General features: G+C 45.0%; 48 protein-coding genes and 1 pseudogene (1 of these 49 running past the window's edge). 15 read left to right on the top strand and 34 right to left on the bottom strand.

The genetic code is table 11. The annotated features are described in order from the left end of the window. Both QZW47_RS24790 and QZW47_RS24785 read right to left on the bottom strand, forming a co-directional pair. Window positions 1-873, bottom strand: the 5' portion of a protein-coding gene (locus QZW47_RS24790) for a polysaccharide biosynthesis protein (RefSeq protein WP_293133085.1). It extends 771 nt beyond the left edge of the window; only the first 873 of its 1644 coding nucleotides appear in the window; the start codon lies at window positions 871-873; the stop codon falls past the left edge of the window. Window positions 874-1601: 728 nt separating this feature from the next. Continuing rightward, window positions 1602-2903 (bottom strand): type IV pilus twitching motility protein PilT, encoded by a 1302-nt coding sequence (locus tag QZW47_RS24785; RefSeq protein ID WP_293133082.1) that lies wholly within the window; start codon window positions 2901-2903, stop codon window positions 1602-1604. 505 nt (window positions 2904-3408) lie between these two features. On the opposite strand from QZW47_RS24785, the gene QZW47_RS24780 reads away from it, so the two are divergent. Then, entirely contained in the window at window positions 3409-4578 is a 1170-nt protein-coding gene (locus QZW47_RS24780; RefSeq protein ID WP_293133079.1) for a DUF58 domain-containing protein, read from the top strand. Between the two features lie 417 nt (window positions 4579-4995). Here the strand turns inward: QZW47_RS24780 and minE are convergent. The 3 genes and pseudogenes from minE to minC all read right to left on the bottom strand — a co-directional run. Further along, a pseudogene (gene minE, locus QZW47_RS24775) lies at window positions 4996-5253 on the bottom strand (cell division topological specificity factor MinE); the annotation flags it as partial. A gap of 211 nt (window positions 5254-5464) precedes the next feature. Continuing rightward, window positions 5465-6271 carry a septum site-determining protein MinD gene (gene minD / locus QZW47_RS24770; RefSeq protein WP_293133073.1) on the bottom strand — a complete coding sequence of 269 codons (807 nt, stop codon included), beginning with the start codon at window positions 6269-6271 and terminating at the stop codon, window positions 5465-5467. A 398-nt stretch (window positions 6272-6669) separates the two neighbouring features. After that, window positions 6670-7470: a septum site-determining protein MinC gene (gene minC / locus QZW47_RS24765; protein WP_293133070.1), complete on the bottom strand. Its 801-nt coding sequence runs from the start codon at window positions 7468-7470 to the stop codon at window positions 6670-6672. 295 nt (window positions 7471-7765) lie between these two features. Between minC and QZW47_RS24760 the strand changes: the two genes are divergently transcribed. Beyond that, complete coding sequence (locus QZW47_RS24760) at window positions 7766-8698, top strand: ADP-ribosylglycohydrolase family protein (RefSeq protein ID WP_293133067.1); 933 nt, start codon at window positions 7766-7768, stop codon at window positions 8696-8698. 290 nt (window positions 8699-8988) lie between these two features. Here QZW47_RS24760 and QZW47_RS24755 read toward each other — a convergent pair whose 3' ends face one another. The 3 genes from QZW47_RS24755 to QZW47_RS24745 form a co-directional block, all read right to left on the bottom strand. Next, window positions 8989-9669, bottom strand: coding sequence for a response regulator transcription factor (locus QZW47_RS24755; RefSeq protein WP_293133064.1), 681 nt, complete (start codon window positions 9667-9669; stop codon window positions 8989-8991). Beyond that, window positions 9666-11120: a HAMP domain-containing sensor histidine kinase gene (locus QZW47_RS24750; protein WP_293133061.1), complete on the bottom strand. Its 1455-nt coding sequence runs from the start codon at window positions 11118-11120 to the stop codon at window positions 9666-9668. The genes QZW47_RS24755 and QZW47_RS24750 overlap by 4 nt, the downstream gene beginning before the upstream one ends. A 197-nt stretch (window positions 11121-11317) precedes the next feature. Beyond that, window positions 11318-11929 carry a cupin gene (locus QZW47_RS24745; protein WP_293133058.1) on the bottom strand — a complete coding sequence of 204 codons (612 nt, stop codon included), beginning with the start codon at window positions 11927-11929 and terminating at the stop codon, window positions 11318-11320. A gap of 664 nt (window positions 11930-12593) precedes the next feature. Here QZW47_RS24745 and QZW47_RS24740 point away from each other — a divergent pair. The 4 genes from QZW47_RS24740 (at window position 12594) to QZW47_RS24725 (ending at window position 16331) form a co-directional block, all read left to right on the top strand. Continuing rightward, window positions 12594-13316: a YHS domain-containing (seleno)protein gene (locus QZW47_RS24740; protein WP_293133055.1), complete on the top strand. Its 723-nt coding sequence runs from the start codon at window positions 12594-12596 to the stop codon at window positions 13314-13316. A 144-nt stretch (window positions 13317-13460) separates the two neighbouring features. After that, complete coding sequence (locus QZW47_RS24735) at window positions 13461-13583, top strand: hypothetical protein (protein ID WP_293133053.1); 123 nt, start codon at window positions 13461-13463, stop codon at window positions 13581-13583. A gap of 33 nt (window positions 13584-13616) precedes the next feature. Continuing rightward, window positions 13617-14318, top strand: a complete 702-nt coding sequence (locus QZW47_RS24730; protein ID WP_293133051.1) for a DUF4079 domain-containing protein — start codon at window positions 13617-13619, stop codon at window positions 14316-14318. A gap of 282 nt (window positions 14319-14600) precedes the next feature. Further along, window positions 14601-16331, top strand: a complete 1731-nt coding sequence (locus QZW47_RS24725) for an NAD(P)H-quinone oxidoreductase subunit 4 (protein ID WP_293133048.1) — start codon at window positions 14601-14603, stop codon at window positions 16329-16331. Between the two features lie 432 nt (window positions 16332-16763). Here the strand turns inward: QZW47_RS24725 and QZW47_RS24720 are convergent, their stop codons facing one another. From QZW47_RS24720 to QZW47_RS24700, 5 genes are all read right to left on the bottom strand, one after another. Beyond that, window positions 16764-18389 carry an NB-ARC domain-containing protein gene (locus QZW47_RS24720; protein WP_293133045.1) on the bottom strand — a complete coding sequence of 542 codons (1626 nt, stop codon included), beginning with the start codon at window positions 18387-18389 and terminating at the stop codon, window positions 16764-16766. A gap of 438 nt (window positions 18390-18827) precedes the next feature. Continuing rightward, window positions 18828-20801, bottom strand: a complete 1974-nt coding sequence (locus QZW47_RS24715; protein WP_293133042.1) for an ABC transporter ATP-binding protein/permease — start codon at window positions 20799-20801, stop codon at window positions 18828-18830. Window positions 20802-21012: 211 nt separating this feature from the next. Next, on the bottom strand, window positions 21013-21870 hold the full coding sequence (locus QZW47_RS24710) for a DUF1361 domain-containing protein (RefSeq protein ID WP_293133039.1): 858 nt from the start codon (window positions 21868-21870) through the stop codon (window positions 21013-21015). A 301-nt stretch (window positions 21871-22171) separates the two neighbouring features. Next, entirely contained in the window at window positions 22172-22324 is a 153-nt protein-coding gene (locus tag QZW47_RS24705; protein WP_293133036.1) for a hypothetical protein, read from the bottom strand. Between the two features lie 27 nt (window positions 22325-22351). After that, the gene (locus QZW47_RS24700; RefSeq protein WP_293133034.1) at window positions 22352-27367 is read right to left on the bottom strand and encodes a PAS domain S-box protein; all 5016 of its coding nucleotides are present in this window, start codon (window positions 27365-27367) and stop codon (window positions 22352-22354) included. 282 nt (window positions 27368-27649) lie between these two features. Between QZW47_RS24700 and QZW47_RS24695 the strand changes: the two genes are divergently transcribed. After that, window positions 27650-29017, top strand: coding sequence for a TldD/PmbA family protein (locus tag QZW47_RS24695; RefSeq protein ID WP_293133122.1), 1368 nt, complete (start codon window positions 27650-27652; stop codon window positions 29015-29017). 322 nt (window positions 29018-29339) lie between these two features. Here QZW47_RS24695 and QZW47_RS24690 read toward each other — a convergent pair whose 3' ends face one another. From QZW47_RS24690 to bioF, 8 genes are all read right to left on the bottom strand, one after another. Further along, window positions 29340-29489, bottom strand: a complete 150-nt coding sequence (locus QZW47_RS24690; RefSeq protein ID WP_293133032.1) for a hypothetical protein — start codon at window positions 29487-29489, stop codon at window positions 29340-29342. A gap of 170 nt (window positions 29490-29659) precedes the next feature. Beyond that, a complete protein-coding gene (locus QZW47_RS24685) occupies window positions 29660-29833 on the bottom strand; it encodes a hypothetical protein (protein ID WP_293133029.1) in 174 nt (57 codons plus the stop codon). 140 nt (window positions 29834-29973) lie between these two features. Continuing rightward, entirely contained in the window at window positions 29974-31269 is a 1296-nt protein-coding gene (locus QZW47_RS24680) for an ABC transporter substrate-binding protein (protein ID WP_293133026.1), read from the bottom strand. After that, complete coding sequence (locus tag QZW47_RS24675; protein WP_293133023.1) at window positions 31262-31963, bottom strand: glycosyltransferase family A protein; 702 nt, start codon at window positions 31961-31963, stop codon at window positions 31262-31264. The genes QZW47_RS24680 and QZW47_RS24675 overlap by 8 nt, the downstream gene beginning before the upstream one ends. Before the next feature lie 446 nt (window positions 31964-32409). Continuing rightward, window positions 32410-32967 carry a hypothetical protein gene (locus tag QZW47_RS24670; RefSeq protein ID WP_293133020.1) on the bottom strand — a complete coding sequence of 186 codons (558 nt, stop codon included), beginning with the start codon at window positions 32965-32967 and terminating at the stop codon, window positions 32410-32412. 422 nt (window positions 32968-33389) lie between these two features. After that, a complete protein-coding gene (locus QZW47_RS24665) occupies window positions 33390-33692 on the bottom strand; it encodes a 4a-hydroxytetrahydrobiopterin dehydratase (RefSeq protein ID WP_293133017.1) in 303 nt (100 codons plus the stop codon). Window positions 33693-33745: 53 nt separating this feature from the next. Then, window positions 33746-34408 (bottom strand): methyltransferase, encoded by a 663-nt coding sequence (locus tag QZW47_RS24660; RefSeq protein WP_293133014.1) that lies wholly within the window; start codon window positions 34406-34408, stop codon window positions 33746-33748. Between the two features lie 238 nt (window positions 34409-34646). Further along, entirely contained in the window at window positions 34647-35819 is a 1173-nt protein-coding gene (gene bioF / locus QZW47_RS24655; RefSeq protein ID WP_293133011.1) for an 8-amino-7-oxononanoate synthase, read from the bottom strand. A 66-nt stretch (window positions 35820-35885) separates the two neighbouring features. Between bioF and QZW47_RS24650 the strand changes: the two genes are divergently transcribed. Further along, complete coding sequence (locus tag QZW47_RS24650) at window positions 35886-36821, top strand: exopolyphosphatase (protein WP_293133008.1); 936 nt, start codon at window positions 35886-35888, stop codon at window positions 36819-36821. Between the two features lie 151 nt (window positions 36822-36972). Here QZW47_RS24650 and QZW47_RS24645 read toward each other — a convergent pair whose 3' ends face one another. From QZW47_RS24645 to QZW47_RS24605, 9 genes are all read right to left on the bottom strand, one after another. Next, window positions 36973-37206: a hypothetical protein gene (locus QZW47_RS24645; RefSeq protein WP_293133005.1), complete on the bottom strand. Its 234-nt coding sequence runs from the start codon at window positions 37204-37206 to the stop codon at window positions 36973-36975. A 10-nt stretch (window positions 37207-37216) separates the two neighbouring features. Beyond that, window positions 37217-38338, bottom strand: coding sequence for a glycosyltransferase family 4 protein (locus QZW47_RS24640; protein ID WP_293133002.1), 1122 nt, complete (start codon window positions 38336-38338; stop codon window positions 37217-37219). 292 nt (window positions 38339-38630) lie between these two features. Beyond that, window positions 38631-41441: a chloride channel protein gene (locus QZW47_RS24635; protein ID WP_293132999.1), complete on the bottom strand. Its 2811-nt coding sequence runs from the start codon at window positions 41439-41441 to the stop codon at window positions 38631-38633. A gap of 602 nt (window positions 41442-42043) precedes the next feature. Beyond that, entirely contained in the window at window positions 42044-42601 is a 558-nt protein-coding gene (locus QZW47_RS24630) for a tetratricopeptide repeat protein (RefSeq protein WP_293132996.1), read from the bottom strand. Window positions 42602-42803: 202 nt separating this feature from the next. Continuing rightward, complete coding sequence (locus tag QZW47_RS24625; RefSeq protein ID WP_293132993.1) at window positions 42804-43592, bottom strand: tetratricopeptide repeat protein; 789 nt, start codon at window positions 43590-43592, stop codon at window positions 42804-42806. 261 nt (window positions 43593-43853) lie between these two features. Further along, on the bottom strand, window positions 43854-44810 hold the full coding sequence (locus tag QZW47_RS24620; RefSeq protein WP_293132990.1) for a GDSL-type esterase/lipase family protein: 957 nt from the start codon (window positions 44808-44810) through the stop codon (window positions 43854-43856). 530 nt (window positions 44811-45340) lie between these two features. Further along, on the bottom strand, window positions 45341-46636 hold the full coding sequence (locus QZW47_RS24615; RefSeq protein WP_293132987.1) for a TldD/PmbA family protein: 1296 nt from the start codon (window positions 46634-46636) through the stop codon (window positions 45341-45343). Continuing rightward, entirely contained in the window at window positions 46636-46839 is a 204-nt protein-coding gene (locus QZW47_RS24610) for a hypothetical protein (RefSeq protein ID WP_293132984.1), read from the bottom strand. The genes QZW47_RS24615 and QZW47_RS24610 overlap by 1 nt, the downstream gene beginning before the upstream one ends. A 50-nt stretch (window positions 46840-46889) precedes the next feature. Then, the gene (locus tag QZW47_RS24605) at window positions 46890-47750 is read right to left on the bottom strand and encodes a Tab2/Atab2 family RNA-binding protein (protein WP_293132981.1); all 861 of its coding nucleotides are present in this window, start codon (window positions 47748-47750) and stop codon (window positions 46890-46892) included. 295 nt (window positions 47751-48045) lie between these two features. Between QZW47_RS24605 and QZW47_RS24600 the strand changes: the two genes are divergently transcribed. The 5 genes from QZW47_RS24600 to QZW47_RS24580 all read left to right on the top strand — a co-directional run bounded on the left by QZW47_RS24600 (window position 48046) and on the right by QZW47_RS24580 (window position 51640). After that, window positions 48046-48174: a hypothetical protein gene (locus QZW47_RS24600; RefSeq protein ID WP_293132978.1), complete on the top strand. Its 129-nt coding sequence runs from the start codon at window positions 48046-48048 to the stop codon at window positions 48172-48174. Between the two features lie 158 nt (window positions 48175-48332). Then, window positions 48333-48527, top strand: a complete 195-nt coding sequence (locus QZW47_RS24595; protein WP_293132975.1) for a hypothetical protein — start codon at window positions 48333-48335, stop codon at window positions 48525-48527. Window positions 48528-48611: 84 nt separating this feature from the next. After that, a complete protein-coding gene (locus QZW47_RS24590; RefSeq protein ID WP_293132972.1) occupies window positions 48612-48965 on the top strand; it encodes a hypothetical protein in 354 nt (117 codons plus the stop codon). Window positions 48966-49345: 380 nt separating this feature from the next. Next, a complete protein-coding gene (locus QZW47_RS24585; protein WP_293132969.1) occupies window positions 49346-50068 on the top strand; it encodes a pyridoxine 5'-phosphate synthase in 723 nt (240 codons plus the stop codon). 726 nt (window positions 50069-50794) lie between these two features. Then, window positions 50795-51640: a hypothetical protein gene (locus tag QZW47_RS24580; RefSeq protein WP_293132966.1), complete on the top strand. Its 846-nt coding sequence runs from the start codon at window positions 50795-50797 to the stop codon at window positions 51638-51640. Between the two features lie 399 nt (window positions 51641-52039). On the opposite strand, the gene QZW47_RS24575 is transcribed toward QZW47_RS24580, so the two are convergent. The 3 genes from QZW47_RS24575 to QZW47_RS24565 all read right to left on the bottom strand — a co-directional run bounded on the left by QZW47_RS24575 (window position 52040) and on the right by QZW47_RS24565 (window position 54098). Further along, window positions 52040-53062: a tetratricopeptide repeat protein gene (locus tag QZW47_RS24575; RefSeq protein ID WP_293132963.1), complete on the bottom strand. Its 1023-nt coding sequence runs from the start codon at window positions 53060-53062 to the stop codon at window positions 52040-52042. A gap of 396 nt (window positions 53063-53458) precedes the next feature. After that, on the bottom strand, window positions 53459-53647 hold the full coding sequence (locus QZW47_RS24570) for a hypothetical protein (RefSeq protein ID WP_293132960.1): 189 nt from the start codon (window positions 53645-53647) through the stop codon (window positions 53459-53461). Window positions 53648-53735: 88 nt separating this feature from the next. Further along, window positions 53736-54098, bottom strand: a complete 363-nt coding sequence (locus QZW47_RS24565) for a hypothetical protein (RefSeq protein WP_293132957.1) — start codon at window positions 54096-54098, stop codon at window positions 53736-53738. 317 nt (window positions 54099-54415) lie between these two features. On the opposite strand from QZW47_RS24565, the gene deoC reads away from it, so the two are divergent. After that, a complete protein-coding gene (gene deoC, locus QZW47_RS24560) occupies window positions 54416-55096 on the top strand; it encodes a deoxyribose-phosphate aldolase (RefSeq protein WP_293132954.1) in 681 nt (226 codons plus the stop codon). 124 nt (window positions 55097-55220) lie between these two features. Here the strand turns inward: deoC and QZW47_RS24555 are convergent, their stop codons facing one another. Beyond that, window positions 55221-57284 (bottom strand): AIPR family protein, encoded by a 2064-nt coding sequence (locus tag QZW47_RS24555; RefSeq protein ID WP_293132951.1) that lies wholly within the window; start codon window positions 57282-57284, stop codon window positions 55221-55223. A gap of 225 nt (window positions 57285-57509) precedes the next feature. Between QZW47_RS24555 and QZW47_RS24550 the strand changes: the two genes are divergently transcribed. Further along, the coding region (locus QZW47_RS24550) for a recombination protein O N-terminal domain-containing protein (protein WP_293133119.1) at window positions 57510-57671 on the top strand (162 nt) is incomplete at its 3' end.

The raw sequence follows: 57671 nt of genomic DNA, 5'->3' as shown, positions 1-57671 counted from the left end.
ATGTACGGCTTCGATCAGATTTTGAGCGGTGACGTAGCGGTGGGGAGCGTGAACGTTGACAGTTTTACCTTGCTGTACTTTTTTGGACATTTGCTCGCAAAACAAGCTATTTTCCAACATATGAGTAAAGCGCACCATCCCGTAAGTGACGTTTCCTGCTTGAGCTGCTTTGGCAAATTGCCATTCGGCAAACTTCTTGGAGGCGGCGTAAACTTCGGTTGTAAAATATCGAGATGTTTTGCCTGTGGAAGAGAAGATGCAGTGTTCGACGCCATATTCTTCGCACAGTTGGATGACGTGTTTGCATCCTAACAGGCTGGTTGTCACTGTTTCTCGGATTTCCTTTTCAGCTAATCCGGGCTGGCGTTGGGCTGCGAGGTGAAACACAATTTCTGGTTTTTCTACTTCAAATATGTGTTTGAGCGCCTCGAAGTTGCGAATGTCGGCGGCGTAGAAAGTTACTGCGCCTTCTTTTTTAAAGTGCGGGAAAGTTTCTTCGGAGTTTTGACATCGGGCTTTGTCTGCGGAAATGATGTTAGTTGCGCCTAATATGAGGAGTTTTTCGATTAAGAAACTGCCGACGCATCCTTCTCCGCCTGTGATGAGAATGGTTTTTCCTTTGATTTTGTTGCTACAGGCGGATGCGTACAGGTGAATGCTACGATCGCGCACGTCGGTAAATGGTTCGTTTTCTAGTTGTCCGTCGGCTTGATAGGCGGTGATTAGCTGTGCGGTGAGAGTTTTTAAGGCTGCTAGGATTTCAGGATCTTGCGGCTCCGGGGAACCCGGGGGAACTAGCCGCTGGATGCGATCGATTATTTCGGCTTTGGTAGCACCTTCAAACACTTCTGAGGAGGTAAATGCACTGTTCACTTTCTTGGCTCCTTGAGATTGTAGAAATACGGTTGCCGATTGGCGAGTTGTTAAATAGATTTTTGATGGACACAATCTTTAAAATTCTACGTGGTTTTAGGATTTTTCATACCGAAAGCCACTTCACCGGAAAGAGGCGCGAGCTGCTCTGTTACTCCTTACTTGTTTTCAGCCTACTTGTATTTTTATTAAGCGTTTTTTTTACCTGCTGGATTTGGCGATCGGCAAAGTCGGAACGTTTGCTTTCAACAATTTGTCACTACAACTATAAGCTTAAGTTGCAGGCTGTTGGCAATACTCAAAACATATCTTTACTATTTCTTTGCAATTCCCTGCGAGTTTTCACGCAATTTTAAAGTTAATGTAAAGTCGTTTTGTTTAAAAAAACTTAACAATATACTTAAGATGATTTAACTACTTAAGCAAAATGTATTTCTCCGTACTAAATACAGTAAAATTTTAAGTAAAGATACGCACAACAGCCCCAAATATTGCGGTATGCCAAAAATATTGCTACCTATAATACCAGTAAAAAAAAAGAATGCAACTGTCTGTCAGTCTTCCAAACCTATACACAATAAGTCATTAGCAATTTTTTCATCTCAAATCTCAAACTTGTTCGCTCGCGACTTGTACGGCGTAGCCGAAGGAAGTCGCAGAATATTAAATCTCAAATGATATTAATCGGTGGGGTAGTGGTGCTGTGCCTACCCCCCTATGTATCTTAACTACCGGGCGCGAACGCTGCGCTCTTTTTTGCTGCCTTCAAAGTCGCGAGCTGAGGCTGGATCGTAGCCTCCAGTCCGCAAGCGGCGGTCTAAATCGCTGGCTTCTGGAGAAGTTTTTGCTGCTTCTTCGATCGTCACTCTGCCCTCAAGCACAAGTTTGTAAAGAGCCTGGTTGATAATCTGCATTCCTTCGTAGGTGTCATGTTCCATCAACCGGAAAGCTTCATCATCAGCACCTTTCATCAGGTAATCCTGCATGGCTGGCGTGTTCACCAAAATATCGTGAACTGCGACGCGGCGGTTGTCAACTGTTGGTAGCAAAAGTTGGGCAACTACTGCTACTAAAGAATCGCAAATTTGAATCCGCATCGCCTGCTGTTCCTCGGGCGGGTAGAGGTTCAACAAGCGATTAATCGCGTTAATGGCGCTCCGAGTGTGGAGGGTTCCCAATACTAAGTGACCTGTTTGAGCTGCTTGCAACGCTGTATTGATCGTAACGCGATCGCGCATTTCTCCGATCAGAATTACATCGGGGTCTTCCCGCAAAACTGCCCGTAAAGCCTGCTGAAACTCGTGGGTATGCAAGCCGACTTCCCGCTGGCTGACCAAGCATTTTTTAGAAGGGTGAATAAATTCGATCGGGTCTTCAATTGTAACTACGTGCTTCTGTTCCATCTGGTTGAGGTGGTCGATCATCGCAGCTACTGTTGTCGATTTCCCCGAACCTGTAGGCCCGGTAATCAAAATTAATCCCTGCGATCGCAAAATGATATTTTTGAGAACTTCTGGCAACCTTAAGGAATCGATAGTCGGTATTTCTAAACTGATCAACCGCAATACTATGGCGCCGCCGCTGAGGGAGTCAAAACAGTTTAGCCGACACCGCACAAAGCCTGGGTAAAAAATTGCTGCATCTAATTCTTTGGTAGCCGCAAACTGTTTTCGCTGTTCGGGGTTGAGAATTTCGGCTAAGTATTGTTCAAAAATTTCTGGCGTGACTTTCGGGTGGCTGGTTGCTACTTGCATGACGCCCCGAATCCGAAATCGAGGTACTTGGCCGACTCGGATGTGAATGTCGGAAGCTGATGCTGTATGGGCATCTCTGACCATTTGTTCGATCGTGCTGGCGGGAGTCTCAACAGCCCGCTGCTGGTGCTGCTTTTGCTGCTGTGCTGGTGGGGGTGCAGCAGGCGCTGGTGGTGGTGGTGGCGCGGGAGTTGCAGCCAAGGGCGGGGGCGGCGGCGGTGTGCGGCGGGCTTGAGCCTCTGGTCGAACGGGTGTAGGATTGTCTAATGGGTTCATTTTTGGGTCTCCAGTCAGTCGATTTTAGATTTTAGATTTTAGATTTTAGATTGACTTGCAGCGTTGAATCTGGGAGTTTCAACTATGGTCTAAAATTTGGGGATTGACAGCGATCGAGTATCGAGAGCTTATATGCGTGTCAGTCGATTTTAGATTTTAGATTGACTTGCAGCGTTGAATCTGGGAGTTTCAACTAAAGTCTCAAATTTGGGGATTGACAGCGATCGAGTATCGGGAGCTTGTATGCGTGTCAGTCGATTTTAGATTTTAGATTGACTTGCAGGGGTTGAATCTGGGAGTTTCAACTAAAGTCTCAAATTTGGGTATCTTCACTCAGGAGCGTTGGTGGCTTGTATCCGTTTTGGTCTCCAGTCATTGTAGATTAATGGCGCAAAAATGCCCGGTTTATAATCTAATCGTTTGCTGGCTAATTCGGTGCTAAATGCTGAGAATAATTTACAATTAGGCTTGATGGGCGATCGAGTAATTAACGGTTTTAACTCCTATGAACATCGGTCACAAAATTGCCGTCTGGCTTGAAAATCGCGCTGTTACTCCCGCCTACGCGGGTTGGCTGCTCTCGGGGCTGACGGTGTTCTTTTTTGGATCTGCTACCAATACCATGTCAGGGTGGCTTTACGCGCTCAGCGGTGGGAGTTTGGCACTGCTGGGAGTAGCGGCGTTTTTGCCACCAAAATCGCTCGGTTCCTTGGAACTTCGGCGCCACCCGATCGCACCGGTGAGTGCGGGCGATCGAATCACTGTGGAACTAGAAATCGAAAATCGCGCCCGATCGCCTAAAACTTTGTTGCAAGTCCTAGATATCTTGCCCTTTGTACTGGGAGAACCGATCGTCCGCCCGATCGAGGTCATCGAGCCTGAGAGTATATACAGATTTACATACTATCTAGAAGTCCGGCAGCGGGGCGTCTATCGCTGGCAAGAGGTGCACTTGAGAACGGCGGCGCCTTTAGGCTTGTTTTGGTGTCGCCGCAGCCGCCCGGTGAAAGCGGTGGCGGTTGTCTACCCGCAGGTTTTGCCGTTGAGTGCTTGTCCTTTGATCGATCGCATCGGTCAAGAAGACAGCCCGCAATTGTACGATCGCCTGCGATCGCAAACTGCTACCGAAGGTCTGACCCGGAATTTGAGACCTTACCGCCACGGAGACCCCACTCGCCTGATTCACTGGCGCACCAGCGCCCGCTACGGAGAACTGCGGGTGAGAGAGTTAGAAGTTGCCGCCGGCGGTCAAGAAATTATTATTGGTCTCGACAGCGCTGCTTTTTGGCAACCAGAGGAATTTGAACGAGCGGTGACAGTAGCTGCGTCTCTTTACTTCTATGCTAGCAAGCGCCTGTTAAACGTCAAACTTTGGACTGCCGGGACTGGACTCGTGTCAGGGAACCGGGTAGTTTTGGAAACTTTGGCGGCGGTTAATGCTGGGGAAGAGGCTCACGAAAGTCGATCGCAACTGCCGATAATTTGGCTGACTCAAAATTCTGCAAGTTTAAGCACTCTTACCCAAGGTAGTCGTTGGGTACTTTGGCCGAGCGCCGCTGCGGAAACAGGCGAAAAAATGTTAGTAAAACACGACTTACCTGGTTTAGAAATTCGCTCGGATAGACCTTTAGAAGTTCAGTTACAAGATGCTCTGGAAAGAGCGATTAATTATTAAGATTGAGTCGATAATTTTTCATATATCCTCTTAGGGATTAAATACTCGCTATGAGGTTTGATCGTTCGGACTTTAGTCCGCAAGAAGGAGCGGACTAAAGTCCTCACTACAAACCATTTTTTGTAGGAATTGACTCGATTTCAAATCGCCAGCTTTTTCCGATTTCAATCACATATATTGGGCGGACGAATAGTGTCCACCACAAAATTTTTAATGGTTGAGAGATAGTTTTATTTAAATGTCGATCGCGCCGATCGAACTTATTGCCCGATCCCAAAATCTCAATTCCTATCACTCTGTCGTTTCAGGGATAGTTTCGACTACATACTCCGGTACATACTCCGCAACCTTTTCAGGTGGATTCTCGGGCAATTTGTCAGGCAATTTATAGGGCAAATTTTCCGGTGGATTTTCGGGTCTCACTCGTCGGATCGGCAGATTTGCGATCAGTGAAGTCGCCCGCTGGTCGCTTTCGAGACCGAACTCTGATTCAGTAGTATCGATTTCCACGTAGCGAGACACCACCTCTAGAATTTCTCGGCGCATCGACTCAACCATTTCCGGGCTGAGTGCTGACCGGTCGTGGGCTAGAACCAGTTTGAGGCGCCGCTTTACATCGTCGCGGCTGTTATCAGGGAGGCGCGGGAAAAGTCGTTCGAGAAGTGTGTACAGCATGGTTATAGCAGTTTGTCAAGGGTTTGGCATAGAAAAGGTGAGTCGATTTTAGATTTTAGATTTTAGATTGGGGAATGACTTATTCCCGTCTGGTATGGAGTAAGGCCCAGGAGTTTGATTCTTTTTGGGAACTGGTGTCACTGGGGGAATTTTTCGGCTAGTTTTTGTGATGCAGTGGCTGCTAAAGGTCGATCGCCAATATGGCAGCACATCACATAATTTTAGTATTGAAGAACTTGCGGAGGCGAGTGAAAAACGTTTCCCGACGAGGAGTTAGATCTAGAAATTCAACTTTTTCGCCTTCTAAGCGGCGGGCAATATTGTCGAAAGCAGTTCCAGCTAAAGAGGTCGTTTCCGACAATACTAATGGTTCGCCTCGGTTGGTGGAAACAATGACGCGCTCGTCGTCGGGAACGACGCCTAACAGCGGAATGGCAAGGATTTCCCGCACATCTTGCACCGACATCATATCATTTGCCAGCACCATTGCGGGCCTGATCCGGTTGACAATGAGCTGAATTTTTTTGACGTTGTTGGCTTCCAGCAGGCCGATGACTCGATCGGCATCGCGGACAGCAGCGATTTCTGGAGTAGTGACAATAACGCCTTCTTGCGCCGGGGCGATCGCATTTTGGAAACCCTGCTCAATTCCAGCCGGAGAGTCGATCAAAATATAGTCATATTTTGCTCCCAACATCCCCACAAGCTGCTTCATTTGCTCGGCGCTGATGGCATCTTTCATGCGAGTTTGGGCCGCCGGCAACAGTACCAAGCGCGGCTGCCGCTTGTCTTTCACCAAAGCTTGCTCTAAGCGGCACTCTCCGGCGAGAACTTCTAATGCCGTGTAAACAATGCGGTTTTCTAAGCCCAGCAGCAAGTCTAAATTTCTGAGGCCAAAATCGGCATCAATTACGGCAACGTTGCGCCCCCGCTTAGCTAAAGCCATGCCGAGATTAGCTGTCGATGTGGTTTTTCCGACTCCGCCTTTCCCTGATGTAACAACAATAATGCGAGCCATAAGCGATTTTAGATTTATTGGGCATTGGGCATTGGGCATTGGGCATTGGGCATTGGGCATTGGGCATCAGTCATTGTTCAAACAGGTCATTTGTCATTTGTCATTTGTCATTTGTCATTTGTCATTAATCTTATTATTTGTGGTTCCTTGGTAATTATTTTATGAGAATTTAGGGAGCAATCTGTTATTCATTGAATCAACTCAATCCTCAAAAATCTCATTTTTATACAAATTTTCTCTTGATTTGCACTGAACTTTTAAAATCTTCTTGACTAACTGATTTAGCCAAAACCTAAACGATCGAGCGCCAACTCAAAGAGAAATAGTATTACTAATGACCAATGACCAATGACTAATCACCACTGACCACTGACTAATGACAAATGACCAATGACCAATTACCCATTACCGCCGATTAACTGCGATTTGTCAAAATCAGAGGCTCTACCGATCCGAATCCCCTGAGGCGTCACATAGGCGACTTCCGGGAAAAACTGAGCGGGTGAGGTTTCTGGGCCTCTGGCAACGTACTTAGCAATCCTAATCACCATCGGTTCCATCTGCAAGGTCATAATCACGCTTTTGGTGTTGCCGCCGGCACCTGCGTGCACGACGCCCCGCAAACGGCCCCAAACTAGGATATCGCCTCCGGCGATGACTGAGCCGCCGGGATTGACATCTCCCAAAAGTACGATCGTCCCTGGATGGCGAATTTCAACGCCCGATCGCACAGTCATCTGCAAATATAAAGGTTCCGCCAGCGATTGCGGTTTTTCAGCGGAGGCTTGACTCAGAGTAGAAACCGGAGGCTGTTGTTCTACAGAATAGCCTGCCGTAGCCGCGGCAACAGCGGTTTGGCGGCGGCTGGTGTGGACTCGTTTGAGTTGCAGTTCCACTTCAGAGAGGGCATCGGCAATTTCTTGCAGTTGGCGGATATCTAAAAGTCGATCGCTCCCCATCAATTGTACTTCTGCATTCGGCTGCCAAAAGCGTTCTCCAGCATTCAGCCTGACTTTTAGCTGTTGCCAAAGTTCAGTCCAAGTCGATGCCGTACCAGTTGCGGGTTCGGTATTGGTTTCTGGGGGAAGTAACAACAATAGCTTTCCGTCTTCAGTCTTGAGTCGGACTTGCAGCTCTAAGCTGACTTCGGGCGTTGATTGAGGGGCGGCAGCAGCGGCTGTGGAGGCATCGGGTGTCATGGAACGGTTCGATCTCAGGTAGGGACAGGTTAACATCAATATTAGCTTGAGTCGTCTTTTGCCTCAGCTTTTGGGACGAAAAGTCTGGTTTTTTTGTTTTTAACGGCAGGTATCACAATTCTATTTCGTTTGTGAACAAGATTTTTTTTTCTTCACCGCAGAGGGCGCAGAGAACACAGAGAAAGAGAATCAAGAGAAGAATAAGGTAGGGTGTGCACTGGGCACCGAAAGCGCGATAAGTAGCGCGTCAAATCACTTTTTTCCTAAGTTCTGTAATTATTACTTTACAATTACTATGCAGCAAATAGAACGTTATCGTGGCAGTTTGATCGGTTTAGCAGTTGGCGATGCTTTGGGAACAACTTTAGAGTTTTGTCGCCCCGGAACGTTTGAGCCGATTAGCGATATGGTTGGCGGCGGCCCGTTTCGCCTGCAACCGGGACAGTGGACTGATGATACTTCGATGGCGCTTTGTTTAGCTGAAAGTTTGATTGAGAAAAAAGATTTCGATCCAGTCCATCAATTAGAAACTTATGTGAAGTGGTGGCGAAACGGACATTTGAGCAGTACGGGGAAGTGTTTTGATATTGGCAATACGGTTCAACAAGCACTTTGGCTGTTTCAAAATACAAAAAAGCCTTACTGCGGTTCTACCGACTCTTGGGCTGCTGGAAATGGTTCGATTATGCGTTTGGCTCCCGTACCTTTGTTTTATGCTAAAAATCCTTTAGAAGTCATAGAAATATCTGGATCAAGTTCTCGCACAACTCACGGTGCTGCTACTTGCGTCGATGCTTGCCGCTATTTTGGTACTTTAATTGCGGCGGCTGTCAATGGAGTGAGTAAAGAAGTTTTGCTATCAGAAAGATATTGTGCGATCGCCGGATATTGGGCCGCGCACCCACTGGTAGCAGAAATTGATGAAATTGCGGCGGGTTCTTTTAAACGCCTACAACCTCCTGAAATTAAGGGTACGGGTTACGTAGTTAAGTCTTTGGAGGCTGCTATTTGGGCGTTTTATAACAGTTCGTCTTTTGCCGAAGGGTGTTTGTTGGCTGTAAATTTGGGCGACGATGCGGATACAACTGGTGCAGTTTACGGACAGTTGGCTGGAGCTTTTTATGGCGAATCTGCTATACCAGAAAAATGGCGATCGCAATTGACCGATTTGACTCTAATTGCATCTTTCGCCGAACAACTGTTAACTGTAGGACTTACGCACGGGTGACTAGAAACTGAGTTTTTATGTAACACTAGCCGTAGTCGTAGGGCAATACGGTTCAGATAAGAGACTTCTACAGGGAAAACCCTATAAAAAATAAATATTGCGATTGCTTCGTTCCTCGCAATGACAATTTCCAAATGAACCGTGTTGAGCCGTAGGGTGCGTCGCCAGCGATTTTCGCTGCATAAAAATCGATAATATCAGAGCGACGCACCTGACAAAATAATTATGTAAACTAGCCTCATTTTCCATGTTAAAAAATACAAAACTAATCGTTTTTTTGAGAAATGATATTATTTTTGCTCTCGCAACACATATCCAACTCCCCGAACCGTATGCAACAAGCGTTTTGAATTACTTGCTTCTAACTTAATCCGCAACGCCCGAATATACACTTCAATAATATTTGACTCACCCATAAAATCGTAACCCCAGACTTTTTCTAAAATGCGATCGCGCGTAATCACTTGACGGGGATTTCGCAGCAGAAATTCTAACAAATCAAACTCTTTAGCAGTCAGTTCAATTAGTTGGCTACCTCGATAAACTTCACGAGTTAAACAATTCAAGATTAGGTCTTCAAATTCTAACTGATCCAGGTCATTTGGTTGAGTGCGGCGCAGGCGTGCTTTCACCCTCGCTAGAAGTTCTTCCATACTGAAAGGCTTCGTCACATAGTCATCAGCGCCAGCATTTAAGCCGGTTACGCGATCGGGTACTTCATCCTTTGCTGTTAACATAATGATTGGTACTTGCACGCCAGTCGATCGCAATCTCAAACAAATATCCAATCCAGAGACGCCCGGAAGCATCCAATCTAAAATCAATAAATCCGGTTCAGCCGTGCGGGCGAGGGTTAATCCATCCAACCCATTGGGGGCGACAGTGACGTGATATCCTTCCAGAGTAAGTTCAGATTCGATGAACTTTGCCAATTTAGGGTCATCTTCAACAACGAGAATGCGATCGCTCATAGCTGCGGATTCCAGACGGGTAAGGTGATAGTAAAAATACTACCTTCTCCCGGTTTAGAGCGGATCGTGATGCGTCCTTCCATACCTTCGATCAGGCTTTTGGCGATCGCCAATCCCAGCCCTGTACCGTCTCTAGAGCGCGTCATAGACTCATCCACCCGGTAAAACCGCTCAAAAATCCGGTTTTGATGGGGGAGAGAAATCCCAATTCCGCGATCCCGCACATGAATCATCACCTGCTGTTCCTTCTTTTCTAAGACTAACTCAACAGGTTGTTCGGGAGCAGAATACTTAATAGCATTATCAACTAAATTAATTAACACTTGTTGCAAACGATCCTGATCCGCACAGGCGACAACATCCTCATCTGTTGACACCAAAATAATTTTACGATTGCTAACTTTTTCACTCATCTGAGCCACCTCAGCCACCAGAGTATTCAGAATCACCGGATTCAAACGAAAGTGCAAATTCCCGCTATCAGCCCGTGCTAAATCGAGCAAATCTTCTAACATCCGAATCGTCCGTTCAGTTTCACCAACCGCTGTTTCCAGTGCTTGCTGCTGATAATCACTTAAATTGGTGCTGCGGCGCAGCAAACTTTGTAAATAACCAACAACAATTGTTAGGGGAGTGCGTAATTCGTGGGAAACATTGCCGACAAATTGCCGTTGTTGCTCCCAGGAACCAGATAATCGAAACAACATCTCATTAAAAGTTTGGGCTAGCCCTAAAATCTCATCAGGAGCCTGATGCAGTTGGAGTTTTGCTCCCTGCAAATTATCAGCAGACAAAGTGCTAGCTATCTGACTCATCTGTTCTAGAGGGTTCAGAGCATGACGAATGCGACTGGCGATCGCCAACATCAACACTAAGATTACCACAATACTGACAACAATCAGACTCCGAATCCCATCATTTAATTCACGTTGCTCATCAGTGATATCTTGAGAGAAATATACAGTACCCACCAACTCATTTTTGATCCTCAGAGTTCTGCTACAGATCACCAAATAGCGATCGCCCACCTGAACAAAAGTCGGCTGAGTCGGCACCTCCGTCAACGAGATCATATTCCTAATCTTAGAAGATTGCATATCCATATCAGGAGAACTCACCAAAAGCATCCCATCATTGCGCTTCACCCACACCATGATTCCTCCTGTAGATGCTTTCTGGACGCTTCGGGTTAAGCCAATTTCTAAAGAACCCATTTCACTATAAAGCTCAACCTGTTCGGGAAAGCGCGTTCCAATATATTCCAGGGTTTGTTTGTGGGCACCGACTAGATTTTGCGATCTTTGCCAGCCGGCCCAAAATGCCACACTACTAAGTCCTAAAATCGAGAGTACCATCAATTCCCGAGTCAGGCGAAACTGAAGCGAAGAGGTGGAAATTTGCTTTCCCATGAAATGGCTGATAGTGGCTCTAACTTGGCGAATATGCTTCATTTATTTGTCAGAATTAGTGAGGTAAATTAAGCATAAAAATTAGACAAATTCCAACTAAATTAAGACTTCACTCGATGTCAGAAACCGGGTTTTTCACGAGAATCCTTCGTTTCAGTCGGGAGATTCGCTAAAAAAACCCAGTTTCTTTGGTATCAATGGGTAAGTCCTGTAGATCAAAAAATCATCAGAATGCTCAATTAAAAGTTTTCCGCCGTACCTTTAATATGATTAAACTCAAAGCGTCGAGCATAATCTGCTTCACCATAAAGATTAAAACTAATAGTTGGTTCATCTCCGAGTGCTTCGACATGATGAATCGCATCGGGCATTAAGCACAAAACGTCACCAGGTGCAAGCAAAATATCGCCCACTGTTTGAATTTTATCGGGAAACTTCGGAATGGGCGATCGCCCCCAAAAAGTATTTTTCTCCTGTCCGCCCAGTAGCCCCACAATTCCCCAACTAGCATGATTGTGAATCGGAGAAACTGTACCCGGAGCCCAAGCCACCAACTGTACCGTCAAAGGAAAAAATGGCTCATCATATAGTGTTTGTACAGCCCAACCTGTCTCAGAATCGGGTTCCAGGAGACCAATTTGCATCCAGGGAGAACTATCTAATAACTTGCGGACAAGGGGACAAATTGCCTGGAGTCGTAAATAATCATCACTAATTTGATCTAAGACATCTTCCAAGTCAGTTAAAAAGCGATAAAGTCGGTAAGGATGAATCAAATCTTCAATTTGACTGCTATCTTCACAAACATGGTGCTGTCCATCATTGGCTACAAACAAGTTTTTTCCTGTCATAATTTCTCAACTCGCGGTTAAATGACTGCGCTACTAACAGATAGTCATAGTTCATTAGTGTCAACTTGATCCCATAACGTAGTCACAGACTGCTGTTTGGCGACTCAGACCAAATCCCCCCTAGCCCCCCTTAAAAAAGGGGAACCGGAAGGACTCAAAGTCCCCCTTTTTCAGGCTACGGCGTACACGCCAGTAGAGTTGGAAATCAAATGTCTGACACAGCCAGGTTTTTAGGACTTGTGTGTACGCCGTAGCTTAGGTCGGGGGGGGAACCGGAAGGACTCAAAGTCAACCCCTACTCCCCTTTTTAAGGGGGATGCGAGGGGGATCAGACCTCGGCAGTAAACGAGAGATACAGAGGGTTTTAGACTTAAGTAGACACCAATAGTCAGCCTGGATCTCCACTCTATAAGATGTTCCTGCTAACTAGATGATGGGTTCCTAATTCCTAGATGAATTTTTGCTGAAGAAACCGACATATCAAGCATTCAGACTTTTATCTCCCATCCATCTCTTCCTCATCTAGCACTCATATTCTTGAGTGTTAATGTAAATACCCTCAAATATTGAGGACAACAAAAAGCCACCGACTTGCCAGAGAGCAAGAAATATCAAGAAAATATCTGCCCTCAAAATACTAACTATTCATCGGGAAATTAAACACATGAAAGTCAAATACATTACCACGATCGCCATTGCCACCATTCTAGGTTTGGTAACAGCTAATGTTAGCTACGCCAACCTCAAAACTTCCACCAGCTTAAACTCTACAACCGTTTCATCGAAGATTGCAGAAGCCAATCCTTGTGCTGGTAAAAATCCTTGCGCTGGCAAAGCGAATCCTTGCGCTGGCAAAAATCCTTGTGCCGGAAAAGAAAATCCTTGTGCTGGAAAAGCCAATCCTTGTGCTGGTAAAAATCCTTGTGCCGGAAAAGCCAATCCTTGTGCCGGAAAAGCCAATCCTTGTGCTGGTAAAAGCAGCACAACAACTGTTCATCCTAAGTATTACACCGAAAAAGGTGTAGCTCTTGATGGTCAGGATGTCGTCGCTTATTTCACCCAAGGTAAATTAGTGATGGGAGTTAGCCAATTTAAACATAATTGGGGTGGCACAACTTGGATGTTTGCTAGTGCCGCCAACCGCGATATGTTTGCTAAAAGTCCTGAAAAATATGCTCCTCAATACGGTGGATATTGTGCTCAGGCTGCCAGTGAAGGCAATCTAGTTGTCACTCAGCCTGATGCCTGGAAAATTGTTGATGGGAAGCTTTATCTCAACTATGATAAGAAAGTACAGGTAGAGTGGATAGCTGATATTCCCGGACACATTGCTTTAGCAAACAAGAATTGGCCTGCTATTTTGAATAACAAAGAGTTGTTGCGTTAACTTCAAATAGGACTCAGGGAAGAAAATTTAATAACTTAAACACATCTTACAGTCCTCTATGCTCGTAGCTCCGAGGTAAAAACAGGCTCTTCCTCGGGTTCTGTGTTACTTTCGCTCTACCTGATAACAAGCAAAAGCAATTTGATGTTTGGTGGCACAGGCATCTTGCCTGTGGCTCTCTTTTTGCTATTTTGGATTGTGTTGAAGCCTCACGTTTTGTTCGATCGCCCAATCGCGATCGATTTCGTGAAAATCTCAAAAGTTTAGTTTTATCCAGTTCTAAGAAGGAAAACGTGCTGTATGGAATTTAAAGATTTTATGGCTTTGCTGCATCCTGTTTTAGCTGTGGCGATCGTGTTTCCGATGCTGGGCGTGGTGCTGAATATGGCTTGGCAAACTATGCAGCGCCGCCAGCAAATTGCATCCGGGGATAAGAGCAAGATTCCCCCTGTAGTCGGCGCAGAACACGTCAAAGCCGGTAAAATTCTGTCAGGTTCTGTGGTAGGAGTGACGTTGTTGGGGCTAGGTTACGCGATTTTTGAGCATATTTTGACCAAGGATGTTTGGAGCAAAAACTCGTTTCAGGTCATTTTCATTGTGCTGATGTTTGTGGCAACTATTGCCTCTTTGGTCATGCTGTATCGATCGACACCTGCGTTATGGCGGGGCATATTTGCGACATTGACGGGTGCTGGCTTGGTGATTCTTGGCACTCAAGATGGCGTTTATCGGCGCACCGATGAATGGTATTGGTCTCACTACTATATTGGCATCACCGCTGCGCTGCTGATGGTTTTCTCCCTCGCCATCATTCAAGACATTTACAAAGATCGATCGAATCGGTGGCGCACGGCCCATGTCATCTTGAACTCGATCGCCGTGCTGCTGTTTCTGGGACAGGGAATGACTGGAACCAGGGATTTATTAGAAATTCCCCTGAGTTGGCAGAAACCCTACATATATAGTTGTGATTTCGCCAATAAGACTTGCCCCAAGCCGTGAGCGATCGCATTACTTGGACAGTCCAGGACGCAAGTGGCACTTTTATAAGGGTGAATTTTAGGTACGTAGTTGCGCTTGGGCGCTCTTCGTATATATAAGAGCGCCCAAGCGCAACTACGTAATTTATATTTGACCTGAAAAAAAATTGACATTTGCCGCAATCCGTGATTTTATCAGCCGCTCCGGTATTTGTAGAAAAAAAATATTTGCAAATATTAAGTTTTTATTAAATTTAGTATTATAATTGTGGTAACTTCCAACTAAGTATTTATTCTCAATATCATGATAGCGGATCAATTTCCTTGGCTGACCGCGATTGTCATCCTACCCCTCCTAGCTGCCCTCGCCATCCCTTTTCTGCCCGATACAGACGGCAAAACTGTGCGCTGGTATGCCCTGGGTGTAGGCATTGCAGACTTTGTATTAATGTGTTGGGTGTTTTGGACGCACTACGATCCGAGCATCTCCACTTTCCAAATCGTCGAGAAATATTCCTGGATACCTTCTTTAGGCCTCAACTGGTCTGTTTCGGTTGACGGGCTGTCGGTTCCGCTGGTGTTGTTGGCGGGATTGGTGACAACGCTATCGATTTTTGCTGCATGGGAAGTCGATCGCAAGCCGCGATTGTTCTACTTCCTGATGCTGGTGATGTACTCGGCACAAATCGGAGTATTTGTCGCCCAAGACATCATGCTGCTGTTCATTGTCTGGGAATTAGAACTAATTCCGGTGTACTTGCTAATCTCGATTTGGGGCGGGCAAAACCGTCGCTACGCAGCTACCAAATTCTTGATTTACACCGCCGGCGCTTCGATCTTTATTCTGATCGCTGCCTTAGCAATGGCATTCTACGGCGGAGGAAATATCACCTTCGACATGGTAGAACTCGGCTTGAAGGACTACCCGTTAGGTTTAGAACTCCTACTTTATGGGGGATTGTTCATTGCCTTCGGCGTCAAACTCGCGATTTTCCCCTTTCACACATGGCTGCCTGACGCCCACGGCGAAGCATCTTCTCCTGTGTCGATGATTCTGGCCGGTGTGTTGCTGAAAATGGGCGGCTACGGACTGATTCGCCTGAATTTAGAACTTCTTCCCAAAGCACACGTTTATTTTGCACCGATTATGGCGGTGCTCGGCGTAGTTAACATTATCTACGGCGCGCTGAATTCCTTCGGCCAAACGAACATGAAGCGCCGCTTGGCGAATTCGTCGATTTCTCACATGGGATTCGTGTTGTTGGGTATTGCTTCCTTCACGGATTTGGGAATCAACGGGGCGCTGCTGCAAATGATTTCCCACGGTTTGATCGCCTCAGTATTGTTTTTCCTGGCTGGCGTTACCTACGATCGCACCCATACCATGATCATGGACGAGATGGGCGAGATTGGGAAAGTTATGCCGAAAGTGTTTGCCTTATTTACAGCCGGCGCGATGGCTTCTTTGGCACTCCCTGGTATGAGTGGTTTTGCGAGCGAACTCTCCGTGTTTGTAGGTGTCGCAACTAGCGATATGTACGGCACTTCTTTCCGCGCAGTGATTGTGTTCCTGGCGGCAGTGGGACTGATTTTGACACCGATTTATTTGCTCTCGATGCTGCGGCAGTTATTTTACAACTGTGGAACATTGGCAGCTTGCGATCTCGAAGATCTAGATTTAAAGAATCAGCGAGATAATCTGGATGAAGCGGTTTGTTTCGGTAATAGTTGCGTTTTACCTGGTGACGCCAAGTTTATCGATGCTCAACCTCGCGAAGTGGCGATCGCATTTTGCTTTTTGATACCGATTGTCGGCATTGGTTTTTATCCGAACATGGCGATGCAAGTTTACGACGCCAAGACTGTGGCTGTTAACGCCGAAGTCCGCCAATCCTACACCCTCATCGTTCAAGAAAATCCTCAGATTTATGCCAAGGGATTTTTGGCTCCCAAAATTGCACAGGCTCCAACAGCGCCTGCTTTGGGCAAAATTACTGGAGCTCAATCTGCATCGGCTTTCGGGATTGTCAAGTAATTTTATCTAATTCCGTTTTTGCTGAAAATTGGGCGATCGCTTTTCTTAAAGGGCGATCGCTTTTTTTGGCAGAAGGAAGAAGGAAGTTGACAGTTGACAGTTGACAGTTGACAGTTCACCTGGGACGGAAGGAAGAATCGTAGGGTGCGTCGCCTCGAAAATTTATCACAAAAAATCGACAATCTCATAGCGACGCACCGCAGTTGACAATTGACAGTTGACAGAATCGTAGGGTGCGTAGCCTCGAAAATTTATCAGAAAAAATCGACAATCTCATAGATCCGCACCACGCTTTAGTGTTAACGGTGGATAGTTGTAAAGTGCGGCTCTGTCAGACTATCGATTGAATTCGAGGGATTTTTTATGGCGACACGCCCTACAAATAATATTGCACTATTTTTAATAATTGCTATAATTTAACACTCATCTACCTTAGCGCCTAATTTCTGCAATAATCTGGGCTAAATTTTCCTTCGCATATCCCACCTCAAGTATCGATTTATCTGCCAAATCAGAGGCAACTTTTGCCAGGAGCTTTAGCGGTTCTTCAACGCCTCTAGTTTTCATAAATAACACTTGAAGGCGATTTTTTACTAATTCTAAAATTGTTCGACTTCTCGATTGTTTACTTTGTTGTTGTTGAACAATACTCCAGCTCAGATTGTGAGTTTTCAACAGCCACATTCTTTCTGTTCCTTGCGTATTAACTGTTTCCAAAACCTCCGCACAAATCCCATCGACTAATCTTTCACTGACATATTGCACGATTAAAGGCTGAAGCACAAACACAGTTTCCCCGCCTTCAGTGATTTTTTCGATCAGCGAGCGGCGGCCCAGAGAATCGAGATTTTTTAGTAAATCGGAAAGCGACAAATTGACAAACATCTGCTCTCGCAAAGTCGTCAGGGAAATCGGACTTTGAGCAATAGTCAGCCAGTACGAAATCTCTTGTTCGGTTCTCGACATTCGATCGAACTGCTGCGCGAGCAAATTGCTGATGTGTTCTTCTATAAATAATGCCGTTGCTTCCAAAAAATTGCCAACATTCCCATCAAAGAATTCGTTAATCGTTGTCGCCACAATTTTTAACGCTAACAGATTGCCTCCGTACCGGGCTAACAAGATTTCCCATTGTCTATCTCGAACGGATAAGCCTTTTTCTTGGAAAATTTCGCGGGCTATTTCCTCGGAAATAGCAGGTTTTAAAGACCGCACTTTTTCTCCCACGAGCAAACTCAGTTCTGTGGGTTCTTCGGCACTAACTAGCACCAGACTGCTCTGGTGGTTCACCTCACAGAGCCGTACAATTAAATCTCGATAGCCTTCGCAGCCTTCGCGGTAGTGTCCCGCTAGTTCTTCGGGTCGCAGGACTGCTTCAAAATCGTCTAAAATCAGCAGACAGCGCCGCTTACGCAGGTACTCGATTAAGCGCGAAATTTTGCCGTTCAGGTCGAGCGGCAAATCGGGTTTTTGTTGGTTAGAAAAAAGTTGAATTAAGCTCGCGAGGAAGTCGGATGCTGGGGGAGCCGATCGCAGCGAGCGCCAAATCACAAAATCAAACTCCTGCTGTACCTGTTTTGCGAAGTGCACCGACAGAGTTGTTTTGCCGCTACCAGCCAAACCCAGCAGCGCTACGACGCGACAGTTATCCGATACGATCGACTGCTTTAAATTAGTTAATTCTTCAGTCCGCCCGTAAAAAACCGAGACATCGGGTGCTTGGCCCCAATCTTCCTGTGGGCGCCCGATAGGCATTTTGAATAGAGAACCTTTCCCTCGGGGACTAAAATCGCTTGGTTCCTGCTCGCTGTGGTATGAAAACAGCAACTGATGCCTTAATTCCGACAACTTTCCCGGGCCGTTCCCCCCAATCTGAAACTTTTTATAAACTTCCCCGAGTCTTTTCCGAACTGCGATGTCGCTAATGCCGAGTTTCGTGGCGATGGAAGCCGTTGATTGACCGTCTAGAGCCATAAACACTGTCTCTAACTCGGCATCTGTGACACCGCGCTGTTTGGCGATCGCTTGCACAAAGTTTTGAGGAATCGGAGTAGTCAAGGTAGGAATCTCGCCTGTACTAATAATCTATCTTATATTATATTCTTTGATTTCTCGCGGGCGAACAATTGAACAGACCAAAGTTCAGCTTGCTTCTTGCTGTTTCTCCCGTTTTTGATTGATCAGTAGAAGCAACAAGGAAAAATCCCTTCGGCTTGGCGACCTGGTAAAAAGACTTATCAGCCAGCGTATACGAAGGAAGAAACAACGAAAAAGACATACACAGCAAGCTTGAGAGCTATTGATATTTTATGTTTGATTAGGTGGATTTACTTACCTAGTTATCGGTTTTTAAATTTGTTCAAAAAACCAATGCAACAGCAGCTAGCCTCCCAAACCTTATGCAATATACAATCTTATGTCGGATAGAATAACAGCAATAAAATGATTCGAGCGCGGTTATTTATCCGACACTTTCTCAACGTTAGCAGCCCTGTCTCAGCCAAAAACCTGCGCGCTAGCCTGGTATTCTTCTGCTGAAAGCAGCCGCCAATTCCCCTCGCCCAAAAGTTCCAAAACTTGCTGGTGATATTTCAACAAACTCAATCGGTGGCCGACGCTGACAAACGTAGTTTTAGTTGATTGCAACTGCTGGTATAAATGTTGCTCGTTTTTCAAATCCAAAGCACTTGTCGCCTCGTCCAAAATCGCATATCGCGGTTCCGTCAGCAACAATCGGGCAAAAGCTAAACGCTGCTGTTCTCCCAGCGACAAAATCTCGGCCCAATCTAAATCCGCCTCAAAACCGCCCAATCTGTCCGGCAAATCTGTTAAATTTACAGATGCCAAAACGCGGCGCAATTGTTCATCATCAACCTGGCTGCTGGTGTTGGGATAGAGAAGTTGCGATCGCAAACTACCTAAAATCATATAAGGACGCTGCGGCAAAAACAGCATTTCTCCGAGTTCCGGCCGCGCCAAACGACCCGTTCCCGAGTCCCACAAACCCGCAATAGCCCGCAGCAAAGAACTTTTCCCAGCACCGCTTTGACCGACAATTAACAGTCCTTCCCCCGGCGACACCGCTACCGACAAATCCCTAATCAAAGTCTTTTGATGCTTCGGAGTATCTAAGGTAACGCGTTCCAGCGCCAACTCAGAATCTACTACGACATCTATCGCAGTTTCTCCTGCACGATACACTGCCCTTTCTGCTTCCAAAGTATCTGTAAATACAGTCAAACGATTGATACTAGCTGCAAAAGCACTCAGCCGTTCAATCTGAGTTATCACTACTGAAAAAGCGCCTAAAACCTGACTGAAAGCAAAACCTGCTTGAGTGATATCTCCAAATTGGATTGTATCAGTTGTGTCTGCAAAGTAAGCTGGAGCTAGTAACAAAGCCGGAATTATCACCACAGCATATCCGTATCCAGTTGTAAAATAATCCAGATTTCGCTGCCAGCCAATTAGCAAATTAAAATTGTGGAATACTTCAACGAACCGCTGTTTTATTTGCTTCGATTCCTGCTCCTCACCCCTGTAAAAAGCAATAGATTCAGCATTGTCGCGAATGTGAACCAATCCGTAGCGGAAGTTAGCTTCTTTTTTAAGTTGGTTAAAATTCAGAGGCACTAATCTTTGACCAAATATCAAAGTTGCAACCGTACCCAAGATAGCGTATACAATCAGGAAGATTGAAAGTTGTTTTGAGATTGACCACAGAATACCAGTGAAAGATATAATGTCAACTATCGCACCCAAAATTACCAGCAGAAATGCCAAACTTGTACGAGTAAATGATTTGATATCTTCAGAAATTCGCTGGTCGGGATTGTCAATTTCCTTTTGGGACTTGATTTCGTAATAAGCCCGATTCTGAAAATACTTGTCCAGGAATTTATTTGTCATCCACTCCCGCCAGTAGAGACTCAATTTATCTTGGGTGTAGCGGTAAATGACCACGATGGGAGTGCCGACTGCAAAAACCCCTGCATAGACAAACAGATATTTCCAGTAATTGAGCTGGTCTTTCTTTGCTAGTGCTGTATTAAAAAAGTTACCGACATAACTAATTATGACATTTAGACCGCTGACTGAAAGCGACAAAAAAAGCAGTAAAGTCAATAAAGCCCAAGGCTGCCAGTGCCGAGTCAGTCTGCCTTTGAACCTAATAAAAGCAATGAAAGGAATAATTAGCATTAAAGCTACGATCGCAATTGCTGGCGAATGAATGATTCCTTGCAGCAAATTGACTAAGCCGGCCGCAATACTGCGGACAAAATCCGGAAAAAGCAGTTCCCCGCCCAAACAGAAAGCGCTGACGAGTACAAACATCGCAGCGAATAAAAATATCAACAACAGTCCTACTAATCCTAAGAATATTCTGCCGCCCCCAGGCTCTAAAGGATAAAAGTAAGGCTGAGCGATCGCAATAAATCTCTCCCACAACTGACGGTCAAATCGATTCATCTTTGCTTTTTACAGAACTACTTAGACTTTTCTAAGATAGCAACTTTCGCGATCCACTGCTCAACGAATTGATTGGAGACTCGATCGCAAAAATTGCTTCAGCCACAGACGAATACTTGTTTTCCGACTCAAGTCATGGATACCCAAAAAAGTTGGCAAGTGAGTTCTAGCTGGCAGATTCATCTGTAGAGTAAAGTCTCAATTCGCGAATCTAAAATCTCAAATCGATGGGTTCAGAAGAAGCCGCGCTGTCCCCGATCGCCTCCGACTGCGATTGACTGCTGTAAAATCGCTGGCTAATCCCCAAAGTCACTTGTTTGAGCACCCAATACAAAACAGCAATTACTACAAATGTTGCAGCCATTACTACAACCGGACGCTTACCAATCAACTCATTCATGACTGTGTTAACCAACGCATCAGGATTCGTCAGAATGTCCCAAGTGTTGAAGCGGATAAATCGCCCTAAATAAATGCCGAGCGCCGAAAGTGCGTGTATAGTTATTTCCGTTGCCAGGATAAATCTACCCCAACCCTGTTGCTTCAGATAGTAACCCAAATTCATCACCGACAGCACGTAAGCTCCAAACCCGAGCAGCATAAACACCAGATACTGCGGGATTAAAGCCAGAGTCACAGTCCACACCGTATGCTCCTGTTTGATCTGCTCGATCAGGTGAATGATATCAGTTAAAACGTAGGGTGCATTGGGTAAAAATGCGATAAACCAGAAAAAACCGCCCCACCAGCGGAGAGAGCGCAGCCCGCGCTGTCGCAGTACCCAGATATCTACAGCCATTAGGCCTAGCGTAATCGCGATCGCCCCCAAAAAGTAAGTTGTGCCCACATCTTGCACAATGTGCTTGATATAGGACAAAACATGGCGCGTGCTCGGCAAAAAAGTAGCGCCCAAGAGAATGCACGTACCCCACAGCAGCCAGCGCGATCGAGGTTTGCGGAAGAGCCAAAAACTCAGCGCCAGCGGTACTAAACCTAAAAACAAATTCCAAGACATCCAGCGGACATTGTGTCCCATTGCTGTGAGCGCTTCCAGGATTAATCCCATCATGTCGGTTTTTATACAATTAAAGGTTGATGCAGCACCGCTTTCTCAGCAGCTTGAATCTATCTTAGTCGCTATAGCATTCCGAAGAGTTGACTAGGGGCAGTTGGCAGTTGTCAGTTGATAGTTGGCAGTTGTCAGTTGATAGTTGGCAGTTGTCAGTTGTCAGTTGATAGTTGGCAGTTGTCAGTTGATAGTTGAGAGTCGAGCGAATGAAGTCTGATTTGTAGGGTGCGTCAGCTTGTGGCTGCTCGTCGCTCCGCAAAGAAAATCAGGGTATGAGCTGACGCACCCTACGATAACTTTCTTACCAATGCCCAATGCCCTGTTTGGCCAATGCCCAATCCCCAATGCCCAATGCCCAATCCCCAATCCCCAATCCCCAATCCCCAATCCCCAATCCCCAATCCCCAATGCCCAATCCCCAATGCCCAATCCCCAATGCCCAATGCCCAGACATACCTCAGCTAGATGAGACAACCTATACTTACTGAGAGCTTTTGCCGATCGGGATTTCGATCGCAAAAGTAGTTCCGCATCCTATTTCAGACATACACTCAATTGTGCCCTTGTGCTTTTCTACCACAATCGAGTGCGCGATCGACATTCCCAAGCCAGTACCCTTCCCCACAGCTTTTGTGGTAAAAAACGGGTTAAAAATGCGATCGACTATCTCCTGCGGAATCCCCGTACCGTTGTCGGAAATTTTTACGATGACAGTGTTTTGGGGCGTGACAACAGTGCAAATAACAATCCGGCCGCTCTTTGGCTCTGCTTCTGTAACCGATAATTTCTGATATCGTTCTTCAATCGCATCAATTCCATTAGCCAGAATATTCATAAACACCTGATTTAGCTGGCTCCCGTAGCACTCCACCAGCGGCAGTTGACCGAACTCCTTAATTACTTCTATTTCCGGGCGCCTGTCGTGACTCTTCAAGCGGTGCTGCAAAATTAACAAAGTGCTGTCTATTCCGCCGTGAATATCGACCAGCTTCGTTCCCGCTTCGTCCAGCCGCGAGAAAGTCCTGAGAGACAGGACAATTTGCCGGATGCGATCGGTTCCCACCTGCATCGAACCGACAAGTTTTCGTAAATCCTTGGCCATGAAATCCAAATCAATCTCTTCGATGCGATCGACAATTTTTGAATTAGGTTCGGGATACTCATGTTCGTAAAGAGTCACCAAATCTAGCAACTGTGTAGTATACTGGTGGAGATAATCAATGTTAGCGTGAATGAAGTTAACCGGATTATTAACTTCGTGGGCGATGCCGGCCACTAACTGCCCCAAAGAAGACATTTTTTCGGTTTGAATGAGCTGAGCTTGCGTAGAGCGCAATTTAAGCAGCGCTGACTCTAATTCTCCCGATCTTTCTCTTTCTCGCACCTCACTTTGTCGCAGAGATTCATCTGCTTGTTTGCGAGCCGTGATATCCTGGGCAAACCCAATGATTACCTTGGGCATACCCTCAGCATTCCTGCTAAAAATGGTATCCCGACTTTGCAGCCAAAACCATTGATTATCTGCGGACTGCATCCGGTACTCAATTTCCAGAACTTCGCCATCTTCAATTCCTGCAAAGCTTGCGTGATATTCCAAAACTTGCGGCATATCTTCCGGGTGCATTAACTTAGGTATCAGTGACGAACCCATCGCTTGAATTTTGTCAAAGCTATAGCCCAAAACCTTGCCAACAGAAGAATTAGCATAGATATTTCGCTGTTCTTCCAAGTCGTAGAGATACAAAATACCGGGAGTTGCATCGGCGATTTTTTGAATAAACTGCTGGCTCTCTTGCAAAGCTAATTCAGCTTGTTTGCGATTCGTAACATCAATAGTGATGCCGTCCCAAACAATATCACCGTTTTCTTTAGCTTCAGGACGGGAAATTATCTGAAACCACCGAATTGTGCCGGAAGGTAGCACGAAGCGTCCTTCCCAGTGCCAAGGTTGCAAAGTTTGCGCTGAAATAGCAACTGATTCATCATGAGTTTGACGGTCATTTGGATGAATCAAATCTGTTACTAAAGTCGCCTTTTTAATAACAGCTTCTGCTTCTAATTCAAATATTTCTACGCAACCAGGACTAATGTAAGAGAAACTGGAAGATCCATCTGTACGCAATACAAATTGATAAATTACTCCCGGCACATTACCAGACAGCTTTTGGAATTTGGCTTCGCTTTCCCGCAGTGCGGACTCTGCTTGTTTGCGCTCCGTAATGTCAGAAATTGAACCAACAATACGGACGGCTTTTCCAGATTCGTCCCACAAAGCTTGTCCGCGACTGAGTATCCATTTGTAAGCGCTTTTGTGGCACCACAAGCGGTATTCGACGATGTAATGCGGGGTTTTTCTGTCTAAATGGTCTTGGAAAGCTTGCATTACTAAGCTTAAATCGTCGGGATGCGTGCTGCTGTTCCATTCGTCAAAGTAATCGAGCATTGGGATGTGTTCGTATCCGGTGATTTCCTTAAATCGATCGGACAGAAATATTTCTCCTGTTTGCAAGTCCCAATCCCAAATGCCGTCATTGTTCCCTTTGAGTGCTAACTGCCAGCGTTCTTCAGTTTGCCTCAATTGGGCAGTTCTTTGTTCGACTCTATTTTCTAGTTCTTGATTGAGCTGTTTGAGACTGTCTTCTGCCTGTTTGCGCTCGATCGCAATTCCCGCTAAATGCCTGACAGATTGGATCAATTGCAGCTCAAAATCTTGGGGGATGCGGGGTTCAGCGTAATACATGGCAAAAGTTCCCAATACTTGACCCGCTGATGATAAAATCGGAGTAGACCAGCAAGCTCTAAGCCCAAAACCCAAGGCTAAATTTCGATAATTTGCCCACAAAGGATCGGTGGCAATATCTGTCACGATTACCTGTTCGCGACGAAAGACAGCAGTGCCGCAGGAACCAACATTCGGGCCGATGGCTAAGCCATGAATAGCTGCGTTGTAACTTTCGGGCAAACTCGGCGCAGCTCCCTGCTGAAAATGTTTACATTCTGGATCTAGAAGCAAAATCGAACCCATCACATCTTTTGATTGCTGCTCGATAAGTTTAACTAAATTATGTAAAGTATCGCTAAGAAGTGCGCCCTTAGCAATCATTTCTAAGATTTGTTTTTGACCGTTTACCCAATTTTCAGCTTGCTTGCGCTCGGTAATGTCGCGGGCCACCCACACAACTGCTTTTTCGGTCATTGGGGATATGGTAGCGGCAAACCAAATATCTTGGTTGTCAATGGGCAGGCTGTATTCTATGGAACGCATCTGCTGCGTGTCAGCAGCAATTTTAATTTCCCTCAGGCACAAGTCTGCCAAATCCCGGGGGATGATTTCGTGCATAGTTTTCCCGACAAGTTCTGCCGGAGGTTTATACAAAAATTGCGGGTTTGTCGGGGCAATTTTTAGGTGACGCCCCTCAATATCGATGACTAAAATTACGTCGTTCATCGCAGCAAACAAAGCCCGCAATTCCGATTCAGAAGCTTGCAGGGCGATTTCAGCTTGTTTGCGATCGCTAATGTCGCGCCCTACGAAAATGAAAGAGTTGTCCGACATCGGTGACATATTGCCCACAAACCACCTTTGTTCGCTGCCAATTTCGAGGCAGTATTCAAAAGTACAAGTTTGATTCGTAGCGGCGGCGGTGCGAATTTTATCCAGGAAAAACTCGGCTGTTTCAAAATCGAATATATCGCTGACTTTCTGACCGACAAGTTCTGCCGGCGGTTTGTACAAAAATTCGGGATTTGTGGGAGCAATTTTTAAGTATCGTCCCTCAATATCGAGGACCAAAATAATGTCGCTCATGGCAGCAAACAAAGCCCTAAATTCTGTTTCAGAAGCTTGCAGGGCGATTTCAGCTTGTTTGCGATCGCTAATGTCGCGCCCGACTCCTTGATATTCGATCGAGCTGCCCGTACTGTCAAAAATCGCCCGATTCGTCCACTGCTGCCAGCGAGTTTCCCCTGTTTCGAGAACGACGCGGTGTTCGCAGGTAACGACAGGGTTTTCTTTACTTAAAGAACTGAAAGTGCGGCTGATAATTTCTCGGTCTTCTACCGGGATTAAGGGCATAAAAGTATGCCCCTCGAAATCCGATCGCAATTTATTGAAGTAGCGGCAGTAGGCATCGTTGACAAAAGTAATAATTCCGCTGGGCAAAAAGCGGCAAATCAGTTCGGTTTGGTCTTGAATAATTGCCCGATAGCGAGATTCGCTGGCTTGCACTGCTGCTTCTGCTAAGACGCGATCGCTAATGTCTGTACCGACGAACAGCAGCCCAATCGATCGTCCTTTGGCATCGAGCAAAGGTTTGTTTCTCCAGGCTATCCAGACTTTTTCCCCATTGCTGCGGATGTTTTCATTCTCGTGTTTGAAGTATTTCTCCGGCTGTGCCACACAGTCTCGAATCATTGTGGCTAAGTCATTTTCCGACAAATTGGCCGGATCTACAATTGTGCCGATCGCGCTTTTGCCAATTATTTCTGCTTGTGAATACCCGAAAAATTTTTCCGCAAACTCATTAAAAAAAGTAATCTTGCCTTGATTGTCTAACTGCACAATAATGCTGTTAGCATTCTCCACCAGTTGCCGATACTTAGCTTCGCTCGATCGCAACTTCGCACGGCCGTACACCCCGGTAAAAACCGCCACCCCGCTTACAACCGCCAGCAAGCCGCCTCCTGCGAGCAACCATCCCCGCAGCGGCGAATTATGGGGCCATCCTCCCGCCGGAATTGCTGCCAACTGCCAGGAACCGTTGGGCAATGTCACTTCCAGCACCACGGGATTGTTCTGAAAAATCGACTTGTCGCCGAAAAACACCTCGCCGATCGCTCCCTTGGCATCTTTGCCCCTGACAGCGTATTGCAGCTTGGCTGAGGAGTCGTTGAGTCCTGCTTCGTCAATGATGGTATTTTTGTCAAGAATCAGGCCGATCAACCCCCAATAAACTCCTGTTTCGGGCTCGGCGCCGGAGGGTGTGAGAAAAATGGGCGATCGACTGACAAAGGCCACGCCCCCCTCCAACAATTTTACGGGCCCTGCAACCAAGGTTTTTCTGGTATCGATCGCCTCTGCCACCATTTGCCACTGTTCCGGTATCGCCATCAAGTCAACCCCGATCGCCCTTTCATTTCCCTGTCGCGGATAAATGTAAGCGATCGTCGTGCCTTTAACTAAACTGATGTTACGAATGCCGGTTTGCTGTGCCACCAGAATTCTCGCCGTGGCTGCAAACTCGGCTTCGGTGATGTTTGGCTTGTGGGAAATGTCAGCCACCAAACCCCGCATCAAAAACAGCCGAGAATTTAAAGAGCTTTCGAGTTTAGAACGCACTGTGCTGAGCCGATCGAGCGTGCTAGCGCGGTTGTGCAGCAAAAATCGCTCTTGTTGCGATCGGTCTAAAATGCCAACTCCGACCAAAATTGCTATTAATGTCGAAATTGCGGCTAAATACGCTGAAATTTGGAATTTTTTAACCTGAAAGTATTCCATTGGTGGGTAGTTCAACTATATTTTTAAGTATTTAGATAGATTTAGTTTAATTCTATTTCTCTAGGCAGATGCAAGATTTCCGCTCTGCGGGGCTTTGCACAACTGGGCGGGAGTTTTTTGTGTTATGTGACACTCAGTACCGCAGCGGTGCGATCGGTAGGGTGCGCCCCCATCGCACCGCTGCGGCACGGGATCGCTCCCGAAACACGCGATTTGTTGGCTAAAATAAGGTTAGCAATAATTTTTTCAGCGCTGGCGCGAATCATTCATAGGGGCAATTTGATGCAAGAACAGTTGATGGAAGCGATCGCACCTTATCGCGATCGAGTAGATTATCTAGAAGTTCGCCTCGAACAAAGCGAATCAACAGCCATTAGTTTTCGTGGCCCTCAGTTAGATGCAGTCAATCGCAGTTTCAGTCTAGCCGGCGGCATCCGCGCCTGCCACAAAGGCGGCTGGAGTTTTGTAACATTTAATGGTTTAGCTGAGTTAAAAGCTCGGATTGAAGAAGCTGTCGTGCAGTCTCGCTTGGTAGGTAGCGAAAAAACTGTACTAGCAGATGTCACTCCGATTCAAGATTATGTAGCAGTGGAATTTGGTCGCGATCCGCGATCGATTACTCTAGCAGAAAAACGCAAGTTGCTCGAATCTTACAACCAATTGCTGTTAGATTCCGACCCGCGAATTCAGACGACAATGGCGGGCTACAGCGACAGATTTGGGATTACTTATTTTGTGAATTCTCAAGGCACTTGCATTGCTCAAGAGCGTTTGGATGTGACGGGGCGCTTCGGGGCGATCGCCCGCGGTGAAGGTGGTGTCGTCCGTCAAGGCTTTGAGTCGATTCATTCGCGATCGGATTACGATGTCTTGACAAATATTGAAGATCGTGTTAAGAGTGCGGCAGTTCGAGCTGTGGGCCAACTAGAAGCAAAATCGGTCAAAGGCGGCCAGTATCCGGTGATTTTAGACCCTTATTTGTCGGGGGTATTTATTCACGAAGCTTTCGGCCATTTGTCGGAAGCTGACGGCATTTACGAAAACCCGAAAATGCAGGAATTATTGACTTTGGGTAAGCCTGTGGCGATCGAACAATTGAACGTAATTGACGATGCAACATTGCCGGGATTGCCGGGAACCCTCAAATACGACGACGAAGGAGTGCCTGCTCAGTGCAAGCATTTAATTAAAAATGGAGTTTTAGCAGCTCGAATGCACAATCGCGAGACTGCGGGCAAAATGGGCGAAGCTCCGACGGGAAATGCCCGGGCTTTGAGCGCTACTTTTATGCCATTGGTGCGGATGACTAATACTGCGATCGAATCTGGCGCCCATTCTTTCGACGAAATGGTGGGCGACATTGAGGAAGGAGTCTATGCAGTGCGGATGCTGGGAGGACAAACCAACGGCGAAATGTTTACCTTTGCAGCGGCGGAAGGTTTCATGATTCGCGATGGCAAATTGGCTGAACCGGTGAGTGATGTCACTTTAAGTGGCAACGTATTTCAGACTTTAAAAGATATTGAGGCGATCGGCAACGACTCAGTTTATGCCTACGGCGGCTGTGGAAAAGGCGGCCAGGGCGGCTTGCCGGTAAGTGTCGGCGGCCCCCACTTGCGGATTAAAAATGTCGTCGTCGGAGGACGGTGAAAAAGCTTTTCTGGGCGGGCTCGCGTGCCCACCCCACAAGAACATTTAACTAAGAGTGGAACAGGCATCTTGCCTGTTGTTGAGAGTGGAACAGGCAAGATGCCTGTTGTTGAGAGTGGAACAGGCATCTTGCCTGTTGTTGAGAATGCTGCTCTTCGGTGAATTCTTCCTTCTCAATAAAAAACCCCGATTTCTTCCAGAAACCGGGGTTTTTTCTACCGACTAAGAGAGGAGTGAAAATTTAACAGGTAATGATTGCGGGAATTCTGCATTTCTCACACAACCATCTCGACTTTACAGACAAATTTCTGCGACGGCTTGCTTACAACTGTTTCATTTCCTCTTCCAGCACCCGAACCAAATCTTGATTGCCGCTGGCTCTAGCTACTTCGATGCGGTGTGTCAGTTGCTTCTGAATATTAGCCCGGTGGGTTTCAGCTATTTTTCTGACGTTTTGACGATTTGTGTTCATGGTGGACGTTCCTTATATTAAATTTGGTGTAAACCGCTACTTTTTTAATATAGCGCAAAATTTCAAAAAGTATCTAAATTTACAAAAAGTTTACAGTTATTGACCGATCGACCAGAATAGTGTATAATATGCCGCATATGTCAATAGCTAAATCTTGATTGAAGTTTAGACTAAGCACAAAAAGTTTGGCACTCGCGATACCAATGCTCGATCGTAAAACGACGCAGATCTAGTTCAAAGGTGGCATATGCAGGCATTGCCGAGACATCGATCGGCAAGTTGACGAAATTCGTATAATTGTTCAAAGAGAGATTGCAGGTAGATTTGAGATTTTTTGCGCTCATTCTCAATTTTCTACCCTTACGCTGTCTGTTAAAACTATCGCAGACAGTTTTTTTTCTTGTTGCAAGTCTCCGAGAACGTCAACGGTCGCTGGTATTTATCTTATGGTTGAACCTGATAGCTTGTCGCCAGCGACCATTCACTATTTTCCTTCCCAAATCAAATCTAAACGATCTTGAGCTTCTTGTAAGGCTTTTTCTACAGGTTGTCCTAGCATAGAAGCTTCGATGGCGCGACCTAAATTTTGTGAAATGCGACTATATCCCGCGATAATAGGACGCGATCCGGCAACGGACATTTGATCTACAAAAACTTTAATCACAGGTTTTCGTTTGATAAATTCTTGATAAGCTTGACTCTGCGCGGATTTCATATTAGCGGGTAAAAATCCCGTGCCAATACTCCATTCTGTTTGAAATTGTTCACTCAAAGCATACTCCAAAAACCTTAGGGCAGCCTTCTGTCTTTCGGGAGTAGTTTTCATCACAAATAATGTCCCAGTTCCGGTGACTGTGGCTGGCCGAATATTGCTGGGTACTGGAAAAACTCCATAATCGACATTACTTTTCATAATGTATGTCCAAGGGCCAGTAATTTGCATCGCGACACGGCCGGAAATAAAATCCCCTTCTTCATAACCTCTTTCTGGCATTGATAAAGTCGCGGAACCGTCTTTTAATAAATCTTGCCAAAATTGTATAGCCTTTATCGCACCCGGATTCATTAAATTAGGGCGATTATTTTGGATTATTTCACCATTCGCACTTAGTAAAAAGGGAAACCAACTGAAAGTAGTCCATTCTCCTTTACCAAAAGGAATTAACATTCCATACTGTTCTGGTTTCCCATCTGAGTTGCGATCTATAGTGAGTTTTTTCGAGACTTCTCTTAATTCTTCCCAAGTTTTAGGTAATTCGGTAATTCCCGCTTGTTTAAATAATTTGGGACGGTAAAAAATCCCTATAGAACTGGTAGAGATAGGCACTGACCATGTATGACCATTTAATTGAATTTCCTCTAGAACACGGGGATATAATTCTGACTTCACTGGCAATTTGTCTAACCAATCTTCTAGTGGAACAATGGCATCTAAATTAACAAATTGACCTGTCATTTGGGGGTAAAAAGAAAGGATATCTGGTGGGGAATTACCCACAACAGATGTCAGGATCTTTGGTAATTGTTGGTCTAGTTCACCCGCGAAAATAGATTCTACCTGAATGTCATGATTTTTCTGATTAAATTTTGCAACTAATTTTTGGAATACATCTCGGTTGACAGGAGGGTTAATTCCTTGCCATAGGGTTAAGTGAATGACTCCATCATTTTTGTTGGTGACGCTTTGGCATCCTGTGAAAATAAACAAACATACAGTGAGGATAATCGCGATTAACCAACTTTTTTTTGGTGAAGCGATCGGCTTTATTTTGCTAATCATTATTTAAATCAATATTTGCTGTAAAACTCTTACTCACACTGTCTTCAGCTCTGGTGTAAATGTAAGTACGAGGCTGAGTAATTTTTACCGTTTTGAATTTTTTTTGTGCTCTTTCCCATAAATCGGTATCTTCTCCATAGGAAATATTTTGAAACCCTTTTAATTCAAATAAAACATGGCGTTTGAGAAAAAAACTAGCACCCATAACACACTCTTCAACATTAATTAGTTTTCCAGGTTGATAATAATCAGCTACAAAAATATCTCCATCCGTCTCAAAGCCTCCCGCAATACAATCCACTTCAGGATTAGTTTTCATATACTCCAAACGGGATTCTAAGTGATTTGGTTTATATTGATCGTCGCTATCAAGAAAAGTAATGTATTTACCGAAAGATGCTTGAATACCCGCATTTCTGGATAAGCCCATTTTCCGGTTTTTATGCTTGAAATAGCGGATATTTTCATGTTTTTCTAGAAAGGGGCTAATTATTTCAAATGTAGCATCTTGACTGCCATCATCTATAATAAGCAACTCCCAATCTTTAAAGGTTTGATTGAGTACACTATTAATGCAATCGCTCAAATATTTAGCTCGATTGTAAGTAGGTACAATAATTGATATTTCTGGGATATAAGAAAAATTCAGAGGACTCATAGGTGTAAAAAACTGATAACTTGTATATTTTTGCAAGATGTTTGCAAATTTAAAATTGAAAAATTTACATTCATCCTAAGCTGTCGCACATTTAAATTGTATATTGAGGGCGGGCGGGACACCCCACAAGAGTTTTATTTTTTTTGACATACAATTTAACTGCATAACAGCTTATCATATTTTAATCAAAATATCAAGCAATTATATCAGCAATGTAGCTATTAATATACATCCTAGCTACTTTTGCTAATTTAATTGTACATGATTTGATTAAGATCCGGGTCGTAATCAGGCTCTTCCACCGTGGGATGATTTATGGCAATTTTCCTGCTATAGCAATCCGTTCATCAGTTGTGTAATTGTTGTAGGGGATCTTAAAGAGCCCGGTTGCCCGAAGAATGCTGGGGTAGGCAAAGAAAGGCACTACCCCTACAAATCCTCATGAATGATTTAGGATTGCTATATGCTGTCTGGATTGTTATTTAACAATGCAATCCTTTAATTTCGATGAGTAATAATTCGTTGCCATCAATCCAACGAAATACCTCCTGTGAAACTACATCATAAGCTTCAAAGTCTTCGATACACCATGAACTTATGTGCTCTTCGTGTGGGTTGTTGAATACTTCTTCTTGTGGCCACAATCCCAAGGGAATATTAATGATTATTTTTTTCCCTTTTTTGATGATTTTTTCAATTAAAATGACGGCTTCATCTTTATGTAGATGTTCAAGAATATCACCAACAATGATTAAATCATAGTTGGTCACGTCATCAATAACTTCTTGTGCGTCTCCTATAAAAATCTGGTCATACAAAAACCGATGGGTATCAAGAATATAAGGCTCAAAAATTTCAATGCCATCTATCTTAATACACCATTCTGATTTGTTGTATCTTCCTTGCCCAATTTCCAGATATTCTCGTAACAGAAATCCCCATTTGCCAAAACCAATACCAATATCTAGTATTGATTTAGGAGAAATGTCCCATATTTTCTCAATTGTTGGAGAAATATGTTTCCAACTCGATGACGGCATATAATTAGCTCCTATTGATTATGTTATCTTAAACCATTTATAGGTAAAAATACAATACCCCCTCTCGACTTAAATTTCCACTGCTTAAATGCAGAACAGCTTATTTATATTATGGTTGAACCTGATAGCTGATCGCCAACGACCGTTGCCGTTCTTGATAAAGGTTCGCCAGTCTCTGGGCGATTCACGAAGAGGGATAGCTTCGCACGCGCCCACTTTTTGACCTGCTTAGTCTAAACTCCAAATCTTGACAATAATACGCAAAGTCCGAAGCCAAGAGATCCATTGCCGTAGAGCGAAATTAACCGATCGCAGACCTCAAAGCCGTGACAATACGGACTGTGCAACGCGCTGACACCAGTGTCGATCGACTAAAAAGAGCGGGATGGCGCCAGCGAACGTGTCTGGTTGACCTGAATTGTTTAACGCAACAGAGGATCTGCTAATTCATCCATCTTTTTAGCAAGTTCAACGTCCAAGTTACTGATTGCATCACCTAAATCGTAAGTAAGCAGATTTACTTCAACTGAATTATAAATATTCAGCCATATAGGGTGATGTTTAATCACCTCTGTGTGGATCGCGACGCTTACCATCCAACCCATTGCCTCATTAAAAGAATGAAACTCAAATTTTTTGTACAACTTGCCTTCTTTGACTACCCAACCCGGTAGGCTGCTTAGGGCTTCATGTATTTCTGTTTCGGTGAGTTTATAGCCTGTCATTAGTTACTATGCTCCTGATATTCAACGATCTGGAAAGTTTGTGTACACTATACTCAATTGATGGTTAAGCGAAAAAGATAGTTTTCATTTTTGCTTGCTTCTTGCCTTTCTTTGGCAATTTCTTCCACAGTAAAGCTGGGCGGAATTTTTTTTATTAGCGCTAAATCTCCCAGACTGGAATAAGTTAAAAATATCTCTCCTTGAGGTGAAAGATATTGGGGAACCTGTTCGATAAAATTGATGAAAATTTTACCACTGGGATCGTTGGTTGACACTTCTGCAATACTTTCAATTGGTTTATCCAACAAAGGGGTGTTAAAAAGAATGACATCAAATAAAATGTCAGGCAAAGATTTGAACAAATCCGAATGGTAAATTTTAGCTTTGCGGAAATTTATCAACGTATTTATTCTGGCACATAGTACAGCATAGTCAGCGATATCAGAAAGGTACAGTTCCTCTACATATTCACCTAAACTCAGTCCCACCACTCCGGTACCACAACCTAACTCTAAAAGCCGTTTTTTCTTAGTCTTGAGATGTTGATATCTTTCCAGAATAGGATTTAAGAGCAAGAAAGAGCTACAACCCGGGGCTGGATGATAGACATTAGGTAGAGCAATAATATTCATATTATTAATTCTATAAGTCGCAAATTTAGCCTGTTTATCGATAAACGCCTGATGCAGTTCTAGGAAGGCTTGTGTTTGTTGCATTTTTCTGGAAGTTAAAGTGAAACTTCAGTAATTGTACACTCACATTATGCCGATCGTAAAGTAGGGTGCGTCGCTACGAACAGTTCTCGCGAATTACAAAGATTCTTGAGCGACGCACTTTTGCGACATTATAAAGGGGGTGCGTAACCCGGATTTGGTATAAATAGACATCTCCCATAATTCTTGTGGAACAGGCCCGAAAGCCTGTTCAAGATTGGCAATTCTTGCGATGTCTAATTTACAATTGGGCGATCGTCCGCAAAGCCGAAACCAACTGCTGAAGGTGTGCCACGTCGTGAGTTGCCATCAGCGAAATCCGAATTCGACTCACGCTGACAGTAGGAGGCCGAATCGCCGGAGCAAAAATACCCATCTCCTTGAGCTTGCTGCTAGCAGCTAAAGCTGTCGCTGCATCTTTTAACGGAAAACTAAAAATTGGGGAGAGTGAATTGGTAATTGGTAACTGGTAATTGCTAATAGCTTCATATTTGAAATTTTTGATGTTTTGCTGTAGCCGTGAGCGCCTTTCGGGTTCTTGCTGTACAATTTTCACAGCTTCCAAAGCAGCCGCCGTATCAGCCGGTGTCAATGCCGTAGTATAAATCCAAGTCGGAGCTCGATTGCGGAGAAAATCAATCAAAACAGAAGAGCCTGCAACATAGCCGCCCAAACTTCCCAAAGCCTTGCTGAGTGTGCCAACTTGAATCAAAGGTTGTCCGCTACACCCGAAATGTTCTACGCAGCCAGCACCGAAGGCACCGAAAACGCCTGTAGCGTGAGCTTCATCTACTAACACCATACAGTTAAATTGTCCGGCCAAATCTAGCAACTGCGGTAACGGGCACAAATCCCCATCCATGCTGAAAACGCTATCAGTAACAATCAAACACTTGCGATAGCTGCTGGCGCGATTTTCATCGAGCAAAGCCCCCAAATCCTCAACATTGCAGTGAGTGTACTCCAGCACAGTTGCACCGCTGAGCATCGCTCCGTTTTTTAGGCTCGAATGGTTGTGCTTGTCAGATAATATCAAATCGCGCTTGCCGACGATCGATGCGATCGCCCCTAAATTCGCTAAATATCCAGAACTGAATACTAAAGCGTCTTCGGTTTGTTTTAAATTAGCAATAGCCAGTTCTAGCTGTCGGTGCAAATCGCGGTGTCCGCTTACCAACCTCGAACCCGTCGTACCCGTACCAAATTCCTTAGTTGCAGCAACAGCCGCTTGCATCAACCTGTCATCGCCGGCAAGTCCCAGATAATCGTTGCTGGCAAAGTTAATCAGCCGCCGCCCTGCTAATTTTACCACAGATCCGGGGCAGCTTTCGATCGATTGTGGCGATCGATACCAATCGGCCCGGCGCACAGTGTCCATGGACTTCTCTAGCCAAGCATAAGGGTCTGCATTCATATTGTTCAGCGATCGAGTAATAAGTTATATTGTCTTATAATCAGTTCCTGCCTACCACACAAGCATATGCCACTCACTAAAAAATACAGATTAGTCACCCGCAGCGATTTTGATGGTCTTGTCTGTGCCGTTTTGCTCAAAGAACTCGATCTGATTGACGAGATTAAATTCGTGCATCCTAAAGATATGCAGGATGGAAAAATCGAAATAACAAATAACGATATTAGCACAAATTTACCCTATGTCGAAGGAGTTCATCTAGCTTTCGACCACCATTTCAGCGAAACCCTCAGACACGAAAAAATCAAAATCAACCACATCATCGACCCCTATGCAGCTTCCGCAGCTAGGGTGCTGTACAAATATTATGGAGGCAAAGCAAAGTTTCCTGAAATTTCCGAAGCGATGATGGCGGCAGTTGACAAATCCGATTCCGCTAAATTTGCTAAAGAAGAGATTTTAGATCCGGAAGAATGGGTGCTGTTAAACTTTTTAATGGACGCCAGAACTGGGTTGGGCAGATTTAAAGAATTTACGGTTTCAAACTATCAGTTAATGATGCAGTTGATCGATTACTGCAAAAATCATACTATCGATCAAATCTTGGAGCTTCCAGATGTCAAAGAAAGAGTAGACCTCTACTTCGATCAAGAAGAAAAATTCAAAGATCAAATACAGCGTTGCGCCAAAGTTTATGATAAGTTAGTAGTCTTGGATTTACGCAACGAAGATGTGATTTTTGCGGGAAATCGTTTTGTAATTTACGCTTTGTTCCCCGAGTGCAATATATCCATTCACGCACTGTGGGGACTCAAACAACAAAATACTGTTTTCGCAGTTGGTAAATCTATCTTTAACAAAACTTCTAAAACTAATATAGGGGAGTTAATGTTAAGGTATGGCGGCGGCGGACACCAGAATGCCGGAACTTGTCAGATTGAGAATGACAAAGCTAGTAAAGTTTTGAAAGAGTTAATTGCCCAGATTGAACACAATGGTTAAATTGGATTTATCTTTTTTGCAGTCAGGACTTTAGTCTTTGATTCTGAGAATTTTCAGGACTGAAGTCCTTACTAAAAACGGGGCTTTCAGGGTTTAATTCCTGGTGGCAAACCTGGTTTTTAGGACTTTAGTCCTTACGGCAAACCCGGGTTTATTCTTCCAGGTTTTGAGGTTGTGGGTTCTGGGGGTTGAGATTTTCCCCACTTTGACCTTTGACTGGGGGCAAATGGTCTACTAAACCCATATCAAAAGCGACATCCGGCAAATCAGCAGCGTTATATTTTCCGGGCTCGAACAATCGCCCGGGAGTAAAACAAGGCTGTTTCAACTGTACCACTTCGCTAGGTAAAAACATTCCCCTAAACATTTTGCGTTCGAGTCCCATATTTCCGCTCCTAAAACAACTCTCGCATTAATTTTAGCAATTTTTTGCCCGCAGCTTCCCAATTAAATAAATCCGCCGTCTCTCTAGCTTTTTGAGCTACCTGAAAACGCATCGGGTCTTCAACAATGTTGCGTAACTGCTGGCGAACAGACTGAAGGTTTGGTTCTGCCCAATGAGGAGAATTTCTAATTTTCAGATACTGAGTATCGTAACACTCTCCGACGGGAATTAGATCGCAAGCAATCGGATAGCAGTTAGCGCTATTGGCGTAGTCAGTCGGGCCGCCGTACATAGTCATAGCGACGGGTAAACCCGCAGCAAAGGCATCCAAAATTTTAATTGCAAAACCTTCGCCGCGAAACGGAGCTAAAAAGGCATCTGCTGATAAGTATAAATCAGCTAGTTCTGCTTTAGTGCAAAATTTAGGCCTTACCTGAATTTTTGACTTGAGCTTGCCGAATTGCTTTTCGATATTTATGAGATGTTCTACTATGACATCAGGATTTTTACCGCCATCTTTGATGATTAACTCTACGTTGGTATCATCTTTAAATTCTTGATAAAATGCTTGAATGGCGAGATCCGTTCCAAATCTATACAAATCAAAAGAATTAGTCATGTGCAGAATATATTTTTTATCTTTTGGCGTTTTTTGCGGTTTGGGAGCATAGAGTTGCGAGATTAAAGGATTGAAACCTAAAGGTATGACTGAGACTTTTTGTGCGGGACAGCCAGCTTTGATTAAAACGTTTTTAGAATATGCGCTTACGGCTAGGATGTGAGATGAATTGTTGACAGCATCGTAAATCCAGTAATCATAATCCTCATCGTTTTTGGCGAATTCATAGTTGATGGCAAAAAATTCTAAGTTGAGGTGGCCTTTGAGTTCTTTGAGAAAATAAGGTTTCCAGTAATGAGACCATTTAATTTGAAATAAATCTGATGGTGGAGTGTTCATCCACTTCGCTAACAGGTGGTTTTCCTCGTCTGTGGAATTGCGGGTGACGTGAGAGGCGATTGTCGATGGTTCCACAGAAATAGGAATCCCCATTTTGTCTAATGTTGTCGCCAGGGATAGGGTGATGTCGGCGAAGGAGTTAAAGTGTTGAAAGCCGACGTTAAAGTGAACCATAGTCAGTTGTCATTTGTCATTAGTCAGTTGTCAGTTGTCAGTTGTCAGTTGTCATTAAAATTGTAGGGTGCGTCAGGTGAGAAGGTTTTAAATATAAACTCAGGATTTTTGTCCTGACGCACCATCGGGTTTGTGAGGGTTTATTAATTAAACCATTTCTAAAAAAATATTTGCACCGGCCCCACGTGTAAGGTGCGTCGCCGTGAGATTGTTGATATGATTTAGGGATTTTTTATGGCGACGCACCCTACGACTTAGAAATAACATATCAAATCGCCGATTTATGATTTTGCTAACAGGCCGATCGCACTAATATGACTGTACAGTCGCACCCGCGCGCCACAGCTTCCGGGATGTTCCCCTGAATCACCTGTTTCAGCAGTCCTTCGCGACTGGCTCCCAGGACGATCGCATCGCACTGATCGTTTTGAGCCAAATCTATTAAAGCATCTGAAACCGACTTAGCGCAAACCGCCGTCGCTACTACCTCACAACCAACCCGTCGCTTGATAAAATCCGCAGCTTGTTTTAATTCTAGGCGATCGGGTTCTGCAACGGAAGGCTGATGAACTTGACACAATTTAATCTCTGGTACAGCACTCGCAGCCACGAAAGCAGGTAGCAACCGCAAAGCCGCAGCTTGCTTGTAACTGCCGCGAATTGGCACTAACCAGCGCTGCAAACCCATCAGCGTGTGCAATCCCAATTCGGGTGCTGGAATCTCCGAATTCGGCGAGGCAAATTCAGTCTCTGGAGTCTCTGGTGAACTCGATCCGACAAATTTAGAATTTTCTGTGTCATCAACTCCTGCGGCATTTAACTGCCATTCTGTAGGCGCATATTCCCGGGCACTGCTAGCTGATAAAAACTCATTTTTCTGGCGCGTTACTAATAGTTTTTCGCTCCACTTCACTAAAACTACCTCGCAGCCTGCTTGCCGAATTACGGTATCAACAACATCGCCAAAAATGCGCCCTGTTGTGGATCTTTCGCCTTCCCAGCCCATCAAAATTAAGTCAATGTGTCGCTCCCTAATTGTCTCCAAAATTGCGTTGGGCACGTTGTGAGCTACCCGGATTTGAGTGTGTACTGGCAAGTTCCAATTGCGGATAATGCGCTCGGCTTGTTGCAGCAGGCGGCGGCTTTTGGTGGTTCGCACTGTACTTTCTGAGGGGGAACTGTTGCGCGGTACAATGATGATTTGCAGGCATTCTAATTCGTAATTGCGATCGCGCGCAATGGCGGCCGCCAGTCGCAGCAAGGCGGGTGCTGTTTGCGGGTTGGAAAGCGGCACTAATAACCTGCCGTTTCCGACTTGCGGGGCTCTGGTTTGATAGACTACATAGGATGGTTCTGGATGCGGGCCTTGGGTTGTTTCTCCGCTGAGGCGATCGGATTCTACTCGGATTATGTCGCTGCGGGTAATAATTCCCACCAAACGGCGGCCTTCTACCACCGGCAAGCGGCTGAGATGGTAGCGGTTGAGCCTGTACAAAACCTCGCTTAAAGTATCGGTTGTTTTTACCGTGATTGGCTGTGCAGTCATAAATTCTTTCAGCAGCGAGTTGCCGGAAAAATTGCGCCCGGTGGCATTTGCCAAATCGGTTTGACTGACTATTCCGACTAATTGGCCGGCCTCTACTACTGGAAATCCTCGGTGGTGCGATCGCGAAAAAGCCTGCATCACTTCATCGAAAGTCAGCAAACTCGACAGAGTTTCAACTCGGCGCTGCATGACGTTAGCTGCGATTAAGTCGCTGAGAGTATCGGTGGCAGGTTTTGCCGGGGTTAGCTGAATGCCGTTAAACTCCAACAGGCGATCGTACAAAGAACCACTATCTACCTTTTCTGCAACTAAATAAGCCACAACAGAACAGATCATCAATGGTAGCACTAATTTGAAATCAGCCGTAATTTCAAACACAATCACTACCGCCGTAATTGGCGCCCTAGAAACCGCGCAAAAAAACGCTCCCATTCCCGCCAAAGCATAACTTGCTGGCAAACCGACACCCAGGAAATGTACTTGCACAATTCCCACCATATGACCTAGTGCAGAACCTATAACTAGAGAAGGAGCAAACAATCCTCCCGGAGCTCCAGAAGCAGCGGAAATAATTGTTAGAAAAAAGTGAGCGATAAAAGCAATTAAACTCGTTGTACCGTTAGCTTCCCCAGTCAGCAGAAACTCCCGCAATCCCGTATTGTTGCGGAAACTTTCTGGCAGTAAACCTATTACTAAGCCGCAGATAACACCTGCTAGAGCAATTCTTGCAGGCAAGGCTAATTTAAGCGTCCGCTTGTTAAATTGCAAGCTAGCAATAATCCCTTTGCTAAACAAAGCTCCGAAGAATCCCGCTAAAACTCCTAACAGTACGTAGAAGGGGATTTCCTGAGCTGCAAAACTGGTTTGGTACTCCCGCAGGTTGACATTTAAACTATCGCCACCCAAAAGTTGCGACACAACTGCACCGATGAATGAAGCGATAATTGCAGTCCCTAAAGTCAATCCCGAAACGTCGTGCAAAAGTTCTTCAACGACAAACAAAACTCCCGCAATGGGAGCGTTGAAACCAGCAGCCAATCCCGCCGCCGCACCGCAAGCAATCAATTGCCGCCGGTAGTCTGGGGAAGTCGGCATCAAGTGACCGATCCAGCCTGCCAAAGATGCTCCTATTTGGACAGTTGGGCCTTGTCTTCCGAGAGTTAAACCGGAACCAACTGCTAAAATAGTGGTGACAAGTTTGGCGAGGGCTACTCGCAAATCTAAGGAAAGATTGACGCCACCGAGAGCAGCTTTGACGTGAGGAATGCCGCTACCAGCAGTTTCGGGAGCCCAACGTTCTACCAAGAAACCTGTTAGCAATCCGCCGCACAAACCGACGCTGGGGAGCAATATCCAAGGTGGAATTGCTGCGGAGGTTGCAACTCGCCAACTACCGAGCCACCCGACTCCGATTTTTAGCAAAACACCTGCCAGTCCGGCAACCAAACCAATCAGGCAAGCTTCAAAAAGGGCTAGCCGTTTCGGTCGTAAAAACAGTTGAGATTCGATGACCCTGGAAGGTTCCCTAAATTGTTTAGGGATAGTAATGTACGGCATAAATATGGTTTATTGCCTGCAAATTGTCGGCTCGGCTCGACTCTAGCAAAAAAATTGCTTGGTTTGGGAAAATGCCACGAATTTAATCGCTAATTTACTATTTTTGCGATCGCTCTAATTTTGATTCCCTTTGGTTCGCTCTTCTCAAACAACTTAGATTGATTTAACTTTTACAGCAATCGCCACAGCGGTGAGGACATAAATAACCTCATGAATAGAGCCTATAGCCCATAGCAGAAACCGTTTGATTTCCTTGACGAAGCAACTGTCCCAGGTCAACTGTCCACTGTCCACTGCTATACCTCTGGCGATCGCCCAAAATCTATTTTTTTGCTCCTTGACAATTTTAGCGAAATATGGACAGCCCTCGCGTTCCCTCGGATAATTTTATGGGGGCAAGGAAGTGAGGTAGCCACTCTCAGCTATGATTTCGCTCGTGTGTCGTGTGGGGGATGCTTTCCCTCGCCCTCGTAAGTATGTCGAGATGGGCGATCGACATTCTTTCGGTACGAGATCCCTGTCAAGACTCGCATCAGAGGGGAAGTACAGAGGATGGGCCGTGTTGTGGTTGGCCAGAGAGCGGTGAGTAAGCTGGTAGATTGTTAAGGAGTTGATGTCGTGTCTTGAAGTTCCCTAATTCTATTTAAAGCATTTTGGTAAAGCTCTGTGTTTCCTTGTTTCTGAAATAAGTCTGCGGCTTTCTGAAAATCTTGCATCGCACCCTGCTTGTCTTTTAATGTTGAGCGGGTAGTACCTCGGTTGTAGTAGGCTGACGCATTGTTGGGGTCAATTTTCAGGGCTCGATCAAAATCGGCGAGTGCACCCTGCTTGTCTCCTAATTGATACCGAATACTACCTCCATTGCTGTAGGCAATAGTATAATTAGGATTAAGCTCGATCGCTCGATCGTAAGCCTCTACAGCACCTTTAAAATCTCCTTTATTGTACTTATCTACGCCCTGGTTATAAAAATCCTCTGCTTTCGGATCGATCGCCACCAGCTCGCCCACCACCTGCACGGACAAATCCACCCGATAGTTACTTTCAAGCTGTACTGCGATCGGTTCAGCGGATTTGGCATATGCTACCTGGGGTTGGGGAATCAAAATAATTGCAGTTACACTGATCGATGCTGCTGCTAGTCGGCGATCGAAGTTCATAATTTTAAGTAAAAATCGAGTGTTTTACCGCAGCTTCATTCAGTTGACTAGGGACAATTGAGCGCGCTCTCTACCTGGAAGCAAAAGAATTAGAGCAATCAATAGTCTGATTTTAATTTTTCAAGACAAGGGAGAGAGTTTTAACCAATTCTTGCTGGTAAAAACTCATAAATCCTGTCGTAGCAGCGATTTGGTAGCGAAATTATTGAGGAATTGATGGTGTTTCTTGAAGTTCTTTAACTTTCATTCGTGCCTTGACAGAATTATATTTGTCTCCTTGTTGCAAAAATAACTCTGCGGCTTTTTGAATGTCTGCGATCGCACCTTGCTTGTCTCCTAACCTTTCGCGGGCATTACCCCGGTTGCCGTAGGCTTGTGGTAAATTGGGGTTAAATTTTATGGCTTGCTCGAAATCGGCTAGCGCACCCTCGCTGTCTCCTAAAGTTTGGCGCGCAATACCGCGATTGTTGTAGGCTGAGGCATAGTTGGGATTAATTTTCAGAGCTTCAGTGAAATCCGAGAGCGCAGCCTGAGTGTCTCCTAACCTCGATCGGGTAACACCGCGGTTGTAGTAGGCTGACGCATTGTTGGGAGAAATTTTCAAAGCTCGATCGTAATCGGCGATCGCACCCCGGCTGTCTCCTGAGTCATCGCGGGCATTACCGCGGCCGATATAAGCATTAAAATAATTAGGATTTAGCTCGATCGCTCGATCGAAATCAGCGATCGCACCCTGATAATCTCGTTTTGCGTACTTCTCCTCGCCCTGATTATAAAAATCCTCAGCTTTCGGATCGATCGCCCCTGACTCACTCGCCACCAGCACCGACAAATCTACCCGAGTTGAAGCCAACCCTCTCAAACTCGCAGCAATCGGAATTTTCGACACCAAGCTATTGTTTCGCGCGTAGCCCGGTTGACAGCTCGTCGCAGTTGTGAAACAGGAAACAACTAACCCTGTCAGCAGCCCAGTCAAAATTGTGGACTTCATAGTAATGCCCGATTTCCTACACTTTCCAACCTAGGTTAGCTTTTAATTTATGAAGGTTCGAGAATTGTAATAAATTGTCTCAACCTGCGATCGGTTCGTAGTGCGGACTTCATTCCGCAGCCCCAGACAGGACTTTCACACGCCAGATCCTTAATTTTGCGATCGCCATCAACCCGACACGATCTTAAATATGCACCATGAGTCCTTGACCCAAAACAACCTGTTTTTTACCACCAATACGTAAGTTTTATTCCTGCTTTTTTACGGTTGATATTCCGCAAAGATTTCAATCTTTCCGACAATATTTCGATTAAAATATGCCAACTCTTCTGCAGGAATCCAATACTCTTGGTGAATCGAACTGCCCACAGTTTGGACGGTATATTTTTTTAAGAATTCAGCCAAAACTCGAAACCTGGTTACATAGCCAAAATATCCCGATGCCGCATCTTTTGTATTCCAATCTCGCGCAATTTGTATGGCATACGCTTTATGAAGTACCGGATAAAAAATAGGCTGAAAAGACAGTCGCGGTGGAAATGCCAAAAAATCGCTTTCTTTAATTAATTCCATTTCTTTTTTGCCGACTGCTCTAAACAGCGTTACTGTCTCCATATCTGACATATTTATATTTTTGAACCAAGCTTTCCAACCATCCCAATTGTGAACTATTTTAGCCAATTCAGTATAACCAGCAGCGCGGGGATGGGAACCGTCATTTTCGGTAAGTTCTTTGAGCCAAATTTCTGATTTCTCCAGCGGGGTACAAATATCTAAATAAGGTACGTTTAACTCGCTGCAAACTTCAGAAAATTGTTGCGACAAATTAGCTATTCTAATGGTTCGCTCCACATCAATAACTGGCGGCGGGCCTATCATTAAAATTGGTACTTTTTGTTGGGCTGCACTCAGAATATAGCGGAGGTTTTCCAGGGATTTTTCGATGGCGACGCGAGTTTTTCCGTTTTCAAAGTAAGTATCGTTGACGCCAAAGGAAAATACTATTCTGCCGTCGCAGTAGTGAGGCAATCGGCAAGAAATTTCGTTGAACCACCGATTTTCTATATCGGCGCTTGTTTCTCCCCGCACTCCTAAATTATAGTAAGTAATCTCCTGGTTTTGCCCGCTGGCGGCAGCGCAAATTCTTCCTGTCCAACCAAGATATTTGGGATCGCCCGTACCATTGACAAAAGAGTCACCGATAAAACAAATACGCATAACAATTTTTGATTTTTGATTATAGTGAGCTTGTCTGGTGTCTCAGAGCATAACGATTTTTATTGTTTATTTTTTGAGTGTAGCACCATAATTGAGCTGGTAAATAGGTCATTGGGAATATAGAAATCAACATTTATATTGTTAATAGTGCATCGATATTACGTCATGATTGGGGCGTGCGTGAGAGTAAGTGGTCTCATAGTTTGGATGTGAATATTTATCTATCTCACGCACCCGGAGAGAGCTTTATGACAGTTGACAGTTGACAGAAGAGCCCGCCCGCGGAGTCGAGGGGTTGACAGCTTGCGCTGAGCGACTTGCCCCGAGCGAAGTCGAGGGGAGTCGAAGAGTTGACAGAAGAGCCCGCCCGCGGAGTCGAGGGGTTGACAGCTTGCGCTGAGCGACTTGCCCCGAGCGAAGTCGAGGGGAGTCGAAGAGTTGACAGTTGACAGTTGATTAATGATTAATGATTAATGACTAATGACTAATGACTAATGACCAATGACTAATGACCAATGACTAATGACTAATTAGTTTTTGGCGGTGACGGACAATCCCTCTACAATTACAGATGGTGTGTGGCAAGAACCGTTCCACTCGGAGTCTCCTCCTAATTCTACCAATTGTTTGAGGACGCTGTAGACGTTGCCGGCTACCATGGTGTCTTTGATTCTGCCGACGATTTGACCTTTTTTGACTCGATAACCGAGATCGACGTTAATCGAAAAATCGCCGGAAATTCCGGCACTGCCGCCCAGCATTTGATCGATGACAATTCCCTCGTCTAATTGAGCGATTAAATCGATTAGCGATCGCGAGCCTGGTTTAATCAAAACATTAAACAAACTCGGCGTGGGATAGCTGCCCAAACCCGGGCGAAATCCGTTGCCGGTGGTGCCACTTCCCAAGGCTCTACCAGTCGTGCGATCGGTATAAAATAGCTGCAACACTCCACTCTTGATAAAGACGATCGCCCGAGTGGGAGTACCTTCGTCATCAAAAGGACAGCTATAGGGCCCGATATCCGGCTGCTGCGAGAGAGTGACAAGCGGCGATGTCACTTGTTGGCCCAATCGATCGCTCCAAGGTGAAGCGCCTTCGAGTACCTGTTTGCCGTTTAATGCCGCACAGACAGTCCCCCACAGCAAATCGGCTGCTTTGGCTGTAAACAGTACCGGCACGCGCCCGGTGGCCGTGGCTACATTATCTTTCGCCCATTCCAAACGCTGCAAAACCCGCTTGGCGCTGGTGTTTAAGTCGAGAGTGCCGCGTTCGGTTTCGCCATCCCAAATATTCAGAAAATCTTCACCCCGCACTAATTCTGCTGACAAGTAACCGCTGAGGGTGGTGTCGGTGTGACTGGAATCCAAGCCTAGTGTGTTGAGCAAGCGGGTGCTTTCGATTTCGCAGTCGAGTTCGGCGGTGCAGAGGCTTTCGGGATAGGCTTCGCGGACGATCGCGATCGCCTCTTTTCCCCAGTTTACTAGCTGTTCGGCCGGGACTGACACTCCGCCATCCGGATAAACAACTTTCTCACCGGTACCGAGTTCGATCGTTTCCGGTTCGTTGAGTTGCGAAAGCGCGATCGCGCGATCGACCAAAATTTGCGGTTCCACAGGCCCGTAAGCCACCGCCAAACCAGGCCGCCCGTCCCGCCACAGCCGCAGGGCAATGCCTTCTGCTTGGGCAGTTTCTAGCTGTTTGAGGCGGTTTGCTTCAAAAAAGACCGGCCGCGAGAGCGATTGCGATTCCAATACCTCAGCAGCTTCGGCACCTGCTTTGGTGGCTAATTCTAGCAGTTGTTCTGCTGATTGGTGATTGGTCATTATAGTAGTTGACAGTTGACAGTTGACAGTTGACAGTTGACAGTTGTCAGTTGATTGTTGGCAGTTGATTGTTGGCAGAAAAGCAGTTGATTGTTGGCAGTTGATTGTTGGAAGGAAAGCAGTTGACAGTTGTCATTGGAAGCAATTCTCCATGCCCCATGCCCCATGCCCCATCCCTCCGCTTCGCTTCGCCCAATTTCCAATTTCCATTTTTTTGCGATCGAGGCTATATCAGTTATTGCCCAGTCATCGACTAAATAGTTAATTCATGCAACAGCCAAAATCCTGCGAAAGATTCAGACTCGGGATTCGACTGAATTGCTAAAAAATGTACTTGTTTTGCTTGCTTTTTCGCAGCCTCAAATGATGCTGCTTCTTTCTCTGTTGCTGCGTCTCTGAGATTAGCTAAAATCCAGCGATCGTTAGCTCCCGTATCTAATACCAGCTTAGCGGGTGGGGCGCTCTCAAATTTCAGAAAAGCCAGCTCCAAACCTGACATCCAACCAGCTAAAGCCGTTGCTCTCGACGAGAAGATAATTAAGCCCGGAATAGGGGTTTCTGGCGCCAAGCCTGTCATCGGCAGCCCGAAAGCTTCACCAAATCCGATATCCCACTCGGACATCTCATCAAAAGCGGCGATCGGCAAACTCACAAACGTCCATTTTTCGCCGATTAAAGCGTCCGGCAGCGCTACGGGCGTTTCGGGTACAAATTGAACGCTGGGGTTCACAACCGGTTGATAGCCCGGTTCGGCGGGATAAACCTTCTGCATCCGTTCTTCCAGCCACAGGCTGAGGGCGAGGGTGCGGCGGCTGGAGGCGGCTGGAATATCCAACTCTTCGCAGGCTTTGGTAATCATGTTCGCCATTTGGCGGCGGAAAAAGCGAATTTTTTCCGGAGGTTTGGGTGAAGAGGCGATCGCATCTTTAATTGCGCCAGCCAGCCACAGGGAATTTACTGTTGTACTCGGGCAAAATTGCGAGTAACGAAACAGAGATTCTGCCTTGTCCCCTACCTTCAGCGGGCTTTCGCAAATCAAAACTTCCCATTTTTTTTTCCCACGCTCGTCTATGATTGGACGGCTGTAAAAGTCGAGTTCCCAAATAGTAGCCATGCCGCGCTGTTAAAAATTAATCCTTTCTCATGTTACCTGACAGCGGGCAGGTTTCTGATGCTGAGAATTTCCCAATGATTTTCAATAGCGGGCTATTGTGCCAAGAGGGATAGCTATCATCGCCCGCTTTCTCCCAAATTCCCCTTCTCCCTTGACCTTCGGCATTAATTTTCCACAGTCGCGCACAACCGGACGCAGTAGCAAATCCTCCCCGAACAATGCAGCAGCAACATCAACCCGCGACGTTTGTTAAACTTGTGGAAACCTGGGAAAACCAACAGTATAGCTTAATGCCATGAGACAAATCATTCTCGAAAAGATTGTTTCCAGCCTACAACCTTTAGATTTTGTTCTCGCTTTGTGGCAAGGAGGTTCAGCAGCCCACGGATACACCGACGAGTGGTCAACCGATTTGAGATTTTAGATTTTAGATTTTAGATTGACCCCACGGATAAATGCGGGGGCTTGAGGATTTTAGATTTGAGATTGTGGATTGATTCCACGGATAAATCACGTGGCGGGTACCACCTTTGAAATTCTTGGTCAGACCTCGATATTGCGGTTGTCGTTGCAGATAACCGCGTGGAACAAACCTTTGAGATTGTAGAAAAAACCCTCACCCAAATCGGCGAAATAGACCTAAAATATCGAGTACCAGAACCAGCTTGGCACGGGCAGTCTCAGTGCTTCTGGCGCCTGAAAGAAACCCCACCGTTCTTGCTAATTGATTTTGCAGTTTTCCGGCGCAGCAGCCGCAACGATTTTCTGGGAATATAAAGACACGGAAACGTCCCGATCGCCTTTGAGAAAGCAAATCTAATTGTACCCGAGTATTTGGATATCAACCAGCATCTTTCCCAGATGCAAGCCAGATTCAACCAAATTAAAATCCTGTTTGATTTGCTGCAACCTCTGGTCAAAAAAGAAATTTATCGCGGGCATTTAGCAGAGGCGATCGGCAACTATCACAATTGGACGCTTTTACCCTTAGTCGAAATATTGGGCATGATTTACCGTCCCCACAGATACGACTTTGAACTAAAATATTTTAGCCGAGATTTTCCGTCCGCAATAGTCGAGATCCTCACACCGCTTTTCTGCATCGCCAATCTCGAAGATTTGGCAGCAAAACAGAAAACAGCCGAGGCTTTTTTCGTAGATACATTACCGCAGGCAGAAGCTAAATTATACTCTAATACCAATTCTCAAAAGTAGGGAAACGGCACTGCCGTATCCGACGCGGAGATTGCAGACAAGGCAATGCCATTTACCCGTCGAGAAATCGCAGACACGGCAATACCATTTACCTAGGGAAATCGCGGATACGGCAATGCCTCAAAAGTAGGGATACGGCACTGCCGTATCCGACCCGGAGATGGCGGACATGGCAATGCAATTTTCCACGAAAATTACGAACACGCCAATGCTAGTTTATCTAGGAAATATGGAATTTTAAATAAATATCATAGAATTCATAATTCTAGCAATATCGTGTTTATTTTGTGTGATAATATCCGAGAAGTAACGTAAAGTGTTCAGGATTTACTTCCCAAACCGATTAATATTGTAGCGGCAACCTTAAAGATTAACATCCCATGACAAAACTCAGCGTCAACATCAACCGAATCGCCCTCCTGAGAAACTCTCGAAATATCGGCATTCCCAGCGTTACCGAAGCCGCAAAAACAGTAATTGCCGCCGGAGCCCACGGCGTTACAGTCCATCCCCGACCCGACGAAAGGCACATCAAAGCTGCTGATGTTTACGACTTAGCGAAAATGCTAACCGTCGAGTTCAACATCGAAGGAAATCCGTTTCAGCCGCCATTTATGGATATAGTTTGCGATGTCAAACCGGCTCAGTGTACCTTGGTGCCGGATGCTCCAGACGTACTTACCTCGGATAGCGGTTGGAATATTCCAGAAAATCGATCGCGCCTGTTACCAATTATTGAAAAATTAAAAGACAACGGCATCAGAGTCAGCTTGTTTATGGACGCAGATGCTGCTCTCATGCCCCTAGCAAAAGAAGTTGGAGCCGATCGCGTAGAACTGTACACGGAACCCTATGCAACTGCTTTTCGTGAAGGCAATGTTGAATCGGTTTTTCAAAATTATCTCTTAGCAGCTCAAGCAGCTCAATCTGTAGGTTTGGGAGTGAATGCCGGACACGATCTAAATTTGCAAAACTTAGCTAAATTTTGCTCAATTCCTGATATATTAGAAGTCTCGATCGGTCATGCTTTAATTGCAGAAGCGCTAGAAATGGGTTTGTCTAACACAGTACAAGCTTACCTGAAAATTCTCTCTAATTTGTAGTAGCAATAAACCATCGCGATCGGGTGACTGTTTCACTCCCTCAGTCGTTGGTATCCGACTTCCTCACCTGACATTCGCCCGATCGACCCTCGCAGGGACTAAAGTCAAAAAGTAGCTGGACGTGCTACCAACAGGGTAAGGTGCGCCCCGCCGCGCACCCTACGGGTCGATCGCCCAAAACACGTAACAGTAGAGGTCGTCACCCCCGGCGGGTGAAGAGCATCTTGCTTGGTAGCAACGCTCATCCTGGAGCCGAGACACCGCCTTTTTTGGGTGCCAGCATTTTTTGACCAATATCCAGGGAAAAAGCTTTAATTGTCTTTAACTAAATAACTCAAATTATCAATGATATTATACGTAGGCAGTATCATTGAAATGTTCCGACAAATCGAGGCTGCTATAGCAGTGGACAGTTGACAGTGGACAGTTGACAGAAGAGCGCGCTCGCGAAGTCGAAGAGTTGCTTCGTCAAGGAAATCAAACCGTTTCTGCTACATGCTCTAGGCTCTATTCATGAGGTTATTTATGTCCTCACCGCTGTGGCGATTGCTATACTTAGTTTCCGCACGACCAATCTGCTAGCAACAGTTTTTGTGCAACTACCGGATATCTAGGTGTATCCTAAATGCTGGTTTAGCCGGCGGCTCGATCGCCCGACTTCATCCGGTGATAACAGGCCAACACAAGTAAGCATATACAACTCATTACCCCCCTCGAAAGTGCGACATGAAAAAACTAATTTTACTGACTGGAATGCTACTGATGGTGACGGCAAAATCAGTATTTGCCAGCCCTGTAGCCCCTAAAATAGCACCGAGCGAGCGGATTGTTGCCTGGGAAATTACAGAAACTGTTAATCAACCCGCTACTTCTGTCGCATTTACCCGGCTAGAACCGATCGAGCCAACATCAGCTATTTCTGTCTCTGTTGCAAACCAGGAAGATGCGATCGAGCCAACCTCAGCCACCTCCGCAGCCGCGCCCAAGCTCGAACCCATTGAGCGAATGTCAACCTCGGAAATTAGAGCAACGATCGGCCAACCCACTACCTATATTTTTGAAGGTGTCAAAGGGCGAGAACTCACTCTCTCGCTGTGGGCGGGAAAACTGACAGCCCAACTCTACAGCCCCAACGGTCTGAATATGGGAACACTTGACAAAAGTGACAATCAGTGGATCGGTCAGTTGCCAGAATCTGGCATTTACCGCGTGCGAGTTACCCCCAAAGGTGAGACGAGCAGTTTCGTACTGGAACGCGACTTTAACGCCAAGTGGACTTACAAGCCAGATCGCGCAATTCCCATAGCATACGGGGAAACAGAAGCCACAGTGAGGCTCAAAATGTCTGGCTACCAAATCCAGCCCCTGACAGTTCCAGGAAAACAGGGACAGACAATCACGGTGACAGCTAGCAACAAAAATCTCGATGTGGCGATCGAATCTCCCTCGGGACAACTCCTCGATCAAGGCGAAGGTCAAACTTTTGCACAACTCCCCGAGTCAGGAACCTACAAGGTGCTGGTAGTTGCTAACAAGCCTGTCAAGCCCTCTATTAGAGTTGCTGTGCGCTAGTTAAAGATGGCAAAAATCCTGTCGGGCGATCGAATTTCCGTCGTCCAACCCCAAAAGCTCGCCCCAGAAGCGAGCTTTTTTTTGAGTAAAATCAACCGCCAAGATTAGTTAGGACGTTCGTTAATGATATCCTTTTTGTTGATCGCAATAGTAATTTTCCGATTCCAGTGCTGTCCCCCCTCGCGAGTAGTATTGCGAGCGGGGCATTACTGTATAATTCCGATCGATGTAACATGAAATCTCAAATCGAGAAAGGGGTATTTTTCCTCATCGCGAGTGGGGACAGCACTATATAATTCCGAATAATTCCGATCGATGTAACCGGAAAGAATATTACTCCTTCTTTCTTTTTCCTTCTTCCTTCTTCCTTCTTCCTTCTTCCTTCTTCCTTCTTCCTTATCAACCTTGAATCAGCGCTGCAAAACGTTCTTGTTTCCAAATGCAGCTTAAATCAGAGTCAGCTAAAGCTAGTTCTCGGTATAAAATGGGCATAAACTCCACAGCCCGCTGCAAATTGTCAAGGGCTAAATCAGCAAAGCCCAGCAGCGCATAACAGCAAGCTTTATTGTAAAAAGCGTTCGCAAAATCAGGATTGATTTCTAAGGCTGTTTCGTAACAAGCGATCGCCTCTGAATAGCTACCTTGTCGCGCCAATTCCACACCCCGATTGTACCAAATCAAATAATCTTCAAAGATACACTCAAATGTGGGAGTGAACTTGGCATTTTTCTGATTTAAACCGACTAATTTCTCCAAAGCCACTCTCCGTTCGCCTACAACTTCGGCTTTGCCGGGTTTCAGAGCGATCGATCGACTAAAACTAGCCACTGCTTGCTTGTAAAGTCCCATGGAGTTAGCAGCTAGACCGCGATTGTACCAAACCTTCGCATCATCTGGATTAAACTCGATCGCGCGATCGAAACTGTTGAGTGCCTGATAGTAAAGTTTTAGTTCTAACAGAGCATTCCCTCGGTTGTACCACGCCCAAGGTGCATCCGGCTGCAAACTTAAAGAGCGATCGAAACTCAGAACCGCCTTATTGTAAAGCCCCATATCGATCAGCGTCAGTCCCCGGTTATGCCAAATACTCGCCGCACAGGGGTTAAACTCCAGAGCCCTGTCAAAACTGTTGAGTGCGTCCAAAGAGCGCCCCAACTTTCCTAAAGCAATAGCCCGATTGTGCCAGCCAAAGCTCGCATCCGGCTGCACCGCCAAGGCCTCATCAAAACTTGAAAGCGCCTCTAGGTGGCGTTCTAAGTTGCCCAAAGCCATACCTCGCCCGAACCAAGCCTTATAATGATCCGATTGCAAATTCACAGCTCGGCTAAAGTTCGCCAGAGCACTATCATGATCGTGAGCTTCGAGGTGGCGCGAACCCAGATGATAATACCAAGCCGCTTCCATGTTTTGAATTAAGTTCATCGGAAAAATGGGTTTGAAACCCCGTCCCAACGCCGGCTCAGGGCAAGCCTTCTAGGACGGCTTTACATTTGTTTGGGGTGGGGAGGGGCAATCATGCCCCTCCATGAAAACTCCCTTACGGGGTAAAGTTAGCTTGTCGGTCAATGTTCTAAGAGCTTTTTAGACTTGCAGCACCGTCGAGCGTGACCTTAAGACTTTTTAACTACAAATGACAGAGCAGGAGACTAGCTTCGCATCTCAGGGTGTCGTGACTCAAAAAACGTAGACCTCGAAAGTCTTAGGCTGGTCAGGACGGCTTATTAGATTCCTCTTACAAGCCTCATGCCTTTAGGCAGAGGTTCCTGACAATATTTCGCATCTATCTTAGGGATGATTCTACACCAATAATGCTCGGAATTAAACTGTAATTTCACTAAAAATCTGAAAATTTTGATACAGGGCGATCGCCCGTACAAACCTCAGTAACAACCTCAACAATTGGCGATCGCAACGGACTATTTTCCTTTCGTGAAATGCTCTTTCAGCTAACCGCACGTATCGCGGGTTGGAGCTGCTGCAAATCTCTGACTGGCGCGAGTCACGCAACTATATACCGCATCCGGAATTAGGTTTGCAGTTACACTAAGAGTGCAAATCTCGTAATGCCAATAGCTCCAACTTCTGCTTAGCAAATTCAAGCAACCACAACCGCTGTCTGAGCAGTATCGCTCAACAGCAACCTGCCTGAAGCATCAATACTAAAATCCTGTCCCAGCACAAAACCTTTGCCCATCAACCGCTTGCAAACAACCAGCGCCGTAATCCGGCGAATTTCTTCCATTACGTCAGCAGGAATCAAATAGCTCAAACTCCAGATCACCGACTCGCAGTCAGACCAAATCAAGCGTTCAATACTGACAATCATCAAAGCAGCTACACTGTCTGTTGACAACCGTCCTCTGAGATCGGCAATCAAATCTTTACCAATTAAGCTGTTGCGAGTCATCATCGCTCTAGCCATCTTCCCAATTTCTTGTTCGAGTTCTAAATGATTCATGCTTGGCACTGGCTGTTATGTTTTTAAAGCACTACTCGGAGTAAAAACAGTGACGGCTACCAGGCTCTGCCCTAGGGTAGCTGAGGCAGGTTCTGCTGCAACTCCTTTTAACAAAGTATACCTAAAGAAAGATTAAAAATGTATCTAAAGACAGATACCAATATCTATTTTTTTTTTAATTTATTAGGTGAACAAATTTTCCTCAGAGTTTTTGCCAGCAAATTGAGTATTTGTACCCACTGAGACCAGAAGCCAATTCAAAAATTGGTAAATTCGCTACATAATAAGGAAGTAGTTACTTCGGAGAAAAAACAGCAATGGCTGCAAAAGGGTCAGATATCGATATTGCCCCCTATATCGATCACGCCCTGATCGACCCAAGCGCCACGCCAGAGGAAGTAGAAAACTGCTGCCAACAAGCGGAAAGATTTGGGTTTGCCACAGTTTGCGTGTATCCCGCCTACGTCCGACAAGCGGTAAGTCTCTTGCACGGTAGAAAGCCAAAAGTCTCGACAGTGATAGGTTTTCCCACAGGAGCAACCACATCAGCAGTAAAACTCTACGAAGCCCTAGAAGCGGCAGACAATGGAGCCGTTGAGTTAGATGTCTGCGTCAATTTAGGATTGTTGAAAGCCGGAAAAAGCGATGAATTTCATCGGGAATTGGCAGAAATTTGCGAAGAAACTGGACTAACTATCAAAGCGATTATCGAATGCTCGATGCTTTCGGATGAGGAAAAACAATTAGCGGCTGAGCTTTGCATGGAAGCTGGCGCCGCTTACATCAAAACTAATACGGGCTTTTTTGGTGGGGCGACTGTTGAAGATGTGCGCCTGCTGAAGGAATTTACTAAGGGAAGGGTTGGTATTAAAGCGGCCGGAGGAATTCGCACTCATGAACAAGCTATAGATTTGATCGTGGCTGGTGCAACTCGTTTGGGGACTTCTCGCGGCCCGGAATTAATTCGCCAGCGTGATAATTTAAAGCAGAGTCATTAGTCATTAGTCCGGACAGTTTTTCGCTCGTAGTCTGAAATCGTGATTCTACCTTGGCAGCTAGATTGCCAATCGCCATCAAATCCTTATTCTACGGTTGGCAATCAAAAACTGTCCGAACTATTGATCAATTAATTCGTTGAACATTGATCCCAAAATACCCTTTAGGATTAGTTCCTCTTTCAAAACGAACTGGAGTATTAGGAGATAAATCTTTCACATCTCCTCCATAGCCACGATTGTCAAAATATACATTATCTTCATCTTCATAACGATTTACGTTTTTGATGAAACCAAACCAAAAATCATTCTTTGGTATAATGTTAAGAACAATTCCTTCGTAAATTACCTTGTCGTCTTTTTCGTCTTGTAAAGCTTTCCCTTTAGTCAAATACTCACGAGAAATAAAATTCTCACGAGCCTGCTCAAGCATTAAATCAGTGAATCCCTTCCTATCCTTTATCGAGTCACGGCTTTTCCCCTTTCCGATCCACAACCTTTGTGTTGCATCAAAGACACTCAATACTCTTTCTAGTCTTTCTGCGAATTGCTCTTCTTTCAAAATATGAAGAAGCTTACTACAGTAATCCTCTATCTGTTTTGACTTTGTGAGTTTTGGTGGAAACTCTCCTACACTCATCCTAAATATTAAATAAAGGTGAGCTTTATACTTTTTATAGTCTCTGTTGATTCTCTCTTCCTGAAAATATTTTTCAAACATATACCAAATCAAAGCGCAGATGTAGTAAGGATAAGGACTATGCTCTTCTATAAAAATCTTTCTTGAATCTCTTGGTTCTGCATAGTCTTTTAGAAGTATCGATTCGTGCCTGTGTCCATCATGAGGAGAATCAAGAAAAATACTAACAAATGTTTGAGTTAATATTCTCAAATTTACGATTTGAGTTTTTTTGATCAAGGGATCTTCATTGTATTGTTTAGCTCGTCTTTCGTAATAAATTTTTACATTATTTTCAAAGGCAAGAAAGAAAGGTTCTAATGTATCCTGATGAAAACCTCGGGTTGTCTCAAAAGCTTCTTCCAGAACTTGATTCTGTTTATTGGTTCCTCTCACAATCTGGTTTGATATACCAGGATTTTCTGTGGATATAAGTCTGACAAGAAGTTTGACTTTGTGAATATTTAAGGTATCTCTTTGGTTGAATAATGAGTTACTTGTTTGACAACCATTGACAATTTGAGGATTTTCTATTTTTACCAGCTTATCCCGAACCTGTTCAAAATCCGTACATACTATCGTAATTCCATTGTTGCAAAGTAGAAACATTTCAGGGTTTTCTGTTATCGTCTTTTCTATTTCACCATTGACATTTTTGCTGTCTCCTAAGTAATCACGAACATTATCATTAAATAGAGATCGGCGCAATGAACCATCTTCTTTTGTGAGAACTTTTAAGAACTCCAATGCGTTACAAGTAAAAGCATACGCTTTTTTTACATCAGTTTCATTGTCTACGGTATCTACGCTCAATGGAAAGATATCAATCACATTCATTTGAACATCAAATTTGTTTTCCAACTCTCGACAAAACTTGATGAGTTGCTTTCCACCAACAACTTTCACCTCTACACTTTCAAAGTATTGTATTTTTTCAAGCTCTTGAGTCAGAAATTTTTGATTGCCTAAGAAGTTATCTTCTGTTGGTTCGGACCCAGTGCTGACATAATAAAGAAAAAGGCTGGGATTTTTATCGAGTTTTCTAACTACTGCCTCATCTGAGTAGATGAAATCCTTAATCTCGCGAAATTCTCTAATTCGAGCATTTTCAGGTAGAGCAGGGTCTGAAAAAAATACCTTTACCCCCGTTCCAAATGTATTTAACTCTGTTTTTTCAAATTTATTTTTCATTTTCGATTGAATGAAGAAGAATTCAACATTAATCTTTTTACTTGCCAAGGCTATTTCAGTAACTTCATCAGTATTTCTAACTAATCTATCGTTAACTTTAATGCCTATGCCATCTATACCTGTATCATTACTTCCACCAACACCGACAAAATCTAGTAATTCTGCATCGGCTGTAAAAATCTCAGGATAGTCCATACTAAACAGGACATAATTTACAAATTTCTCAAATGCAGCACCATCTTTGTCAGAAGACGTAGGGATAGCATCTATTTCAAATTTTTTTTTGAAATTATTGAAATGCGCCTTAAGTATGGGTTCCATATTTTAATTATTTGATTGAGGGTTAAATACTTTTGCTATGATCCTTGACAATAGTCCGGACAGTTTTTAGATCGTAGTCTGAAACCCATATTTTTTTATGGCTAGCTCCTGTGCCTCGTTAGTTTAGCCCTGGAAGATGATCGCCCTCAAATTATTATACAGTGGTAAATCAAAAAACTGTCGGAAGTCTTGGTACTGTAGATTAAATCTAAAATCTAAAATCTAGTGACTCGAACTTACAAAGCAACTGGTATTAATCTGAAGAGTGCACCGATCGGCGAATCCGATCGCCTGCTGACAGTTTTGACACGGGAATTCGGCTTAATTAAAGCCGTAGCACCGGGTGTTCGCAAACAACGATCGAGCATTGGCGGTAGAAGCGAGTTA

The sequence above is a fragment of the Microcoleus sp. bin38.metabat.b11b12b14.051 genome (assembly GCF_013299165.1).
Lineage (GTDB): Bacteria > Cyanobacteriota > Cyanobacteriia > Cyanobacteriales > Microcoleaceae > Microcoleus.
This window is presented reverse-complemented; position numbering and strand designations above follow the sequence as displayed.

Coding starts and splice junctions, on each gene's coding strand:
- QZW47_RS24785 (WP_293133082.1), bottom strand. CDS start 2,903: ATGAACCCATTAGACAATCCTACACCCGTTCGACCAGAGGCTCAAGCC.
- QZW47_RS24780 (WP_293133079.1), top strand. CDS start 3,409: ATGAACATCGGTCACAAAATTGCCGTCTGGCTTGAAAATCGCGCTGTT.
- minD (WP_293133073.1), bottom strand. CDS start 6,271: ATGGCTCGCATTATTGTTGTTACATCAGGGAAAGGCGGAGTCGGAAAA.
- minC (WP_293133070.1), bottom strand. CDS start 7,470: ATGACACCCGATGCCTCCACAGCCGCTGCTGCCGCCCCTCAATCAACG.
- QZW47_RS24760 (WP_293133067.1), top strand. CDS start 7,766: ATGCAGCAAATAGAACGTTATCGTGGCAGTTTGATCGGTTTAGCAGTT.
- QZW47_RS24755 (WP_293133064.1), bottom strand. CDS start 9,669: ATGAGCGATCGCATTCTCGTTGTTGAAGATGACCCTAAATTGGCAAAG.
- QZW47_RS24750 (WP_293133061.1), bottom strand. CDS start 11,120: ATGAAGCATATTCGCCAAGTTAGAGCCACTATCAGCCATTTCATGGGA.
- QZW47_RS24745 (WP_293133058.1), bottom strand. CDS start 11,929: ATGACAGGAAAAAACTTGTTTGTAGCCAATGATGGACAGCACCATGTT.
- QZW47_RS24740 (WP_293133055.1), top strand. CDS start 12,594: ATGAAAGTCAAATACATTACCACGATCGCCATTGCCACCATTCTAGGT.
- QZW47_RS24735 (WP_293133053.1), top strand. CDS start 13,461: ATGTTTGGTGGCACAGGCATCTTGCCTGTGGCTCTCTTTTTGCTATTT.
- QZW47_RS24730 (WP_293133051.1), top strand. CDS start 13,617: ATGGAATTTAAAGATTTTATGGCTTTGCTGCATCCTGTTTTAGCTGTG.
- QZW47_RS24725 (WP_293133048.1), top strand. CDS start 14,601: ATGATAGCGGATCAATTTCCTTGGCTGACCGCGATTGTCATCCTACCC.
- QZW47_RS24715 (WP_293133042.1), bottom strand. CDS start 20,801: ATGAATCGATTTGACCGTCAGTTGTGGGAGAGATTTATTGCGATCGCT.
- QZW47_RS24710 (WP_293133039.1), bottom strand. CDS start 21,870: ATGATGGGATTAATCCTGGAAGCGCTCACAGCAATGGGACACAATGTC.
- QZW47_RS24705 (WP_293133036.1), bottom strand. CDS start 22,324: ATGTCTGGGCATTGGGCATTGGGGATTGGGCATTGGGGATTGGGCATT.
- QZW47_RS24700 (WP_293133034.1), bottom strand. CDS start 27,367: ATGGAATACTTTCAGGTTAAAAAATTCCAAATTTCAGCGTATTTAGCC.
- QZW47_RS24695 (WP_293133122.1), top strand. CDS start 27,650: ATGCAAGAACAGTTGATGGAAGCGATCGCACCTTATCGCGATCGAGTA.
- QZW47_RS24690 (WP_293133032.1), bottom strand. CDS start 29,489: ATGAACACAAATCGTCAAAACGTCAGAAAAATAGCTGAAACCCACCGG.
- QZW47_RS24685 (WP_293133029.1), bottom strand. CDS start 29,833: ATGAGCGCAAAAAATCTCAAATCTACCTGCAATCTCTCTTTGAACAAT.
- QZW47_RS24680 (WP_293133026.1), bottom strand. CDS start 31,269: ATGATTAGCAAAATAAAGCCGATCGCTTCACCAAAAAAAAGTTGGTTA.
- QZW47_RS24670 (WP_293133020.1), bottom strand. CDS start 32,967: ATGCCGTCATCGAGTTGGAAACATATTTCTCCAACAATTGAGAAAATA.
- QZW47_RS24665 (WP_293133017.1), bottom strand. CDS start 33,692: ATGACAGGCTATAAACTCACCGAAACAGAAATACATGAAGCCCTAAGC.
- QZW47_RS24660 (WP_293133014.1), bottom strand. CDS start 34,408: ATGCAACAAACACAAGCCTTCCTAGAACTGCATCAGGCGTTTATCGAT.
- bioF (WP_293133011.1), bottom strand. CDS start 35,819: ATGAATGCAGACCCTTATGCTTGGCTAGAGAAGTCCATGGACACTGTG.
- QZW47_RS24650 (WP_293133008.1), top strand. CDS start 35,886: ATGCCACTCACTAAAAAATACAGATTAGTCACCCGCAGCGATTTTGAT.
- QZW47_RS24645 (WP_293133005.1), bottom strand. CDS start 37,206: ATGGGACTCGAACGCAAAATGTTTAGGGGAATGTTTTTACCTAGCGAA.
- QZW47_RS24640 (WP_293133002.1), bottom strand. CDS start 38,338: ATGGTTCACTTTAACGTCGGCTTTCAACACTTTAACTCCTTCGCCGAC.
- QZW47_RS24635 (WP_293132999.1), bottom strand. CDS start 41,441: ATGCCGTACATTACTATCCCTAAACAATTTAGGGAACCTTCCAGGGTC.
- QZW47_RS24630 (WP_293132996.1), bottom strand. CDS start 42,601: ATGAACTTCGATCGCCGACTAGCAGCAGCATCGATCAGTGTAACTGCA.
- QZW47_RS24625 (WP_293132993.1), bottom strand. CDS start 43,592: ATGAAGTCCACAATTTTGACTGGGCTGCTGACAGGGTTAGTTGTTTCC.
- QZW47_RS24620 (WP_293132990.1), bottom strand. CDS start 44,810: ATGCGTATTTGTTTTATCGGTGACTCTTTTGTCAATGGTACGGGCGAT.
- QZW47_RS24615 (WP_293132987.1), bottom strand. CDS start 46,636: ATGACCAATCACCAATCAGCAGAACAACTGCTAGAATTAGCCACCAAA.
- QZW47_RS24605 (WP_293132981.1), bottom strand. CDS start 47,750: ATGGCTACTATTTGGGAACTCGACTTTTACAGCCGTCCAATCATAGAC.
- QZW47_RS24600 (WP_293132978.1), top strand. CDS start 48,046: ATGAGACAAATCATTCTCGAAAAGATTGTTTCCAGCCTACAACCTTTA.
- QZW47_RS24590 (WP_293132972.1), top strand. CDS start 48,612: ATGCAAGCCAGATTCAACCAAATTAAAATCCTGTTTGATTTGCTGCAA.
- QZW47_RS24585 (WP_293132969.1), top strand. CDS start 49,346: ATGACAAAACTCAGCGTCAACATCAACCGAATCGCCCTCCTGAGAAAC.
- QZW47_RS24580 (WP_293132966.1), top strand. CDS start 50,795: ATGAAAAAACTAATTTTACTGACTGGAATGCTACTGATGGTGACGGCA.
- QZW47_RS24575 (WP_293132963.1), bottom strand. CDS start 53,062: ATGAACTTAATTCAAAACATGGAAGCGGCTTGGTATTATCATCTGGGT.
- QZW47_RS24565 (WP_293132957.1), bottom strand. CDS start 54,098: ATGAATCATTTAGAACTCGAACAAGAAATTGGGAAGATGGCTAGAGCG.
- deoC (WP_293132954.1), top strand. CDS start 54,416: ATGGCTGCAAAAGGGTCAGATATCGATATTGCCCCCTATATCGATCAC.
- QZW47_RS24555 (WP_293132951.1), bottom strand. CDS start 57,284: ATGGAACCCATACTTAAGGCGCATTTCAATAATTTCAAAAAAAAATTT.